General features: G+C 39.6%; 53 protein-coding genes, 1 tRNA gene and 2 pseudogenes (2 of these 56 cut by a window edge). 23 read left to right on the top strand and 33 right to left on the bottom strand.

Annotated features, from left to right (window positions below; all coding sequences use genetic code 11):
- Window positions 1-666, bottom strand: partial view of a hypothetical protein gene (locus IPM65_07215; protein QQS43893.1) — the 5' portion only. 120 nt of this gene lie to the left of the window's left edge; only the first 666 of its 786 coding nucleotides appear in the window; it begins with the start codon at window positions 664-666; the stop codon falls past the left edge of the window.
- Window positions 667-675: 9 nt separating this feature from the next.
- Window positions 676-1,293 carry a non-canonical purine NTP pyrophosphatase gene (locus IPM65_07210; GenBank protein ID QQS43892.1) on the bottom strand — a complete coding sequence of 206 codons (618 nt, stop codon included), beginning with the start codon at window positions 1,291-1,293 and terminating at the stop codon, window positions 676-678.
- A gap of 20 nt (window positions 1,294-1,313) precedes the next feature.
- Here IPM65_07210 and IPM65_07205 point away from each other — a divergent pair, with 20 nt between their 5' ends.
- Window positions 1,314-1,508, top strand: a complete 195-nt coding sequence (locus IPM65_07205; protein ID QQS43891.1) for a hypothetical protein — start codon at window positions 1,314-1,316, stop codon at window positions 1,506-1,508.
- On the opposite strand, the gene IPM65_07200 is transcribed toward IPM65_07205, so the two are convergent.
- Window positions 1,498-2,055, bottom strand: a complete 558-nt coding sequence (locus tag IPM65_07200; protein QQS43890.1) for a hypothetical protein — start codon at window positions 2,053-2,055, stop codon at window positions 1,498-1,500. The two genes, IPM65_07205 and IPM65_07200, sit on opposite strands and share 11 nt — an antisense overlap.
- A 58-nt stretch (window positions 2,056-2,113) precedes the next feature.
- Here IPM65_07200 and IPM65_07195 point away from each other — a divergent pair, with 58 nt between their 5' ends.
- From IPM65_07195 to IPM65_07185, 3 genes are read left to right on the top strand one after another with little or no spacing between them, the layout of a single operon-like run.
- The gene (locus IPM65_07195) at window positions 2,114-3,223 is read left to right on the top strand and encodes a hypothetical protein (GenBank protein QQS43889.1); all 1,110 of its coding nucleotides are present in this window, start codon (window positions 2,114-2,116) and stop codon (window positions 3,221-3,223) included.
- Complete coding sequence (locus tag IPM65_07190; protein QQS43888.1) at window positions 3,210-3,677, top strand: hypothetical protein; 468 nt, start codon at window positions 3,210-3,212, stop codon at window positions 3,675-3,677. The genes IPM65_07195 and IPM65_07190 overlap by 14 nt, the downstream gene beginning before the upstream one ends.
- Before the next feature lie 12 nt (window positions 3,678-3,689).
- The gene (locus IPM65_07185; GenBank protein ID QQS43887.1) at window positions 3,690-4,346 is read left to right on the top strand and encodes a hypothetical protein; all 657 of its coding nucleotides are present in this window, start codon (window positions 3,690-3,692) and stop codon (window positions 4,344-4,346) included.
- Between the two features lie 19 nt (window positions 4,347-4,365).
- Here IPM65_07185 and IPM65_07180 read toward each other — a convergent pair whose 3' ends face one another.
- The 7 genes from IPM65_07180 to IPM65_07150 form a co-directional block, all read right to left on the bottom strand.
- Window positions 4,366-6,741 carry a non-canonical purine NTP pyrophosphatase gene (locus IPM65_07180; protein QQS43886.1) on the bottom strand — a complete coding sequence of 792 codons (2,376 nt, stop codon included), beginning with the start codon at window positions 6,739-6,741 and terminating at the stop codon, window positions 4,366-4,368.
- A 16-nt stretch (window positions 6,742-6,757) separates the two neighbouring features.
- A complete protein-coding gene (gene guaA, locus IPM65_07175; protein ID QQS43885.1) occupies window positions 6,758-8,347 on the bottom strand; it encodes a glutamine-hydrolyzing GMP synthase in 1,590 nt (529 codons plus the stop codon).
- Between the two features lie 16 nt (window positions 8,348-8,363).
- Window positions 8,364-9,785, bottom strand: a complete 1,422-nt coding sequence (locus IPM65_07170) for a coproporphyrinogen III oxidase family protein (protein QQS43884.1) — start codon at window positions 9,783-9,785, stop codon at window positions 8,364-8,366.
- Window positions 9,786-9,799: 14 nt separating this feature from the next.
- Window positions 9,800-10,957 carry an IMP dehydrogenase gene (locus IPM65_07165; protein QQS43883.1) on the bottom strand — a complete coding sequence of 386 codons (1,158 nt, stop codon included), beginning with the start codon at window positions 10,955-10,957 and terminating at the stop codon, window positions 9,800-9,802.
- Window positions 10,958-10,973: 16 nt separating this feature from the next.
- Window positions 10,974-12,002 (bottom strand): adenosine deaminase, encoded by a 1,029-nt coding sequence (locus IPM65_07160; protein ID QQS43882.1) that lies wholly within the window; start codon window positions 12,000-12,002, stop codon window positions 10,974-10,976.
- A gap of 18 nt (window positions 12,003-12,020) precedes the next feature.
- Window positions 12,021-13,115, bottom strand: a complete 1,095-nt coding sequence (locus IPM65_07155) for a transposase (protein QQS43881.1) — start codon at window positions 13,113-13,115, stop codon at window positions 12,021-12,023.
- A gap of 210 nt (window positions 13,116-13,325) precedes the next feature.
- Window positions 13,326-14,120 (bottom strand): hypothetical protein, encoded by a 795-nt coding sequence (locus tag IPM65_07150; GenBank protein QQS43880.1) that lies wholly within the window; start codon window positions 14,118-14,120, stop codon window positions 13,326-13,328.
- 142 nt (window positions 14,121-14,262) lie between these two features.
- On the opposite strand from IPM65_07150, the gene IPM65_07145 reads away from it, so the two are divergent.
- Window positions 14,263-14,859: a GNAT family N-acetyltransferase gene (locus tag IPM65_07145; GenBank protein ID QQS43879.1), complete on the top strand. Its 597-nt coding sequence runs from the start codon at window positions 14,263-14,265 to the stop codon at window positions 14,857-14,859.
- Here IPM65_07145 and lysS read toward each other — a convergent pair.
- Together lysS and greA are read right to left on the bottom strand one after the other, a co-directional pair.
- Entirely contained in the window at window positions 14,831-16,942 is a 2,112-nt protein-coding gene (gene lysS, locus IPM65_07140) for a lysine--tRNA ligase (protein ID QQS43878.1), read from the bottom strand. The genes IPM65_07145 and lysS overlap by 29 nt on opposite strands.
- A gap of 111 nt (window positions 16,943-17,053) precedes the next feature.
- The gene (gene greA / locus IPM65_07135; protein ID QQS43877.1) at window positions 17,054-17,518 is read right to left on the bottom strand and encodes a transcription elongation factor GreA; all 465 of its coding nucleotides are present in this window, start codon (window positions 17,516-17,518) and stop codon (window positions 17,054-17,056) included.
- A gap of 193 nt (window positions 17,519-17,711) precedes the next feature.
- Between greA and IPM65_07130 the strand changes: the two genes are divergently transcribed.
- Window positions 17,712-17,787, top strand: a tRNA-Glu gene (locus tag IPM65_07130).
- Between the two features lie 692 nt (window positions 17,788-18,479).
- Here IPM65_07130 and IPM65_07125 read toward each other — a convergent pair.
- From IPM65_07125 to IPM65_07115, 3 genes and pseudogenes are all read right to left on the bottom strand, one after another.
- Window positions 18,480-18,842, bottom strand: a pseudogene (locus IPM65_07125) (recombinase family protein).
- Window positions 18,831-19,292 (bottom strand): annotated as a pseudogene (locus tag IPM65_07120) (recombinase family protein). The pseudogenes IPM65_07125 and IPM65_07120 overlap by 12 nt, the downstream one beginning before the upstream one ends.
- A 2-nt stretch (window positions 19,293-19,294) precedes the next feature.
- Entirely contained in the window at window positions 19,295-19,627 is a 333-nt protein-coding gene (locus IPM65_07115; GenBank protein QQS43876.1) for a hypothetical protein, read from the bottom strand.
- Window positions 19,628-19,743: 116 nt separating this feature from the next.
- Here IPM65_07115 and IPM65_07110 point away from each other — a divergent pair, with 116 nt between their 5' ends.
- The 3 genes from IPM65_07110 (at window position 19,744) to IPM65_07100 (ending at window position 24,197) form a co-directional block, all read left to right on the top strand.
- Complete coding sequence (locus IPM65_07110) at window positions 19,744-20,673, top strand: hypothetical protein (GenBank protein ID QQS43875.1); 930 nt, start codon at window positions 19,744-19,746, stop codon at window positions 20,671-20,673.
- 67 nt (window positions 20,674-20,740) lie between these two features.
- Window positions 20,741-23,362, top strand: coding sequence for a type IV secretion system DNA-binding domain-containing protein (locus IPM65_07105; GenBank protein QQS43874.1), 2,622 nt, complete (start codon window positions 20,741-20,743; stop codon window positions 23,360-23,362).
- A gap of 151 nt (window positions 23,363-23,513) precedes the next feature.
- Window positions 23,514-24,197 carry a replication-relaxation family protein gene (locus IPM65_07100; GenBank protein ID QQS43873.1) on the top strand — a complete coding sequence of 228 codons (684 nt, stop codon included), beginning with the start codon at window positions 23,514-23,516 and terminating at the stop codon, window positions 24,195-24,197.
- Here IPM65_07100 and IPM65_07095 read toward each other — a convergent pair.
- Both IPM65_07095 and IPM65_07090 read right to left on the bottom strand, forming a co-directional pair.
- Window positions 24,183-24,347 carry a hypothetical protein gene (locus IPM65_07095; protein QQS43872.1) on the bottom strand — a complete coding sequence of 55 codons (165 nt, stop codon included), beginning with the start codon at window positions 24,345-24,347 and terminating at the stop codon, window positions 24,183-24,185. The genes IPM65_07100 and IPM65_07095 overlap by 15 nt on opposite strands.
- A gap of 17 nt (window positions 24,348-24,364) precedes the next feature.
- A complete protein-coding gene (locus IPM65_07090; protein ID QQS43871.1) occupies window positions 24,365-25,141 on the bottom strand; it encodes a M48 family peptidase in 777 nt (258 codons plus the stop codon).
- Between the two features lie 220 nt (window positions 25,142-25,361).
- Between IPM65_07090 and IPM65_07085 the strand changes: the two genes are divergently transcribed.
- Both IPM65_07085 and IPM65_07080 read left to right on the top strand, forming a co-directional pair.
- A complete protein-coding gene (locus IPM65_07085; protein ID QQS43870.1) occupies window positions 25,362-25,616 on the top strand; it encodes a helix-turn-helix domain-containing protein in 255 nt (84 codons plus the stop codon).
- A 10-nt stretch (window positions 25,617-25,626) separates the two neighbouring features.
- Window positions 25,627-26,328: an amino acid racemase gene (locus IPM65_07080; GenBank protein QQS43869.1), complete on the top strand. Its 702-nt coding sequence runs from the start codon at window positions 25,627-25,629 to the stop codon at window positions 26,326-26,328.
- On the opposite strand, the gene IPM65_07075 is transcribed toward IPM65_07080, so the two are convergent.
- From IPM65_07075 to IPM65_07055, 5 genes are all read right to left on the bottom strand, one after another.
- The gene (locus IPM65_07075; GenBank protein ID QQS43868.1) at window positions 26,319-27,410 is read right to left on the bottom strand and encodes a hypothetical protein; all 1,092 of its coding nucleotides are present in this window, start codon (window positions 27,408-27,410) and stop codon (window positions 26,319-26,321) included. The two genes, IPM65_07080 and IPM65_07075, sit on opposite strands and share 10 nt — an antisense overlap.
- A 19-nt stretch (window positions 27,411-27,429) precedes the next feature.
- Window positions 27,430-29,235 carry an AAA family ATPase gene (locus IPM65_07070; protein QQS43867.1) on the bottom strand — a complete coding sequence of 602 codons (1,806 nt, stop codon included), beginning with the start codon at window positions 29,233-29,235 and terminating at the stop codon, window positions 27,430-27,432.
- A gap of 25 nt (window positions 29,236-29,260) precedes the next feature.
- On the bottom strand, window positions 29,261-32,374 hold the full coding sequence (locus IPM65_07065; protein ID QQS43866.1) for a DEAD/DEAH box helicase family protein: 3,114 nt from the start codon (window positions 32,372-32,374) through the stop codon (window positions 29,261-29,263).
- Window positions 32,375-32,376: 2 nt separating this feature from the next.
- The gene (locus IPM65_07060) at window positions 32,377-35,304 is read right to left on the bottom strand and encodes a site-specific DNA-methyltransferase (protein QQS43865.1); all 2,928 of its coding nucleotides are present in this window, start codon (window positions 35,302-35,304) and stop codon (window positions 32,377-32,379) included.
- 177 nt (window positions 35,305-35,481) lie between these two features.
- Window positions 35,482-37,581: a hypothetical protein gene (locus IPM65_07055; protein ID QQS43864.1), complete on the bottom strand. Its 2,100-nt coding sequence runs from the start codon at window positions 37,579-37,581 to the stop codon at window positions 35,482-35,484.
- A 118-nt stretch (window positions 37,582-37,699) separates the two neighbouring features.
- On the opposite strand from IPM65_07055, the gene IPM65_07050 reads away from it, so the two are divergent.
- From IPM65_07050 to IPM65_07015, 8 genes are all read left to right on the top strand, one after another.
- Window positions 37,700-38,776, top strand: a complete 1,077-nt coding sequence (locus IPM65_07050; GenBank protein ID QQS43863.1) for a transposase — start codon at window positions 37,700-37,702, stop codon at window positions 38,774-38,776.
- 88 nt (window positions 38,777-38,864) lie between these two features.
- A complete protein-coding gene (locus IPM65_07045) occupies window positions 38,865-39,149 on the top strand; it encodes a TrbC/VirB2 family protein (protein QQS43862.1) in 285 nt (94 codons plus the stop codon).
- A gap of 28 nt (window positions 39,150-39,177) precedes the next feature.
- The gene (locus tag IPM65_07040; protein ID QQS43861.1) at window positions 39,178-40,926 is read left to right on the top strand and encodes a type IV secretion system protein; all 1,749 of its coding nucleotides are present in this window, start codon (window positions 39,178-39,180) and stop codon (window positions 40,924-40,926) included.
- Window positions 40,927-41,098: 172 nt separating this feature from the next.
- Window positions 41,099-41,713 (top strand): hypothetical protein, encoded by a 615-nt coding sequence (locus IPM65_07035; GenBank protein QQS43860.1) that lies wholly within the window; start codon window positions 41,099-41,101, stop codon window positions 41,711-41,713.
- Window positions 41,710-43,818 carry an ATP-binding protein gene (locus IPM65_07030; protein ID QQS43859.1) on the top strand — a complete coding sequence of 703 codons (2,109 nt, stop codon included), beginning with the start codon at window positions 41,710-41,712 and terminating at the stop codon, window positions 43,816-43,818. The genes IPM65_07035 and IPM65_07030 overlap by 4 nt, the downstream gene beginning before the upstream one ends.
- A gap of 3 nt (window positions 43,819-43,821) precedes the next feature.
- Window positions 43,822-44,589 carry a M23 family metallopeptidase gene (locus tag IPM65_07025; GenBank protein ID QQS43858.1) on the top strand — a complete coding sequence of 256 codons (768 nt, stop codon included), beginning with the start codon at window positions 43,822-43,824 and terminating at the stop codon, window positions 44,587-44,589.
- 2 nt (window positions 44,590-44,591) lie between these two features.
- On the top strand, window positions 44,592-45,386 hold the full coding sequence (locus tag IPM65_07020) for a hypothetical protein (GenBank protein QQS43857.1): 795 nt from the start codon (window positions 44,592-44,594) through the stop codon (window positions 45,384-45,386).
- Between the two features lie 11 nt (window positions 45,387-45,397).
- On the top strand, window positions 45,398-45,841 hold the full coding sequence (locus IPM65_07015) for a hypothetical protein (protein ID QQS43856.1): 444 nt from the start codon (window positions 45,398-45,400) through the stop codon (window positions 45,839-45,841).
- Here IPM65_07015 and IPM65_07010 read toward each other — a convergent pair.
- A complete protein-coding gene (locus tag IPM65_07010; protein QQS43855.1) occupies window positions 45,838-46,563 on the bottom strand; it encodes a nucleoside deaminase in 726 nt (241 codons plus the stop codon). The genes IPM65_07015 and IPM65_07010 overlap by 4 nt on opposite strands.
- Before the next feature lie 81 nt (window positions 46,564-46,644).
- On the opposite strand from IPM65_07010, the gene IPM65_07005 reads away from it, so the two are divergent.
- Complete coding sequence (locus IPM65_07005; protein ID QQS43854.1) at window positions 46,645-46,854, top strand: helix-turn-helix transcriptional regulator; 210 nt, start codon at window positions 46,645-46,647, stop codon at window positions 46,852-46,854.
- Between the two features lie 2 nt (window positions 46,855-46,856).
- On the opposite strand, the gene IPM65_07000 is transcribed toward IPM65_07005, so the two are convergent.
- From IPM65_07000 to IPM65_06985, 4 genes are all read right to left on the bottom strand, one after another.
- Entirely contained in the window at window positions 46,857-47,309 is a 453-nt protein-coding gene (locus IPM65_07000; protein ID QQS43853.1) for a hypothetical protein, read from the bottom strand.
- Window positions 47,310-47,584: 275 nt separating this feature from the next.
- Entirely contained in the window at window positions 47,585-47,806 is a 222-nt protein-coding gene (locus tag IPM65_06995) for a hypothetical protein (protein QQS43852.1), read from the bottom strand.
- 163 nt (window positions 47,807-47,969) lie between these two features.
- Window positions 47,970-49,250 (bottom strand): carboxypeptidase regulatory-like domain-containing protein, encoded by a 1,281-nt coding sequence (locus tag IPM65_06990; protein ID QQS43851.1) that lies wholly within the window; start codon window positions 49,248-49,250, stop codon window positions 47,970-47,972.
- Between the two features lie 438 nt (window positions 49,251-49,688).
- Entirely contained in the window at window positions 49,689-50,771 is a 1,083-nt protein-coding gene (locus tag IPM65_06985) for a transposase (GenBank protein ID QQS43850.1), read from the bottom strand.
- Between the two features lie 178 nt (window positions 50,772-50,949).
- Here IPM65_06985 and IPM65_06980 point away from each other — a divergent pair, with 178 nt between their 5' ends.
- On the top strand, window positions 50,950-51,768 hold the full coding sequence (locus IPM65_06980; GenBank protein QQS43849.1) for an aminotransferase class IV family protein: 819 nt from the start codon (window positions 50,950-50,952) through the stop codon (window positions 51,766-51,768).
- 36 nt (window positions 51,769-51,804) lie between these two features.
- On the opposite strand, the gene IPM65_06975 is transcribed toward IPM65_06980, so the two are convergent.
- Window positions 51,805-52,251, bottom strand: a complete 447-nt coding sequence (locus tag IPM65_06975; GenBank protein QQS43848.1) for a right-handed parallel beta-helix repeat-containing protein — start codon at window positions 52,249-52,251, stop codon at window positions 51,805-51,807.
- A gap of 637 nt (window positions 52,252-52,888) precedes the next feature.
- Here IPM65_06975 and IPM65_06970 point away from each other — a divergent pair.
- A complete protein-coding gene (locus IPM65_06970) occupies window positions 52,889-53,539 on the top strand; it encodes a hypothetical protein (GenBank protein ID QQS43847.1) in 651 nt (216 codons plus the stop codon).
- Between the two features lie 57 nt (window positions 53,540-53,596).
- Here IPM65_06970 and IPM65_06965 read toward each other — a convergent pair whose 3' ends face one another.
- From IPM65_06965 to IPM65_06945, 5 genes are all read right to left on the bottom strand, one after another.
- Window positions 53,597-54,469, bottom strand: a complete 873-nt coding sequence (locus tag IPM65_06965; protein QQS43846.1) for a thioredoxin domain-containing protein — start codon at window positions 54,467-54,469, stop codon at window positions 53,597-53,599.
- Between the two features lie 77 nt (window positions 54,470-54,546).
- On the bottom strand, window positions 54,547-54,885 hold the full coding sequence (locus tag IPM65_06960) for a methionine--tRNA ligase (GenBank protein ID QQS43845.1): 339 nt from the start codon (window positions 54,883-54,885) through the stop codon (window positions 54,547-54,549).
- Between the two features lie 30 nt (window positions 54,886-54,915).
- Window positions 54,916-55,266 carry a four helix bundle protein gene (locus tag IPM65_06955; GenBank protein ID QQS43844.1) on the bottom strand — a complete coding sequence of 117 codons (351 nt, stop codon included), beginning with the start codon at window positions 55,264-55,266 and terminating at the stop codon, window positions 54,916-54,918.
- Between the two features lie 56 nt (window positions 55,267-55,322).
- On the bottom strand, window positions 55,323-56,894 hold the full coding sequence (locus IPM65_06950) for an alanine--tRNA ligase (protein QQS43843.1): 1,572 nt from the start codon (window positions 56,892-56,894) through the stop codon (window positions 55,323-55,325).
- On the bottom strand, window positions 56,891-57,154 hold the full coding sequence (locus tag IPM65_06945; protein QQS43842.1) for a hypothetical protein: 264 nt from the start codon (window positions 57,152-57,154) through the stop codon (window positions 56,891-56,893). Before IPM65_06945 ends, IPM65_06950 begins: the two co-directional genes overlap by 4 nt.
- Window positions 57,155-57,290: 136 nt before the next feature.
- On the opposite strand from IPM65_06945, the gene IPM65_06940 reads away from it, so the two are divergent.
- Window positions 57,291-57,671, top strand: the beginning of a protein-coding gene (locus IPM65_06940) for an NAD(P)H-hydrate dehydratase (protein ID QQS43841.1). The gene runs 621 nt beyond the window's last position; the window shows 381 of its 1,002 coding nt (coding positions 1-381); it begins with the start codon at window positions 57,291-57,293; its stop codon lies off the right edge, out of view.

Below are 57,671 nucleotides of genomic sequence, written 5' to 3'. Positions count from 1 at the left end.
GATGACGAAAAAGAACGACGTGGGATGTTCGTTCAAAGTGACCGTTTCGTAGCGCAGCACGAAAAACAGTCCCGAGACGAGAACGAGCAGAGTATAAAACATGATACGGGTCACATGAGTTATGACAAATGAAATTGATGTCGCAATCGCAAGACCCGTCGCAAAGATACCCAATATTATTTCCTGATGAGGTCTAAGTATCTCAGGACTTCCCTTAAACAAATCAAGAAGAACGATGACGTAAATTACAAGTGCAGCAGGGATATACGTAAGCTTATGCCCGAACGGCCAGTGAAAGAAAAACAAAATATGATCGGTTTCCTCCGTAAACTTATTATTTTTCAGACTTTTTTCGATGCTGACTGCCGCAATATGACCTCCCAATCCGATTCCGAGAAGGAGGGACATGAGCGTGATTGTAAAAATCGCAAGAATTTCCCAGCGGAGCTGCGAAAGATACTGAATATTTAGGATTTTCGCATAAAGAGCCAATATCCCGATAAGTCCGACTATCGGGCCGACAATATTTCCGAAAAACAAATCCTCCCGCATATTAAAGCGCATACGCCGGGAATCTTTTTTTGAGTAATAATACCGGTTAGTAAAAATGAGAAAGATCGTAAATGCAGGCAAAACGAAATACAGAAAGAAGGAATTTGCGTTCATAACACTATTTTACACCATAACTTTCTCTTTTATATGCTTTTTGAGCCGTCTTAAGGCTTTCAGACGATGATTTATCTGATGATGTTCCTCTTCGGTAAGTTCGTCATAAAACTTGTTGTATTCTTTCACAACAAAAAGAGCCCGATAGGGATACCCGTTGGTATCCCAGGTAAGGGCCTCCTTTGTGATTCTGCCGTCTATCCCTTCCTGTTCACAGAAGTATTCATCGCTCTGAGGAAAATGCAGACAGATGCATGTCACCAGTTGGGCAGTGCGGTTTTCTTCGGGGATATGCTTCATTTTATCGAGGGCATACTGAATGAGTTCTTTATCAGTCGCTTCGTATCCCGGCCAGCGGCGGGACTTAACTCCCGGTTGTCCTTCCAGGGCGTCGATCATCAGACCTCCGTCATCTGAGATGACCGGCATATTGACCTGTTTGCCATAGAAGGCTGCTTTTATTTTTGCGTTTTCTTCAAACGTTTCACCATCTTCAACAGGTTCACCTGTTACGTTGACATCTTTGAGTGTTAAGATCTGCAATCCTTGTGCGACAAGATCCCTGAGTCCGTAGGTAATCTCTTCACGCTTTGCATTATTGGATGTCGCGATTAGAATTTTATTCATATTGGCATTATACTAAAAGGATGAAACGCTTTGTTTTAATTGCCGTAATCGTTATGGCATTGGTTGTTGATATCTCGGGAATACTTGATCTTGCAAACGGCCGGAGTGTTGATTATTTTAATACGGTATTTACCCTGGTACTCAGTCTTTTTGTGATAGGTTTTGCTGTCTATCTCCTACGTAAAAAGGATTCAACGAAAAAGATTATTCGATAATCCGTTCGATCTCCCACTCCTCAAAACCGATTTCAAGCATTTTTTCTTTTGCATGTTTGACGGATCCGAGCATCTTTGTAAATCCTTCCGCGGTCTCCCGGACATCATATGGGAAGACTATCCAGGCATCCAGGCTTTTTTGATGAAAATCCGGAATAAAAGTGGTATGCGGTTTGATATACGGAGACAATGTATAGACCTTTTTCACGCCGCGTTTTTTAAAATAATCAGTGACGATTTCAAAAGTCGCTCCGGTATCGGAAACTTCATCGATGACAAGAATAGATTTCTCGGATAAATCCTTCTGCGGTTCTTCAGTGATAACCGGTACTTTTTGCTTTTTCATATCTTTATATGAAGTAAGCGTAATATGTGATATCGGCAGACAGCCCAACAGATCTGAGAAGATACGGGAAACAATATCGCCGCCCCGGCAAATTGAGACGATCTGATCAACCTTAATATCTTTTAACTGAGTATGGTAAAGATCCAGGCAGTCTTTTTCGAGATCTGACCAGGACAGTTTGTGGAATGAAATTTCGTTCATAAAATGTAATAAATGGTTCACAATCGGACAATACCATTCTATAATTAACCTATAAAATATGCCAGCAGAAATTCTTCATAAGCATGAAGACGACAGACCCCAGCATGAATGTGGACTAGGACTTATTTATACCTATGATCCTCAATACATTCAGGAAGACTTACTGAAAATAGGCTATGCTTTGCAGCACAGAGGACAGAACGGTGCAGGTGTCGCGACAGATACCGGTTTTCGGGTCACCGGTGCAGGATTACTTCGTGATGCGATTTCTCCGCATGATCTGGAAAGCGAACGGAAGAATCAATGGGGTATGGTTCACCTGCGTTACGGAACAAGCGGCGGGTACGGATCAGAAAATATGCAGCCTGTGGAAATCGTAATAAACGGCCAAAAAGTTCATGTCGCAGTCAACGGAAATATCCCAAACCCCGATAGGCTGAAAAAGTACTGTCCGGCAGTTACGGATGCAAATGTAAGTGATACTGTTCTTGCCGCACATACCTTAGCCTCTATCCAGGGAGAAAGCATGGACGAAAGGATCAGAAGGTTTGCAGAGCTTCCGGAAATTGCAGTATCTGCCAACAATATGATCATCGGATCGGGGAAGGATGCATATATCATTCGGGATCAGTTCGGACTGCATCCGCTCGTTGTCGGTTCGTACCGAAACGGCGAAGGCGTCATTGTCGCTTCGGAAACTGTGGCACTTCAAAAAATCGGATCGACAGTCCTCGGTGAATTTGCACCAGGATCCGTACTGAAAATCAGTCCTGACGGGACGTCGATACTCCGGGACGGAAGTGATCCGTCACTTCGACAAAGCTGTATGTTCGAACCGGCATATTTTTCGAGTCCGAACAGCCGTTTCCCGACCTATGAAGGACAGCCTCCTGACCAATGGCTTTCTGTCGGACAATTCAGGATGAGGACCGGAGAAATTGCGGCTCAGGAAGCTCCTGTCCCATACGCGGATTTTGTGGTCGGCATGCCGGACTCCGGGGTTCCGTTTGCAGCGGGTTTGGCAAACGGGATGAAGAAACCGTACTATCCCTCAGTCATCCGAAGTCATTATGACGGAGACGAGGAAATCACCAGGACTTTTATGCAGGATGTACGGATGTCAGGAATTGCTGCCTTGGTGAGGGGGGGAGCTGATGCCGGTAGATGACTATAGAATCTGGGAAGACAAGGTTGTGGTGATAGGCGATGACAGTCTTGTAAGGGGAAATACCGCCCGTGAAGTGACGCGAATGCTTCGTGAACTGGGTGCAAGCGAAATACACTGGAGATACGGTTTTCCGCCCGTGCAGTATCCCTGTCATCTGGGAGTCAGTTTCCGTTCCCGCAATGAACTTCTTGCTGCTATGTTTGACAATGACTGGCAGAAAATGGCTGAGTACCTGGGAGCAGACAGTGTAGCATTTGTCAGTAATGAAGGTATGCTCATGGCAGCAAAAGAATGCTCAGCTAAAGACCTCGTAATACCCGAACAAAGCAGGGAGATATATGCTGCAAACGGATACTGCGGCGGATGTACGACCGGAGTGTATCCGGTCATGCCTGAAGGGACAATTTACAGATCCTCGAAAAAAACTATTGCAATGAACGGAATTTTTCGTTAATATTCTTCATTAATGGAAACCCTAAAACCTCAAGTAGAATACGAACCTGCCTCACGTGGAATGCTTCTCGTTATGACGGGTCCGTCTGGTGCGGGAAAAGATACAATAAGCAATGAAGTCATGAGAATCCCGGGGTTTGATGCCGAACGGATTGTGACATATGCATCCCGTGATCCTCGACCGGGAGAGGTCGACGGAATAGACTACAATTTCGTGTCTTTAACCCAATTTGAGGAAATGATTGCGGCGGGTCAGTTTGCAGAGTATTTTAATTATGCGGAAGAAGGACAGCCTCCTGATTATAAAGGGACAACGAGAGAGCCTTTTGAAAGAGTACTTGCGGGTGAAAATACCATTTGGCGTATTGACCCCAGTCGTGCAGCACAAACCGATACATTCTTTGAAGATAATTTCTCTGCCGAAGAAGCTGCACTTCTTAAAGAGAGAACGCTCGTGGTTTATGTCGGAGTTCCGGCACTTACTACCTTGTATCATCGGGTGAGAGGCCGAAATCCTGAAGAATTTGCGGCAAAAAAAGAGAAATTCCTCCAGAGACTTGAAAGAGATTGGTCAGACTGGGAAAAATTCGGGCATTTATTTGAGCATGTCGTGATGAATGACGGAACGGTAGAAGATGCGGTGCAAAAGGTGCAGGAACTCAGCAGGTAAAGCTGTCCCAATAACTGTATCACATCTGAGGGCGATGTGGTTTTGCCGTTGCTACTGATCCGGGGCTTGCGGCACGATGATTATCTCCGTCATCCTTGATATTTGCGATTATTTCATCAATCGAACTTGCACGCTGATCCGCAAGGGTACGCCCAAGCATACTTCGCATCGCATAGAAATAATGGGTAATACTTACTGCCCAGTGAGGAGTTTTCATATATCCGGGTTTTCCTTCATCATTTTTGAGTTGTCCTGCAGGATTGGTGCGATCAGCAAGGCCGAGTGCTTCTTCGACCATTTGTGTCCACGGACTGGCAGTCCCGGAGTACGGCTGGACCGGTGCACCGGATTTATGCAGTATGCTGAGTCCTCCTTGAGTCTCGACGCAACCGCGTACCATGCTTCCGTCTTTTGATATCTGTTCTATTCTCCCCATCCAAGGACCGAACCATGTTCCCAATCCGCCTTCAAATCCGAGTGATACATCGTTAAATTCTTCTCGTTTTGAGAGTCCGTAGATGATCTCAATAGCATTTGCAGCCGCTCCTCCTTCGAGTGAAGTACAGTTTTCCCCTCCACCGTGTCCTCCAAGCAACGTCAGGGCAATGCCGTATTCCTGGGATACTTTCAGGAGCTCTTCTGCCTGTTTGATATCAACGATAGGTCCGACACACAGATGAAACGGCAGTGTTTCATTCGGATCGCGTTTTTCTTTTACCGTTTTTCCGATTGCGCGGGCGGCATCAACAACTTCAGGTCCGGGGTTTGTTGTATAAATTCGCAAACTTCCGCATCCTGACTGAATAAGTTCATCCGTCTGATTTGCAATTGCTTCAATATCTTTACCGCTGACACAGACACCGATCTGTGCGACTGCGAGCTTTCTGATGTCATCATTTTCTTCGCCAGGGATCATGTCCTCAACATAGGTTTTACATTCATCAAACATCTTTTTCCGTCTGTCAAAATCAACAAACAGACTGTTGTGCGGGATATATGACCTCATGAATGATAGTGCTGCGGTCGTCACGACATCCCGTGATCCTGTCACCGGCGGCATCCCGCCGAGAGCAAATACCGATGTCGGAACGCCGTTTCTGTTTAGAATATGATTCATTGCAGCGGCTGTGCGGCTTTGACTTTCTTCGGAGTACTGTCTTGCATAAGCAAGATCTGTAAATCCGGGGACTGAAAATGTTTCGACTTCCTGAGGTGTAATTTCATGTCCGTTTTGGCCGTTTTGACCCAGAAGCGCTTCGAGGATAGGAGACTTCTGATTTGGTCTTGTCGGAGTTTTTTCCTTCATCAGCTGTCTCAGTTTTGCATACATTTCGGGATTATGATGAATCGAGTATTCATATGCCCGCTCGGCAAGAGCGCGTCTGTATGAATCGGCCTCATGCTGCATGAAGCTCGGTCTTCCGTCGGGATTGATGACAAGCCGGGTAGGCTGACCGTTGGGCAGCTTTCGGAGATCGTATCCGTTTACGATAAGTCCGAGGTCAGGTGAACTGGGATCATGGGTATATTGCCAGATGTCTTCATGAAGACGTACTTCATAAAACGGAGGCAGATCTTCTTCTTCAATTGTCAGACTTTCATTTTCCTGCATCCCGCCGAGTGACCTCAGACCGAATGCATGTTTCCTGGCCTGTGCCATTGCTTCACCTTTAAAGTATTCCTCATCAATTGAGTCAAGTTCCATATCTAGGCTTTTTGCCAGTGCGTGTACCCAGATTCCAACTGAAAAGGGATCCTCAAGGATTTTCCTGATGGCTTCCTGTCTCATTGAAAGCTCCATTTTTTCGTCCAGTGACATCTGAGCAAATGTTCGGGGTTCCGATCCCTCTTCCCATCCTTCAAGTGCTTCCTGTCCGTCCGGAATAAAAATATCATCCCAGCCGAAGTCCGGATTGCCAACGGGTTTTTCCGCTATACGGCCGGTTACTCTTCCTTTTCTTGACTGGACTTCCTGTCCGTCATAAACGGCATAAATTGTTTCGGCTTGTGCGCTGCGGTCTTCTCCGTCAAGTATTTTGCATAATTTTTTTCGTTTATTGCGGTCACCTGCCCAGAATTTGACAAAAGGAGGCTGACAGATATCAGACATTTCATAAATCGTTAGTCCGGTGTCTTCAACAATTACAGGAATTCCGCCTGCTGCTTCATATGCCGCTTTTGCTTTTTTCTCAACTACTTTTTCCAAAGATTCATCCTGGATTTCATCAACGTCGACTTCTACTGTTTGAAGGAGTTTGATAGGCATACCCATGCCGGCAGCAAACTCTTTGACTTTATGAGGATTGGTTGTTCCCAAGGGAGGGAGAGAAGATGTGATTTGATCAGGGATGACCTGATTGATGATCGGCGTTCCTTTTTCAACTCCTACTGCCATAATCTTATTGAGAGGATCATTCCCATTCTATTGTTCCGGGCGGTTTGTTGGTGATGTCGTAGACAACCCGATTGACTTCGGTAACTTCTGTAACAATCCGTACACTGATTGCTTCTAAAAGCTCCCACGGCAGTTTTGCAAAACCTGCTGACATGACATCCTTTGACTCAACTGCTCTGATAGCAATCGTTTCGCCGTATGCACGGTCGTCTCCGCGTACGCCGGTAGTTTTAACTCCGGTAAAAATTGCAAAAACCTGCCAGAAATCATCAACCGTTCCGGATTTTTTGATTTCCTCTTGCACAATTCTATCAGCTCTCCTCAAAATTTCAAGTTTTTGTTTAGAAACCTCTCCAATAGTCCGTATGGCAAGACCCGGACCGGGAAACGGATGTCTATGGGTTATTTCCTTCGGAAGACCTAAAATCTTTCCTATTGCACGAACCTCATCCTTATAAAAATTACGAATAGGCTCAAGAAGCATGATGTTCATATGTTCCGGCAATCCGCCGACATTATGATGACTTTTTATATTCTTGGCATGCTTTGTACCTGCACTTTCGATGACGTCAGGATAAATGGTTCCCTGTACCAAAAACGTTGCATCAAGCTTTTTTGCTTCTCTTTCAAGAACATCAATGAATGTCTTTCCGATAATTTTTCGTTTCTTCTCCGGATCAGTGACACCTTCGAGGTTGTTCAAAAACTCTTCTTCAGCCGACACGATTTTGACATTCATCTGATAGTTTTCTTTAAAGACCTTTTCAAGTTCTTCCGTCTCACCTGCACGCATCAGTCCGGAATCGATATAGATTGCCGTAAACTGATCTCCGATGGCTTTATGTACCATAAGACAGGCGATAGAGGAGTCAACTCCGCCTGAAAGTGCTCCGATGACCTGTGCCTCTCCGACAGAATCTTTGATATCCTGAATTTGTTTGTTCACAAACTCTTCAGTGATGGGCTGGTCTTTCGGTGACAGGCCGCAGATACCGGCAAAGTTTTTTAGTATTTGCAGTCCGAATTGAGTATGGACTACCTCGGGATGAAACTGAACTCCGTAGATTTTTCTTTCTTCATCTGCAATTGCTGCGTACGGAATAGTTTCCGTGACGGCGATTTTCTCAAATCCGCTTGGAATCTGCGCAAGCTCATCTCCGTGGTTCATCCAGACGGAAAATGATTGTATGTCATTCAGATGCGAAGAATCTCGTTTTTGTTGACTGGATCCTTCGGTCATTCCTCCCTCAGGATGACTGAAGTCAAAGAGGGGAGATTCCTTCAGAATAGTCAAGGTCGCCGGCCCGTATTCTTTTTTCTTTCCTGGTTTGACTTCTCCGTCGAGGACATGAGCAATAATCTGCTCTCCGTAACAGATACCGAGAATCGGCTTGCCTGTTTCAAAAACTTTTTTATCGATTGTCGGGGCGCCTTCTTCATAGACGCTGGTAGGACCGCCCGAAAAAATGATCCCGTCATACGAAAGATCCTTTGTTTCAGCAAAAAAGTCTTCCGGCTCTACAATTTTTGTTTCAACTGAAATCTCTCTCAGTCTTCTGGAAATAAGGTGGGTTGTTTGGGATCCGAAATCGATAATGATAATCATAAAAAATATGAATACGTTAATGTTGTCTGACTGAGTCCTTCATTGCTAGTATTTGTTTATCTTCCTCAGAGAAAAATATCTCGGAAAGAGCTCCGCTGTGAGCCTTTCCTTTGTCCGTATAATGCACAGCTTCATCTTCGACTGTTACAAGTCCGGCTTTCATGAGTGCCTGAAGCTGTCCGGAAAAGTGATTTTGTAAAAACTCTGTCTTCACACCTTCCTGTGACATGAGTCCTAGGATGGCATGTGACCGCTGTTTCATGTCGTCAGTCATGACAATACCGTGCATATCCGGAAAATGACCGGCTTCAATGCCCTGTTTCCAACGTGCGATACTGTTGTTGATAAACCGTACATCTTCAGAGTAGGGAAGTGCATAATGAGCATTCGGTCCGTAGCTTCTTGCCCCCGCCCCGAATCCGATGATCGGAATACCTGAGTAAATTTGTTCACCCTGCTGATATCCTTTTGTTTTTGACCAGCAAGTCAGTGACAATCTTCGATATCCTTCCTGTTGCAACCGTTCGGCTGCTCTGTCAGTTATCTCCGTGACTTCCTGTCTTGTAGGGTATGATATGAGACCATGCTGTGCCATTTTCCCGGCACGTGTTCCGGGACGAATCATATTAGGATACAGTGTTATTGTCGTAACTCCACTGCCGATCATCGTTTCGAGATCTTGTTGAAATGTCTCAGCTGATGAGCCCTGAAGTCCGATGATCAGATCTCCGTTTATATCCTCAAAGCCGGCTGAGAATGCATTTCGTATTACTTCCTGAGCAAGGCCGGGATCATATGCCCGACCGGTATTTCTCAGTACTTGCGGATCAAATGACTGAACTCCGACGCTGATTCGATTGAACAGCTTTCTCATTTCCTGCAGTTTTGCCAAATCAACGGAATCAGGAATTACCTCAATTGCCCGTTCGTGGGCAAAGTCTACAGGTCCGACCGTTTGCTCAATTGCCCGAATCATCTCACTCATATCTTCAACGGAGAGAATACTTGGAGATCCGCCGCCGAAGTAGAGGGACTGTGCTTCAACATTTCCGCCCAGTAAAGGTTTATACATCGCAGCCTCCTGTTGTACGGATGCAGCATACCAATTCGGAACATCTCTTCCGACCGCCGTGTACAGATTGCAATATGAGCATAAATGATCACGTCCTGAAGAAATGACGCCGTGTTCGGCCATACGTCGGGCATCTGTTGCAGGGGCAGGCTTGTCCGTACACCACGGAACATGGACATATACGCCGACAGGCCCCTGGTATCCGTTCCATGCTTCTGCCACGAACTGATCGGGATTCGGAATTGGTTCATACAGTCTCTTGTCAGGGTGATTGTAAATATATCCGAGTTCGCTTCCTTCTATAATATCTGCTATACGGCTATCATATTCAGATATAGAAGGAACTTCAGCTAGTGCAATTGACATATTTCAATAAGTAATTAGTAGTTTTCACCCGGATTGGTCACCAAAATATCGTGCGGATGACTTTCAGTGAGTGATGCCTGAGTGATCTGGATGAACTTCCCTTTTTCCCGTACTTCCTTGATTGTTTTTGCTCCGATGTAGTAAAGACCTGACCGGATTCCTCCGACTGCCTGATCAACTACTGATTGTACAGGTCCGTTTACCGGTACCAGGCCTTCGACGCCTTCAGCTACCAGAACCCGATCTTTATAACTTTTTCCGTGAAATTCATCTTCTGACTTGATTTCGGTTCCTTTTTGCATGGCAGCAATCGAACCCATTCCGCGATATGATTTGAATGTATATGAAGATTTTTTCTGTTTGAGAATGCTTTTAAAGCGTGACGGCACCTGATCAGGAGGAAGTTCGATGTGTTCGCCCGGTGCTTCCTGACATGAAGCAAAAAAGCTTCCCATCATCACGGTTTCGGCACCTGCCGCGAATGCTTTGACCATATCTCCCGAGTATTTGATGCCTCCGTCTGCTATGACAGGTACGCCGGCATCATGTGCCGCACGATGCGTTTCAAGAATGGCAGTGATTTGCGGGACACCCATCCCGGAAATGATACGGGTGGTACAGATTGCCCCAGGTCCCATTCCGACGCGAAGACCGTCAGCTCCTGCTTCGATGAGAGCTTTTGCTCCGTCATATGTTGCGATGCTTCCTGCAATAATATCTGTTTTCGGGTATGTTTTTTTCAGGTATTTAATTGTCTCAATGATGTAATCAGCATAACCGTGTGCAGTGTCAATTACGATAACATCGACCTCTTGTCCGACGAGAGCTTCGGCCCGTGCTTCAAAACCGGGACTTGCCCCGATTGCGGCCCCGACCTTCACACCTGCTTCTTTTGTTTTTTTTACTTCTTCTGCCTGCTCTTCAAGGGTGAGATTTCGGTGGATGATCCCGATCCCGCCCGCTTTTCCGAGAGCGATAGCAAGAGCTGATTCAGTGACTGTATCCATGGGGGAGGACACGAGAGGTACATCTATGCTGATATTTTTTGTAAGTCGTGTCGTAAGGGTGATATCCTGCCGTCTGAAATCACTGTAACCGGGGAGAAGGAGAACGTCATCAAAGGTTATTCCGTCTGAAATTATTTTTTCAGGGTAGTTATTGGTGAATTGCATCGGCAAAAGAAATGACTTATAAATAGAGATTGCTCTCTTTTTCCTTCATCGGTATGAAGGAAGCTTCAAATCCCCACTCGATTGTCTGTTTGGCCTGTTCCTGTGTCAGCATTTTTTTCTCAAGAACGTATTCATATTGTTTTCTCAAGTGTCCGTTTTCAAGAGTTTCGGGCCAGTCGGTGTTTATTGAGAATTTGACACCGCTTTCGTATAGCGTATTGAGAATAAAATGCATCTCTTTATCATCTTTGACTGCTTTAGTTAATAAGTTGCTCATAGGACAGACTTCAAGGAAAGTTCCCCGTTTTGCAAGTTCCGCCATAAGTTTCTTATCATATGCTGCTTTTATGCCGTGGCCGATACGGTCAGGGTTGATATACTCGATGAGTTCCCACATGTCATTTGTATCGTCTGTTTCTCCTGAATGGGCCGTGATGTTCAGACCGTTTTCCCGTGCGTGCTCGACGAGAGAGACATAATCTTTGAAGTGAAAACCTTTTTTGTTGTAGTTTGAAAAATCGATAGCGATTACCCCGCGGTGCCGGTATTTGATTGCTTTTTCGACAATGATTTTGTTCTGTTCATACGAAAACTGTCTGTCAAGACAGAAAATGAGTCCGGCTCGGAGCTTTGGGTACTCAAGAAGTGCCCGTTCCATTCCGCGAAGCATGGCCATAATCGCATGGTCCAGATCGACTTCGCCTTCTTTATTGTGCTTCATCGGATTTCCTCGAAGCTCATAGAGCTTAATACTGTTTGAACGGTATGCTCCACCGAGACTTTCATATACTGCCTTTTCAAGAGCGAGGGTACCGGATGAGAGCTTATCGAGAATCGGATGATAGATATCATCAAGGTACTCTTTCAATGTCATCTTGCGGTCTTTTGAGAGTACGATATGATTTACGAATTCGTGATAATCGCGCTTGGGAAGTTTGTAACCTTCACTATTGGCTATATGCCAGTATACATGCGGTGCGATTGATGACCCGATGTGGGCGTGGAGTTCTGCGAGGTTGTTAAGTAGATTTTGATGTTCCTCCATAAACTATTATAAATGATACTACAAAATTTGTAAATACGTTGTATGAGTTCCATACATATGGCACTCTTTAGGTAAAATAGATAATAGGTAATCCATAGGTGAAATATTGTTCAGGCTTTTGTGAACTCGCTTTGTATTGTACCAGACGAGGTATTCAATAAGGTGACGATTGAATGATCCGATACCGGTCCACTTGGTATAGATGTAGGGGTTCATAAATTCTTCCTGGAGTGTTCTGTTTGCTCGCTCAATAAAGGCATTGATCTTGGGACATCTGGGGTAGATAAAGAGGTGTGGGATATTGTTTTCTTCCAGATAGTCATGGAAGTTTCCCAGATACTCGAGGCCGTTATCTGTTTGTATGGTTTTTATACCATCTTGTATTGGGTATACTAGTTCCAGTCTTCTCATAAAATCAGCACCGTTTCGGCTGTTGAGTTTTGAGTATCCGTAGGAGAACTGGAATTTGAGTTTGATGTCCACTGCATTGAAGACATACAGCTTGATTCCGTGTACAAACTTCGTGATGGTATCAATCTCAATGTATCCGGTATCTTCCACCTTGGGAGACCGCTTGACCTTCTGTCGGTACTTTACTTTCCGTTTTGCAAAGCCACTTGCTGGATTGTGATAGATCCGGTAGGTCTTGCGCTGCAGGTTGTGTCTTTTGATCACTTTTCCAATGGTTGACTCAGATATAGTTGAAATTCCTTCCTGTAGGCAATACTCATCAAGTAAGGGCTTGATCTTCTCCTTTCCCAAACAAAAGTATTGTTCTCGAATCTCTTTGATAAAGGATATGACCTTCGGGTGAGTCTCCATACGTCGGGGTGTCTTTGGCTTGGTTGTCTCTGGTATCAGGCTATCCAACTGCCCTTCTGAATCTCGCCGTCTCTTCCTCCATCGAAACAATGTCCTTCGTGATATCCCATATGCATCAACTGCAGCTTGTATCCCGTACTTCTCTGCAAATGTCAGAACATCGTTTCTGATTTGTGCTACATCTGACTGATTGTAGTCTGATAGAGATCGTATCTTTTTCATAAGATCTCTATTGTACTGCCAGTCATAACTCCTAATTACTCGAAGCTGATCTCCTCCCCATTTACTCATAGATGTTAGTTCCCTATGAGTGCCATATCTTTCGTAACTTATTCATACGTTTCGTGTTGTATGAATTCGCTTGTAACACAAAATATACTTTTTATAAAGCCAGTACGTAATGGATGGCAGTTATAAAAAGATATATTTTGATTACTGCGCTCATATTATTATATCTTTATGAATCTTCAAAATGCGTATACTTCATTTTGACTTCCTATTTTACTCAAAAATCTCCATGCTTACGCAATGGACACTGCCGCCGCCTTTGAGGTATTGGGACATGGGAATTGTGATGATACGGAAGCCCATGTGGGTGAGTATATCTTTCAGTTCATTGGAGATTCCTTGAGTCATGATGAGGTCGTTTTCGAATGTGACCAGATTGCAGGCAAAATTGTTGTTGTCGGTTTCGGATGTCGGAATGACAGTTTTAAATTGCTTTTTAATGAGTGCAAGCCCTTCGTCTGTTAGCGCTTTTTCATGTACGAGCACGGTATCTTCGTTTAGTGGTGCGACACAGGTGTCGAGATGATAAAAATATTCATCAGGCAGTTCCAGTGAGAGTATTTCTTTTCCTAATATGTCCGAAAGATGAGCAGTCGCATCTTTTGAGGATCTTTTTCCGTAACCGAACAGGTAGATCTCTCCCATTTTCAGAAAGTCTCCTCCTTCGAAGTAGACATCATCAGGTAAGGTTTTTATTTCAAATCCCCTTTGTTTGAAATATTCTTCGGCTATGTCGGCTTCTTTTTGCCGTTCAGAATACTTGAAGTTTGCTTTGATAAAAATATTGTTTTCGGCATGACCGAGATCCGTGGTAAATACCTGATCCGGAAGTTCTTCGACACATCCGAGCTCTTCATACTGAATCCCCAGCTGGTCATATGCGTATGTAAGTGTATTGTATTCTTCCTGTGCTTTCGTCTTATCGATTGCGTTGTTGCGATCCATCCACGGGTTTATCTCATACCTGATATCATAGAAGGTAGGAGGACAAAGCAATAGTTTTTTCATAGAGTACAGGATAAGTTTATATCAGAACATTTATTCAGATTATAATAAGTTTCATTAAAGTATAATAGAAAATATGAATAAATTTGCAAGAATTTTAAAAAAATAAGCAATTTTTTATATTTTATAACCATTATTGATAAATATGTCAGATATCCATCTCGGTGAGGAAATAAAACGAATAGTTACAAAAGACGGCCGGGAAGTGATTTTGAGATATCCCTCCTGGGGAGACGAGGAAGGGATGAGAGAGTTTATCAATACCATGTCTTCTGAAGATACATTTATTACATTTTCTGGTGAGGTCGTCACAGAGGAAGATGAAAAACTGTATCTTACCCGGATGTTTGAAGGGATGGAAGAGGAAGACTGCATCTTAATTATTGCCGTGGCAGAAGATAAAGTTATCGGTTCAGTGTCTCTAGAAAGGAAGACTGACAGCCGACGTCGTGCCAGACATATTGCAACATTCGGAATTTCCGTCCTTCCTGAATATCGCGGCGTCGGTCTCGGTGAGGAAATGGCAAAAACAGTTTTCGAAGAAGGTGCAAAATACCTCTCGGAGATCAGGCTTATCATTCTTTACGTATATTCTCTCAATGACAGAGCGCATAACCTATACCAAAAGCTCGGTTTCAAGGATTACGGAAAACTTCCCGGCGGTGTCTGGTATCGGGATGAATATATTGATGAGATCCTGATGTATCGTGAGTTTACTTCTTCAACTCCGGCATCTGACTGAAGACATCAATGAGCTTTTGCATGTGTTCCTTAAGATCTACACCCAGCCCTTCGACACCGAGTTTTATTTCTTCACGATCGATTTTTGCTGCGAATGCCTTGTCTTTGAATTTTTTCATCACGGACTTTGCTTCCATTCCGTCAAAGCCTGTCGGTCTCATCAGACTGTAGGCATAGAGAAGCCCGGACAGTTCATCACAAGCTATAAGGGCAAAATCAAGCTGTGTCTGCGGTGCAACATCAGTCCTTCCGGATGAATGAGCATGTGCCGCCACAGCATGAATCATGCTGTTCGGATACTTCCAGTCAGCAAACCATTTCAGTGATTCATTGGGATGTTCGTCAGGATGTTCAAAATAATCAAGGTCATGAAGCAGTCCGGTGATATACCACAAGTCTTCATTCTGACCGTATTCTTTTGCATAGAGTTCCATAGCACGTGCGGTCATGTTGGCATGAAGCTTTTGATAATCTTCTTTTACATGTTCTTCAAGCAGCTTATGAGCTTCCTCACGTGTCGGCAATCCTGAAAGATCGTCAGAATCGGTTGATCTTGCTGTTTGTTTTGCAGCCTGAACGAATTTCACCTCAGGATATATTTCCTTCGTGATCTTATCTACTTCATTGCGGAGTTGAGGAAAGAGGGTGCCTTCCCGACCGGTAATATCTTCAAAAAACCAGAAAATCCGTTCGCTTTGTCCGTAACCGCTTGTAGGCGGCATGCCGTATTCAAGCATCTCAACAAAATCAATGTCAAGCATCTGTGCTTCTTCATCACCCGTTTCCCGAAGAGCCTGCTGTCCAAGAAACTGCTGCAACTGATATTGCGGATCGTTGATCTCCGTGTATCCGTTGCCGAGCTCAGATCCTGCAATGATGACATGGAATCTTTCAGTCAGACGCGGATCATCGGATTTGGCTTTTGCAAGAGGAGACATAAAAGCCGGTTCATTCACGAGAAATGCCGGACCGGCGATGTCCTTGCGGATGACTTTCCAGAGGTTGTCAATTAGTCTGTTTCTGTTCACAACTCCTGACAATTCAACTCCTGCTTCTTTTAGTTTTTGGAGCATTTTTTCCTCGGTATCTTCAAAAATATCGACATCAAATCTTTCTTTGATAGCCCGGACATAGTCAACTTCCTTCCATTCGTCAGAGAGGTCAAACTCATGTCCGCGGGAGGAAAATTTCGTCTTGCCGTACATCTTCTGTGCAAGATATCTGAAAAGATCGGTTACCAGTTTCATATTGTCACGGTAATCTGCATATGCCCAATACCATTCGAGCTGATAATATTCCTGTAAGTGTTCATCTGACAGCCCCTCATTCCGGAAATTCGGTCCGATCGTATATATTTTTTCAAATCCTCCTCCGATCAATCTTTTCTGATAAAGTTCGGTTGAGATACGAAGGTAAAAGTCCTGATCAAGCATGTTGTGGTGGGTGACAAACGGCTGAGCATCTGCGCCTCCCGTGACATGCTCCAGCACCGGAGTCTCAACTTCCATGAATCCATGATCGTTCATAAAGTCACGGCTTGCTTTCCAGAAAATGGCTTTTCGTTCAAACAATCGCTTGCGGTCGGGATTGACCACGAGATCGACATATCGTCTTCTGAATTGCTGCTCTTTATCATCAAATGTCTGCGGAAAGGGTCTGAGACACTTGGAAAGAAGTTTGAATTCTTTTACAAACAACGTGATTTCCCCCTGTTGAGTTTTATCAATTATTCCCGCAACCTGTACAAAATCACCGATATCAATCAGTTTCAGCTCTTTCCAACCCAGAAGAGATTTGGAAATATCCTCAGTAAGTTCATCTTTCTTAACGGCAATTTGGATTGAGCCGCTCTGATCCTGTATATCACCAAAAATCAGTTTCCCGTGTTCCCGTTTGCCGGTAAGCCGTCCTGCAAGAGTGACAGTTTTCCCCTGATATTCATCATAACTGTCCTTTACAGTCTGATGAAATACATCTTTTTGAGATGTGGCAGGGTAGGGATTGATACCCAGTTCCTGAAGCTTCTTCATGTTTTGTATCCGTTGGGTGCGTTGACCCAGGAGGTCACTTGATTGTTGGTTCATAGGTATAAAGCTATTATAACAGCGTACTACAATATTTCCTCTATTATAATTCAAGAATGGATCCCCGAGCGGGGTCGGGGATAACGACGCAAAGTATGATTGTGTCCGTCGTTACTTTTTGATTTTGAGGATTTTGTAGTGAATGGTACCTGCCGGAACCTCTACATCCACCATGTCTCCTTCTTTTTTTCCGATAAGTGCCTGACCGATAGGGGAGGTAGCAGAAAGTTTTTTCTGCATGAGGTCAGCTTCGAACTCACCGACAATACTGTAGGTCTCTTCACGTCCTTCGCGCTCGACCGTGACTTCGGCACCGATAGAGATACCGTGTGACGGTTGGGATTCGACAACTTCAGCGCGTTTCATCAGTTCTTCAATTTCCTTAATTCTGCCCTCTACAAATGCCAGTTCTTCTTTTGCTGCAGTATATTCACTGTTTTCGGAAAGATCTCCCATCGCACGGGCTCTCCCCAAACGATCGACTGCAGCAGGCCTCTGAGTGGTCTGCAATTCCTGCAATTCGCTCTCTAATTTCTTATATCCGTCTTTGGTAAATTGAATTTTTGTGCTTGTCATAAAAAAAGCATCCCCGTTAACTTACAGTTGCTGTCTCTGGGGATGAATGTTAGAATAATACCTTAGAAATAAGTAGTTGTCAAATGTGATAAGTGGTTATCTGAGGCTCTGTTTGAGTGTGACGTATGTATATAATGTGTATATATATTCACCAACTTATTATAAGATGTCGCATAACTACTGAAGCAATTTTGGCCCCATAGTCTAGAGGCCTAGGACACCAGGTTCTCATCCTGGCGACACGGGTTCGAATCCCGTTGGGGTCACCAAACGCGACTTGATCATTCTGAAAGTGCAGAATGTATTGATATAAAGGGCTTATTTCGTGGTTCGAATAGCCTGGATAGCTCCACACTATTCCAGAAGGAAATATCGAACCCAAAAGTACTCTAATCTGGCTGTTGTCAGATTCCTGATAGGTTTTACCAAGATCTGCAAACTTCTGCTTCATAAATTCGATAATTGATTCTAGATTATATTTTTCTAATAGCGCATCATCCTTTGTCATTTGAATAGAAGTCATTTGGTCTTCGATAATTTTGTTCTGCTCTTTAAATATTTCATCACTGTAGATCCCCGATAGGTTTTTTTGAATGAGCGCTTGTCTTAGTTCCGTCAGTCTTTTTAGCTCTGCATCTGCTTGGGTTTTCCTCTTTTGCAGTGCGGCTACTCTTTTATAATAGGTGTTTCTTAATAGTGCTATAAAAGCTTCTAAACACTCGTTAGTTGGAGTAATAGAGCGTAGATACTCAACAGTAGTGAAATCAACTTCATAAGCTTTTACAGAAGGTGTTCCACATCTATTCCTGCAAAAATAATAAGCATGCCTAGAACATTTGCCAGTGCTCCATCCGCCGGTAAATGGCGTACCGCACTTTCCGCACTTAACAATCCTTCTTAAGGGAAAATCTGGATTGTCTCTGTTTTTTTTGACAATGGGAAGCTTGATGCTGTTATTTCTCCCTGCAATTACTGCTTGAACTTTGTAGTAATGCGATTCTGTAATCATTGGTACATGCTGACCTTTAACTTCCTCAGGATATCTGGATGAGGTTAAAATACCGGCATAGAATTTATTCTTAAACATTCTGCTTATCGTTTGACGGCGCAAAGGTTTCTCTTGTCCTTTTACTTTTTGTCGAACTCCCCATTCGTTTAGAATATCCGCGATATCTTGTAATGTCTTTTTTCCAGTTGCCATCAGATCCCACGCTTTTTTAATACTGTCCCAGGTCTCTGGATCCTTGACTACATAGCCCTCAACACTTTTGTATCCGAGTGGTGCAGTTCCGTTTGTCAATCCTGCCAAAAAACGTGCTCGCATACCGTTTTTAGTTCTTTCACTTCTTACGTCGTTATCTAGCTGAGCAAAACCAGCCAAAATTGTTTCAACCAGCTTTTCAGTAGGACTATTTCCAGTTGGCTCGGTTGCAGATAATAGTGTGATTCCGCACTCAGCTAGTTTCTTTCTTATTGCCAAATAGTCTGCGGTTTGTCTGGAAATACGATCAAGTCTATAGACAATGACAGCGTCAATCTTTTTTTTGTTCTTTCTGCAATACTCAAGCATTTCTATGAGGATTGGTCTTCCGGTGATGGTTTTTGCAGATCGCCCTTCTTCTCGAAATATTTTTATAACTTCGATGCCTTTGCGAAATGCGTCCTTTGTACAGATATCTTCTTGGGTATCTAATGAAAAGTTATCTACTTGTTCCTCCGTTGAAACACGAAGATATACAACTGCGTTTTTTATTTCCTCACTTGCCTCCTTCATAGTTATGTGCCTTTCAATAAATTTTGTAATGTAACACCATCAAAAAGTTCTTTCTCGTATGCATCAAGCCAAGTATCGATAAGAAATTGAAAATCGGTAACTATTGTCTTGAGCTGCTCTTCTGTGAGATGGTCAGCAGTTTCGCCAAGCAGTCTTCTTGTCCTAGCAATTTTGTTTACTTCGTCTGATTGAGAAAATATGTTATTTAGTGCATTATCAAAAGCTTTAAAGGGAGTGGTATGAACAGAACCAATGGCAGAAGAATTTAATGTTTTCTTAGTCTTGTTTTCTGATATAGTTTCTGTTGTTTGTATAAGTAATTCTTGTTCTAGCATGGCATAGTTTAACTATATCTATAGAGATAGTATATATCCAGATAGAGATAGTTGTCAAGTGTATTTATGTTCTTTTATTAACTATTTAATAGAATTATCCGTTGTAAAATATATCCATGACCCATCACAAAATTAATCTTGAAGACAAAGTATCTATGAAAGGCGAAATATCAGGAACATACAGAAAAGTAATTGATGTTGGAACGGAAGATATTGTGATTGCACGCTTCTGGGTGCAACCTTTTAGAATCCTAGAAAGAACTACCTTTTCTGATGAGCAAAAGGGTAAAATTCAAAAGGTTTTAAATCAGCTTGCTGAAGATATGCTTTCCTTAAGAGATGACATCATGTCTTACAGTAAAGAAGTCAAAAGATACTTTGAGGGGGTGAAGTCAGGCGACTTTTATGAAAGAAAAGGTAACATTGAATATTTTAAAGAAGTATTTCATGGAAAAAAATTGGTTGAAAATTTTTATTTCCACGCAGAACTTTGTAAAAGAGATGTTTATAGACTACTCAAACTAATTGAGCCCGACTGTCCTAACTGGCCGAATATGAAGAAATTTTTTAGTAAAGATCCAATTAACTACCGCAGGCTCGAAGGAGTTTTTATTACACAATACGAAGATCTCGGAGTAATTAGAGAGATCAGAGGTTATATTGAGCACGGAGATCCTGATAAAAAGAACAAAATTGAAGAGGATTTTGATATCACAGACATTTATCTAGAAGAGACTGAAAAAGGCACTGCCTTTCATCAGCCTTATTTTAATTATCCTAATGAAGTAACAATTACTGATCTAAATGGATCAAAAAAGAATATTTCATTAGAAAAAATTACAGTAATTGACCTACTAGATAAACATTTCTGGGCAATTTTTAATGTTTGTGAAAATCTAAGTACATTTCCTCTAATAAAACACTTATCATCAGACTGGCAACCGAGATGTATAGCAATGTCCAACTACGATCCAAAGTGTCCTGTTCAGTGGATAGTAGAGCCGTCACAAACTCCACGAAGAACTGTAAATCATCCCCCTACTTAAAGATATTTTCTCTTTCCTTTTCCTATAGGCTTTGCTATACTCCAAGCATTAATTTTTCTTGGTATATATGGGATTTTCTAATTCAAGTTTTGATATTCCTTCATATCTTCAGCCATTCATTACAGAGGGTTCATTACTGAACTTATTTTCTTTCATTTTCATATCACTATCGCTTCTTCTGCTTGCCTACATCATTTTAACGATCATTCGTATTCGTAAGACAGTAATTACTTCTTATGGATTTCTCGAAGTAATTCCAACAGATAGAGCTGAAAAGACATCACTTTCAAATACCAAGCTCTTTGAGATTTTGCACTCTCTGGAAAAACCCTACTCATGGTGGGAAAAGTTCCTTGGGATTAAAAAAACTATAAGCTATGAGATAGTTTCTAGCAAACTTGAAGGTATCAGGTTTGTTCTCAGAATTCCAAATGATGAAATAGGAAACGTACGAAAGACGCTATTGTCATTTTTACCAGGTATGGAGATCAAAGAGATTCCGGACTACTTGAGTAAACAACCTCAAAATAATTTCAAAATTGAAGAGTTTGCTTTAGCAAATACTTTTATCTATCCATTAGCAGACCAATTTCAAATACATCATCATGATCCGCTTTCATATCTTACTGGATATCTAACAAAGCTAGAAGAGAACGAAGTGATTGCTCTTCATTTTATCTGCACTCCTATCGACAACTTAACTCATTTTGCAAAGTCTCGTCATGTCCAGAATGTTAGAAAGAAAATTCTTAGTAACGAGTCGTACGAATCCATAACTTCGAGTAGTTCTTCTTCCCATTTACTAAACGTACTCGGCAGCACGCTTGCCTTTATCGTGCTTAGTCCTATCACTTTAATCTCTTGGTTCATAAATGATACAAAGAATCCTTTTCCAACTTGGCTTTTTGACTCCGTAGGTAAAGATTCCAATAAAAACCAAGGATTAGCAAAGAATGAATTAATCAAGAGTATTTCAAATAAAGTCAGCCAACCACTCTTTGAAGTGCAGATTAGAGCATATGTACAAACCGCAAATAACACAGAAAGATCAAAAGGACTTTTAGCATCCTTTGATTCATTTTCTACTGCTTATCAATCGATAGTACGAACAAAAAATATTTTTCGATTCATTAATACTTCTTTTTTCAAATCAGTTCACTACTTTTTGTTAAGAAATAGGCTGATCTTTTATTCCCAAACTTCCATTTTATCTATATCAGAGCTTTCAAGCCTATACCATTTACCACATGTCCAGAGTACGAAAACGGAAGACTTACTCAAAGTAAAAAGTCCTAAACTCCATGCACCGCTTTCACTGAAGCAGCATAGTAATGATTTCGATATTACTTTTGCTGCAAATAGCTATGGTGAAACCATAACGCCTATTGGCGTGACACTAGAGGAGCGTAGACGTCATACCTACATCATCGGGGCTACTGGTACTGGGAAGACTACTCTTTTATTACAGATGATCTATCAAGATATGCAAAAAGGAAATGGTCTTGCGATTATCGATCCTCATGGAGACCTAGCAGAGCGAATACTAGGAGTTATTCCAAAAGAACGGCTTGATGATGTCGTGTACTTCAACCCTTATGACATTGAGTTTCCGATCGGTTTAAACGTTTTAGAGATTCCAGATGGGTTTTCAGAAGTCGAACTCCAGCGAGAGAAGGACTTTATTACGTCAACTCTTATCTCAATATTCCATAAACTATACGATGCTCGATATTCTGGCCCAAGAATGGAACATATCTTGAGAAATGTGATTTTAACAGCACTTGAACAAGACAAACCTACTCTTTTTACAATCTATGATCTTTTAACAAATGCCAAATACAGGAAGAAAGTAACAGGTTTATTAAAAGATGATGTGCTTAAATCCTTTTGGAAGAATGAGTTTGAGAAACTAGGATCATTTCAAAAAGCAGAACAGATTTCTCCAATCACAAATAAACTAGGTCGATTCCTTACCACGAGTATGACGCGAAATATTCTCAATCAAAAAGAAAGCAAGCTTAATTTTGAGGATATTATGAACAATAAAAAAATCCTTATTTGTAACCTTTCAAAGGGAAAGATAGGCGAAGATACTGCTTACTTCTTGGGAGGCCTGTTTACTGCCAAAATACAGCTTACAGCATTAAGAAGAGTGCATATTGCAGAGCAACAACGTCCAGATTTCTTTTTGTATATTGATGAGTTTCAAAACTTTGCCACAATGTCTTTTGCTCAAATCCTTTCCGAGGCGCGAAAATATCGTTTAAGCGTGATTCTCGCTCATCAAAACACCGTCCAGATTGAAAATGACCTTCTAGAAACAATCATAGGCAACACTGGCACATTGATCTGTTTTAGAACTACTAGTCCAAAAGATGAAGTAAAACTGTTACCTGTTTTTGCTCCTGAGGTGGAGAAGGGACAGATCCCGAATTTACCCTCATACAATTTCTATATGAAGATCAATGCTCTACATCCTCAGTCAACATTTAGCGGGGAAATTGAGAACTTTTTAGTTACCGATGAAGAGACTATCCGGAATGTAGTGATTTCAAATTCTCAAAAAAAGTTTGGCATGCCAAGACCACAGGTAACTGTTCAAGATACAAAACCTACTATCCAGAAACTACCTAAAAAGAAAAATAATGTACCAAAAAGTAATAATTTTTTTGAGCAGATAAAGCCCTAGCCGACTAGGGTATTCATTTATTTATTTTCGCCTTGACTACGCTATAATTAGCACAGTTTTGTAGTCTCTTTATTCTTATAAATAAGAAAAGAAACTTATTTCCTCCACGCATACTGCATAGGGAGGAATACATAGGTGGGTTATATATACTATGCAACTACCAACTATTACTAATAAACAAAAAGAAATACTTCTCCTACTCCATAGATTCAGATTCCTCAATCGTATTCAAATTCAAACAATGCTTAGACACAAGGATCCTAAAAATACAAATGTCTGGCTCAAGGATCTCACTGATAAAAATTACACAAGCAGAATATTTGAAAGAAAGGCGGGAATAAATGAACCTGCAATCTATTTTATCGACAAAAACGGAATCAAGTTTTTTAGCTCTGCCGAGGGAGCAGATAAGAAGAGTTTAAGAAAACTGTATCAAGAGAAAAGAAGATCTCAAGCATTTATTGATCAGTGCATACTCATTGCTCAAGTCTACATCAAGCTTCAAGATCAAAATCTACCAGGCTTTAAATTTTACACACAGTCAGACTTTCCCAGCAATGGTCTAATACGCGACTTACTCCCAAGTTTTGCTTACGTGGTTAACGATAATGAAAACATCAAGCATTACACCTGTGAAATCATCAAAGAAAATACTCCGCGCTTTGCCATCAGATCACGTATAGAACAATTCATCGAATTTTTCAAAGATCAACCAGATATGACTATTGTTTTTATCAGTCAATCTGAAAAACTCCGTCAATACATCGAAAAGCATTCAGCAAAAGTACAAGCTTCAGAAGAAACAGAGCTGCACATCATCTCAAGCTTGATCTGATTCCTTTAAAATCTCGTGTCCTTTTTCCATGATCTTATTTACAAGTACTGTAACAATGCCTTGTAAATCGCTTCTGGTGTACTCGTCTTGATTGTCGATCAAGTCCAAAATTTCACTTTCAAATGGTTCTGTAAGTAGTGGATTTATCATATTTCCTCCTTTCTTTATTATACTTGTTCAGTTTCAAGTAAAACTTGTAATACCTTTTCAACTGTTCCCATTGCTTTGGTAATGGCTACAATCGGATCTTTGGCATAATGAGAAATGTAATTCCAAGCATTGCCAGAATAATCCGGGTAGCCATACACGTCCATTAATACAGCTGCTGTAAATTCTGCTATTGTTTCCTGGTTGGCAGTCTGTCCTCCTTTTAGCTCTCCTTCAATTCGGGCATGAATGGCATGTGCTAGCTCATGAAAGAATACTGAGGGGCTATGTGTCCCTAATCTGATTTGATTCCCGTCTTTACTGCAATCTCCTAGCCTGTCGGGTAAAGTGGGTAAGTATTGAACAGAAATATTAAATTTCTCGGCGACTTTGACCAATTCTGGCAGTTCTTTTGGCTGATATCCTAATAAGTCTTTTTCTCCTTCTGTGCACGAAGCAGGGAATACAGGAACAGCAGCAAACCCAATACACTGCATTTCTTCTTTCTCATTTTCGTCTTCAACTGTATTTTTGACTATGACAGGCCTTAGTATATATATGGCAGAGCTGCCTTTTTTTATTCTTCTTCCGACATTTTCCCATTGTCTAAACCCTCTACAGTCAAGCTCTCCAGCTTGCATGATACTTAGTACTTTATTTGATAGGCTCCATTTTATAGCTGGAGCATTGGGATCAAGTTGAATTCTTGCAATTTTTGAGATAGCAGATATATCTCCTGTTTTAAACTTTTCTACTACTCGATCAAGACTTTGTTGTGCTTTCGCTGAAAGTTTCATAATTTCTCGGCGACTGCTTGTAATTTTATAATTTTTGGTTGGGAAGCAGCCCGCCTGCTTCCCATACCTGGATCTCAAAAAGCGGGGTGAAATTTTGCAAGGGTCACGACGTAGGAGTGACTTGCGCAGCCCTTGCAAAATGAGGGGCAAGGCCCCTTGTATTGCAAAGGTGGAAACGTATGGTATACTACGTACTATTATACTAGTACGTGAATACACTATGAATAAAATACTTACTACTAACTTAATTAAGGTTATTAAATCTTGTAATACAGAAGAGGAGCTAAAAGAACTTTTAATTGGTTTATTTACTCCTCAAGAGCTTGAAGTTGTGGATACTCGTCTAGAAATCGTTAAACAGCTAAAAAGGGGTAAATCTCAGCGAGCAATAGCTGAAGAACTTGGAGTGGGTATTGCTACAGTCACGAGAGGAGCTAGAGAAGTAAAGCAAGGACGCTTTGAAGTTATTAAATAATAAAAGGAGTATGAGAAGTACTAACAAAAAAATTGGCATAATTGGAGGAGTTGGACCTCAAGCAACTTCATTCATATACAACAAGATAATAGATTTATCTCAAACTAAGTATGGAGCAAAGAATAATAATGACTTTCCTCAAGTTATTATTGAATCTGTGCCAATCCCAGATTTTATATCAAATAAAAAGCAAATGAACATAGCTAAAGAAATGCTTATTGACACTACTAAATCTTTGACGAATGCAGGTGCTACCGTCCTTTGCATAGGTAGCAACACTGTGCATCTTCTTTTGGAAGATCTAAAAAAAGAAACAACCGTTAAATTTGTTTCAATGTTAAACCTGGTAGCTCAGGAATGCAGTAGTAGAAAATTGAAAGCAGTAGGATTACTAGGAACCTCTGTATTACTTAAATCTGAAATGTACCAAAGGGAACTCACGGATAAAGGTATAGCGACTATATTACCTACACAAGAACAATTTAGCTCAATTGATCAGCTAATACGTGATGTAATAGCAGGTAAACAAAATGGTGAAAATAAACAGAAATACATTGCCATATTAAATGAGTTGTATGAAAAAGGAGCGGAATCAATAATTTTAGGCTGTACTGAATTACCTCTTGCTCTAAACTATGAAGCTTTAGGAGATAGAACAATAAATTCTGATGAAATACTGGCTAAAGGACTAGTTGATTACTATTACTCCTGATGAAAAAGTTTCATTAGGTCGTCTTCACTTTCATCGGCTTTAAATGTGCCGGAAACAATGCCAATTCTATAGCTTATGCCTTCACTCATCAGTCTCCAATTTGTTTCTTTTAATGCAGATACAAGAGATTTCTTCAAAGTATTAGCACTGTCATACTCTGATCTGTCATCTTTAGTATCACTTGCTGAAAAAGCGACTATTACAAACCTGTCCATTTCTGGTTTATCAAACTGCAAGTCTGCATACCCTTCTTTTTGAATAGTTTTAGATACTAATTCTTTTAGCTGATTTAGCTTAAGTTTTTTCAGCTTTTTTGCTTTTTTATAAGCAGGATCGTTCTCTTTCTTCTCCTGCTCTTTCAATTCTTTAGCTAACGCTATTAGTCCATCAAAGCTGGCAACTGCCCTTGCTCCTTCCTCTTCTGTATAACAAAACTCTGTGCGATATTCTTCAAGAAGTTTCTTATCTTTTTCCTCTTCTTTGTGTCTTTTAATTCGATCCTTTTTAAAATCAGTAACATCTACTTCTTTATATGAACATTTAGAGCAGAAGGTAGTGACAGTTAAGATTTCATCTTTGTCTTCATAATTATTTTCTAATACTGCTTTGCACTCGGGACATTTTGGTTTTTCATAATCCCAAAGTGAGCCATCTTCATAAAATGCCTGACGTTTATTGCACTTAATACATTCAAACAGAAACAATACTTTTGGTTCTTCCTCATATGCATTGTGAAGAGTTTTATGAATAACTTTTGTAGGAGAATTACACTTATCGCAGAATATACTTTCAGGCGGAGGTGTGTTTTCAATTTTATCTTGTCTTCTTGTGTCTGCTTCTATCCATTCATCAATTGTTACTTTTTTTCTTCGAAAACGTTCAATCTTAATGGCATTTACTGTATAACTACATATCTTGTGTACTTCTTTATCAAAGTCAACCTTAGGCTCTTTAGCCAGTAACTCATCTCTATGTTTTTCCATCCCATCACGAATATCCAAATACCGGTTTAAGCATTCCTTTATTGTTTGAAGGTCATAGCGGTTTATATATGATTGTTTTTCCTCTAAATATTGAAACATTTGAACATATGTGTGGTTTTTAAATTCTACTGTAAATACCTTCGATAAAGTTTTTCACCTCATTGTTATTATCACACTCTTCCCATTCTTCTTTTGTCATTTCCTTAAAAACACTAATATTTACACCAGATTTAAATTCATTACATAGCTTTTTCTCTTTGAGATATTTTTCTACATCAGTGTCATCTTTTATGTTTAAATTGCAAGTTTCAATCGCGGAAATATGCGGATTCTGTGTGTTTTCACCTTCACGTTTCTTGATAATTGAAATTAAGCATTTCTTTATTCTGCTTGGATGACAATAATTCTCTATTTCGCGCTTTGAAAGTTTTACGAATTCTGCGCCATCACATTCACACTTTGATTTGATGCTTTCTGCCCATTTTTCCTTACCATTTTTTTTATCATCCCCGTCTACTAATACTGAGTATAGGTTGTTACCTTTCAGTTTTCTAAATAGATCCAGATCAGCATAGTTTTTAAGAGAACCTCCACCTCCAATAACACATAGAATTCTATCTTCTTCAAGACTTTTACCTAAAACTGTATTAGCATATGAGCTTAGGAAATGTATATCGTCTTTCCCCTCCACAAAAATAAGATACTTTGTTCCCTTTAGCAGGTTAAAATCGGGTCTTATCCCAAGTTCATGAATTATTTGCTCAATAATATCCTCACCACCTTTAGAATAGTGTGAAAGACCTTTATTATCTTTGGTGACTAATATAGAATTCTCTCCATCAGTAGCACCTGCGAACACTGGCGAATGTGTTGTTATAAAAAATTGGGTTTTTTCTGAAATCTTAATGATAGAACTTAAAAGATCTTCTTGAGCAGATGGATGTAGGTAGGTCTCGGGTTCTTCGATCGCGAATAACTGATTTGCTATGCTTTGTTTATTAGCCAAATACTCAAAGTAGGCAACCATTAATAAACGCTTAAAGCCTGTCCCTTTATGCGATATTGATACTTGAAATTCTTGGTCTTCAAATTCCAAATCGAGGTCAAATTTTTTAACAGATTTCACCCAGTCGAACTCTGTAGAAGGTGTTAAACCTTTTAATCCTGAAACATTTTTTGACATGTATTTTCTAATTTCCTCAAACTCTGTTGCAAGATCTTTTTCCAGTCCCAATTCTATTTCAGAAGTTTTTTCTTGAACTGAATCGAAAAATGAGGCTATTATGGGTCGAAATTGAGACTGAAAGTTTGTAGCTTCAATGCTTAAATCCTGCTCAGCATCAAAGATAGAAAATCTTGGTAGAGATAAGTCATATGTCTTTTCAATATTCTTGAGAAAATCGCCAAGCTCATGCTTGGTATCAGTCCTAGATTTATCAGAAAGAACAGATTTTATTTGCTCTATTCTTAGAATATTCTTTTTACCCCTGCCTGAACGGTTTGGAGTTTCTCCTAGATCTGAGACTATTGTATTTAATTCACTTTCCTTCTTATTCCACAAATTTTGATATGCTGCATCCGTAAAGTCATTACAACTATAGTATTCGGTGCATTTTATTTTGTTATTTACAAGTTCAAACTCTTTTCTAATTGTAAGTAAAGAATTACTATCTAAAGCCAAATCATCAATTTCTATAGAAGGCAAGAAAGATATTTCAATGCTACTTAATTCATTTCCTGGTTTTCCCTTAAATACATCTTTTGTATTAAATTTTTTTATATCAAAGAAACAATTTAGTGCGTGTAATATTGTAGACTTCCCGGAATCGTTTTTCCCAACAAAGGTATTTAAGTTTGAAATCTCTAAGTTCGTGAGACTATCAATGCCTCTAAAATTTTTTATAGAGATTCTTTTTAAGTACATAAGCTTTATATTAAATCTTTGGCATCTATAGTTTAGAAAATAACCTTTGGAAATACTCACCTTTCATAAAGATGACATTGTTTTCTAAAAATTGATCTTCAGTATAATCGTTTCCCCACCAAGTATTATCGTGATAAGTAGGAGTGAGGATGAAAGAATTAAGTGCAATTTTTTCGTTAGCAAGTTCCTTTTCAATACCTTTTATTGAATTAGAAAATTGAATCTTTGGATCTGACATACCTCCAACTTCTCTTATTCCTTTAGGATCTATAAATACAATTTTTTGCTTTTCACCGTTAACTAGCCACATAATAAAGTCTGGATAAAAGTTGTTAGCTTCAAAAAAGCTAATTCCAGTACCTTTAGACTGATTTCGTAACAGGTAAACATCTGTGGAATCAAATAGCTCTTTGTTATCTCTATAAAAGTCTCTAAACTCTTCAACAAACTGTAGTTCACTAGGATTCAGTGATACAGGTGTAACTTTAATAAGCCTGGATTTATGATCAGAAAAAACCAGTGGTTGATATAAGTGACGGCTAAAAGTAAGAAGCTTTAATTTATCTTCATATTTATCATAGTCATCCGAAAGTTTTTTGATTTCTTTTGCATATACCTGTAAATCTTTTATTAGAGCTTCTTCAGATTTATCAATCTCAATCAAGTACTCTTCAATTATATTTGGATCAGCATCAGACAAGCTAGAGTATTCTCTGTACTTAGTTTCGTATTTCGATTCATAATAGTTGTATACGGACTTAATGTACTTTTTAAGTAAGGGAATAATAATCTCATCCTGAATTGTTTCAATCTCATTGAACATCGATAAATTAAATAAATTTTGTGGGGCATAAATTTCGTACCAGTCACTATTCTTGAGAAATTCTTTTAATAGTTCTTTGGAAAAAACAAGATTTTTCCAACCTTGTTGATTTTTATAGCCCGTAACTTCAAAAAATATTTGATCAAAATCAAAAAAGTCCAGTAGGCGCTCATCTAGAGATATTTCATTTTTCTGTACTGAAGCAGAGGTGGAATCTAGACTAGATATTGAAGTAAGCTTTGCATAAAGATTAAGTTCAATTTTCCGACTAGGCTTAGTAGGTTCACTTAGAATCACGGGATCATTAAAAGGTGGAGCAGTAGAAGTAATCATCTTTAAATGCTTAAGCGACCCAAAGTTTTTTATAGTTGGCATTCTAATTTCAACAATCTGATCTTTAGTTGGAATACCCTCTTGCTCTAAATATTCTTTAAATTCATACATGTAATCAGCACGAACACCAAATATATTGAGCGTCTCAAGAACACTTAGATAATCGGGTTTTTCAACATCTAGTTCTGACTTTTTTAAACTTGCTGATCGCTTCAATGACCAATCATACCCTTTTAGCCTTACACCTCTACCAAACAGTTGAATAATCTCTGACCCTTCAGTTCTTCCTAAATTCATCAGCCCTATGCAGCTTACTCTCCAACTATTCCATCCTTCTGTAAATTTCTTTGATCCTACAAGAAGATTAATTGTTGAATTATTTGTATTTATAGTATTAAAAAGAGAATCCGCAAATTCTTGTTCCTCTGTTTGTAATCCATTTTCTTCACAAAGTTTAAGCAGTTTTCTATCATCTCCCACATTGATAACGGCAAAGTAAGGAGAATTTGATCCTAGTCTTACACCAATTTCTCCCTCCACTGATTTCAAGTTAACTAGTTGAAATTGTGCAGAAGGGTTATTATTGTGAAGTATCTTTTTAAGTAAGTCTCTATATATCTCTTCTGCACTTAGATTCGATTTTTGCAGGTATTTAAATTGACCTGTAAAAACATCTTTACCAGAATCATCGACTAAACCTGTCTGTTCTTTAAGTATTGATTCTATTGCTTTAATACTGGCAGACTTTTCTTGGAGGACATTTTTAAGATAAAGCAGTATGTCTATTACATCAGAAACATTTTCCTTATTCTCCTGCCGAACAGCATTGACGCTCCCTCCAACAAAGATCATTAAAGGTTTTTCTATATTAAATGGCTTTAGCTGTTCCTTGTTAGACTCGTAAATTTTTAGTTGCTGGTAGTATGAGAGTAGGCTAGCAAAAAGGTACCTAAATCTACTTTCACTCCAGTTGTTATTACTAATATTCAATATTCGATATTCTTTACCATATCCGTCTAAATAAAAGTGCTTATAGGAATAATCTAATAGAATAGTTTGACTATATAGATTGAAAAGCCTTTTATCCTTTGGGCTTATCGCTTGTTCAAATGTCGCAGAGTATTCGAAAGAAAACCCTTCCACTGTTAGTTTATCTCTCATTTTGAGCCACTCTTCACCAGAAGAACCTCTATGTCCTTCGTCGACAAATACTATATTGTTTTGTCCAAAAGAATCGACTGCAACAGTTTTATCTCCACTCTTGTTTTTAAGTTTGTGAATATCAATTATTTCAACTTTATCTTTAGAAGTTGAGAACAAACCTCCTTGAGAATCTTTATTAAAAATCTCAGCAGGAATATTAGATTCCTGCAACTCTCTTAAGTGCTGTAAAGATAGTCCCTCGTTAGGAGTGAGAAGAATAAATTTATTATATTCTTTGTCTTTTTTATACTGTTCTAAATAATGCCTGAATTGTAAATAATTAACATGAAGTATTAATGTTTTTCCCGATCCAGTTGCTTGCCAGAAAACCAATTTATTAAAATCAGATTCTATAAAAGGCGATGTTTCATATTTAGTCTCATCTTGTCGATAGAGCTTTTGACTAAATTCGTTTAATTCAGCTATTAGTTGCTTTTTATTTGAGAAGTATTTATCTAAAATAATTTCTGTAAAAAGTAGCCCTAGGTACTGAAAATACTTCCAACTAATATCTTTGGTTCTCTTTCCATTTATCTTTTTCGTGTGCAGATAGATATTGTGGTCGTACTTCCTTAAGTCTCTAACAAAGTTTTCTGTTAAGTCGTTATATCTTTGAAGGATTTCGTTTAAGAAACGAGATTGGTTATTCTCATCATAAGTCTCTAGTCTCGAGTCTTTTAAGTACTGTGCTAGATCTTCAATCTTTTCTTCATTAAAAAGTGATAAGACATAGCGATTGAGAATAAGGTTTTCTGAGAGCTTAATATCTTTTATTGCCATAACTAATTGAACATTCTTTTCTTAAATTCAGGTTCTAGAGTAAGAACTTCACAGTCTTTTGAACTAACAGCTGTTTGACCATTTACATATATTATGTCGCATTCTTTACTGAAAGATTCAACAAGCTTCTGGATCTCTTCATCCCCAACTTCGTTAGTATTTCGCCAGATAATAGCTATTTTTTTATTTGACTGGTGCTGTTTGCCTTCATAGATTAAACAATTTTCTTTTTTATACCTTTTACCTACATGCAAACCAATAAGATAATTAAATGTTTCTGCCACATCAACCGATTGTCTCCTTTGTTCATTCTCAGTTGTTAAAAGTAGAGAATAATTAAATGGATCTGAAAGTTCATCTATATTAAGCAAAGATTGGCTATCTCTTGTTTCTACATCAAGCATGTAGTGTAAAAAGTAATCTTCTTTTAGCTCACTATTACTATCAAGCAAGCTTTGTTGTTTTTTACTTCTATTTACAACTACATTGTTTAGGGTATCTTCATAAGATTCTAACTTCATGTATTTAACAATTTGAGAAACTCCGTCTGTGTCTTGTGGTTTTCCATTTTTCCAATTGTCTGAGTAGATTACTTTTTGCACCCTTGGCTTAGTGACAGTATCAAAATACTTACCCATTTCAACTAAGATATACTTCCTGTTTCCCTGATCTTCTCTATTAAGTTTTATGACAGCATGTGCTGTTGTAGCAGAACCGGAAAAGTAATCTAGTATTAAGGCCTCCTTGCTATCAGTAGCCGCTTCGATGCTCTGTTTTACAGCATATATACTTTTAGGGAAGTCAAAAACTCGATTAGTAAAAAAATCATTTATTAACTCAGATCCAAAAGTACTAGCGTCAAGATGTTTCCCAGTCCAAACAGACTTACGGCTCTTTGGCTTTGGTTGCTGTTTATAGTGAATTTGAATAGAGCCATTTATTTCTTTAGCCCATACAGTCCCTTCTTTTGCTTCGTTTCTTACACGCTCACTACCGTAGTACCAACGCCTTTCCTGTCCACTATCATCAATAGGCCATACCATTACTGTTTCTTCATTAATATGAGCGGGAACTTCTTCGTCCAAAGGTAGTGGATCAGTTACATTAACTATTTCTAAAGTTGCTTTGTTAACTTCTATACCGTAAAACATACTCCAGGAATCTCTTCTTCTTGAATCAGTTCCTGTTCTTCTTAGATTTCTTTGTACTCCAGAAGAAAGTTCTTTTTGTTTTGTAATAGTGGCTCTACCTTCAGGTAAAACCCATAAGCCGTACTCGTGAGTAATAGCAAAGTTATTTTTAGATCTTCCTCTATGGTTGTACTCTATAACAACTGGGGACACTTCGGATTCACCAAAGGTTTGTTCTAATAACTGAAATAGCCGAGGGTATTCTTTATCATCGATAGTGACACACATAGCAGTATTAGAGCCTAGTAGAGGTTTTGAAAGATAAACTCTATCTCTCATTAAGCTCAGCCAACTGCTATGCCTATAGTTGTTTTTATAGATGATGGGCGTAGAATCTGTGTTATACGGTGGGTCAATATAAATGAAACTTACTTCAGCTTCGTAAACTTGCTTAATTAGATTTAGAGCCTGCCAGTTTTCACTATTGATTAATAGACCATTAGTTTTTTCATCTAAGTTTTCAATATTTGCCAGCAACTCGTCTTTAAGTTCTGGGAAAAACTGAGTATCTAGAGTTAGGAAAGGGTGATCTTTCAAGTAGTTTCTAGTGATAGAATCTTTATCAGAAATAAATCCTAAATCTTTCCATTGCTCGATTTGTTCCTTATTCTTTGATATCTCTTCATAATGTTTTTCATCTATATTGTCTAGAGTTATCAAATAATCTGACTGTGTAACAAACTTTTTCTTTTCCCATAGTTTTTTTTGAAAGTTTTCGATTTGTGCAAGAAAATCAATCACTTTAGAGGAAATAGACTTAAAAACTTTTATTTTTGCATAAATATCTTTGTTATGCTCAACTACTGTGTCTAGATCATCAATGTTCAGCAGTTCGTTCTTAATATAGAAATCTAACTCTCTTTGTAAAAACCCTTTTAAATCTTTATGTATAAAGTAGTCAAACGTATTTTTTGATGTATATTCCTTCAACTTTTTCTTTAACACAGTCCGGTCTGGATTCTTTTTTGTTGGTACTGTCTTTGTTAGTTCTCTAAAATCTTCTGGTACTTTATCAAGCAACTTTCCAACAGCTTCATCAATTAACTGATCTTGAGAAGGTTTTTTACCTACTGGAAGATACTCAAAATATATAACGAGCTCATCTTCAATTTCTTTAATAAAGTTTTCTTCAGCAAGTTTAAATTTTCGTTCCTCATTGGAAGAAGCCTTATTGTTATTCTGTTCAGTAGAGGCCTCAACTAGTCTAAAAGTTACTGTATTGCCATTTTCAAGCTTAAAAGAGTAGTTCGAGAAGTTTTCAGTAGTCTTAATATAGTATTGGTCGTGATTGGCCCAATAAAGTTTTACTTCTTCCCCTTGGTAAGGGATAGCATAAACATCATCTTTATATCTTCGCTGTGATATAAAATCACCTTCTTGATAGTATCTGCTAAAGAAGTCTACTAAGTGAGAATATATTTCGTTTTCTGCATCTACTGTTGTATTTGAAGCGTTAATCTGTTTTTTAAGCTCTATTACCTTTGGAGCCGTATCTGGATCTACACCTGCTTCTTTTAAGCTATGGACAGTTTTTTCCAATTCTTGAGCAAGCGCTTCTGTATCGGTTTCCTCAAGTTGAGAAAGGCCTTCTGTAACAGTTTTCTTTAAGTCACTCTCGAGAAAAGAGTTTATTTCATCTCTTTTCTGATTCATTATGCGATAAATACCAAAATCCAAGTCTTCCTGATCTGTTTGAAATAATCGATTTAGCGTTGTAATTAATTGTTGGTATTTATTCATGCTTTTATTCTATATGTATTTTGATAATTGATCACGGCAAAGAGACATATGAATATTATAGTAAATATTTGACACATGCACAGCAAGAGAGCAAAAAATGAAAGAATAGTAGTAATAAATATGTTTGAAATGATCAGAAGTCACGATATGTAATGGAATATATAATAATTCAACAGCTTAAAAGTCATCTACTTTTCCTTGAAGAGCATCATCGACACCATTCATGTACCTATTCACATACTCAAGCTCTGCCTCAGCAAGTGATTTTTTCTCTTCTTCATTCAGATTATTAATTGAATCCTTGAGAACAGACAAATCAATAAAATCTGATATTTCCTTAAATCCGATTCGAAATTTTTTATCCCTAGTTCCAATAATATGAGACGAGAAAGCTTTGATAAAAGATGCTATACCTTTGGGCGTTTCTATTAGCTTGTTAGTATATGTCTTCACTTCTGCTTCATCTCCCCAACGTTTCCACCGGTAGAGGATATATGCAATACCAGGAGATGTATCGAGCTTTCTGTTTTTAGCAAATTCTTTGATTTTTGCTACAGATGAGGTAATAAGTTTTTGTAACTCCTCAGGTGTATGGAGTTTATCTTCTTTTTCCTTTTTATGTTCATCTTCTTCTATTGATAGGAAGTGGACAGGAGCTTCAATACTCTCAGACTGTTTGATAATTCTTTCTGTGGCCTGATAACGCTCATTCGCTGGAAGTTTTTTAAGGAGGTGATATCCAAGTCGTACTAATTCTATCTCAACACCAAAATCTAAGTCTCCTTTCCGTTCTCTGGGAATTCTATCTGAGACATTGTAAAAAGCTAAAATAAAATTTTCCACATATTCGTTGGGAATAACATCTATGAATTCTGGCAAGCGTTCCAAACATCTACGAATTCTCCCATCCTTTAGTAAACCCTCCAAAATCCTAGAAAGCTCTTTAGGACTAGATGCTGCCTCTGTGATAACATTCATTTCCTGTTGTGAAATTTCACCTTCTGCCAGCGTGAGATAGAAGTAGTTGCCAAATCTTTTCTCAGAGCAAATCCTTTTCTCCTTGAACCAGTTGTCCTGCTCTCTTTCTGTTTGATTTCTGTATACTGCTTCAACTTGTGGGAAGAGTTCAAAAATAAGGTCCTTGACAATCCGTCTGTCTTTTTCCTTCACGAGTTCAAACATTTTTTCAAACTGCTTTTTCCGTCCTTCTCGGTCTCGTTCGTTATCCATGAAGAAGAGACCAACAAACAGCTCCTTATTTCTGGCAATTTCTTCGTAGAATGTTGGAAAAAAAACTCGTATAGCTTCAATTACAAAGAAATCCAATGGATTTATTTCATCTGCATTGATGCTAATATTGAACTGCAAACTATTGATGTATCGTTTCACATTGCGAACGGAGTCAAAGAGGTCCTTATAGCCGTTGCGATAAACTGTACCCCATCGTTCGACATCCCAGAATTCCTCAGGAAATGGCTTCAAGATTGCATCCAGCTCCTCAAATAGAATTTTACGGAGACGTAAATCTTCTACCGCCGGAATATGAAAATTCACCTGTATGATTTTCTCTAAGAACTCATTTTTTTCTCCTATCTGTTCCAACGCCTTATCCTGGTCAAGCGACAGAAGATATATAGTATTAGGGAAGTTGGCGTTCTGCTTTACCAGTTGAAAAATCTGCTTTATTTCCTTCTCATTAAGACGATCAATATCGTCAATAATAATGATTATTTTTCTGCCGAGCTTTTTAATTACTTTGTCGAGCTCCACCTTGTACTGCTCCAGATTTTTAGTCTGTAATTCGCCCCAGTCTTTCGTAGTTTTTCCTACTTGCTTGAAGACCTTTTCTACTATTTTGCTGTATGGGTCAAGTCCCGGAACTAGGGAAAGGGCAGTAAAAAATTTGCTGTAAGTTATAAGCTTTTGACCTACTTTCTTGGCGTCAGCGCCTTTATCATAGTAATTTATGGCTTTTGCCAATTCAGAGAAGAAGATAGTAATGAGCTGGTTTTGCTCAGTAAAGTTCCAAGGGTTGAAGCGAATGATAATTGGCTTGTCTTTTTTCCTGTACTTTTTCTTTTTAGTCTCAGTTTCAATGTATTCAGTGGCAAGATTTATAGCTGAACTTTTCCCCGAACCCCATTTCCCATATAGACCAATAACTATACCCTCTTCATTGTTCCATTGTAGAAGTGCTTTCCCTAGTGACTCGGAAAATTTAGTTCTACCGAGTAAATCATCATTTTTTGTTTTAATTGGAGCATCTGACTTTATCACAGCTGTATTATATTAAAAATCTTCCTAATAAACAGCCCTTTATATCCAAAAATCCCTCTCCTATGCAATAATGTGAATAAGTTACGAAAGATATGGCACTCATAGGGAACTAACATCTATGAGTAAATGGGGAGGAGATCAGCTTCGAGTAATTAGGAGTTATGACTGGCAGTACAATAGAGATCTTATGAAAAAGATACGATCTCTATCAGACTACAATCAGTCAGATGTAGCACAAATCAGAAACGATGTTCTGACATTTGCAGAGAAGTACGGGATACAAGCTGCAGTTGATGCATATGGGATATCACGAAGGACATTGTTTCGATGGAGGAAGAGACGGCGAGATTCAGAAGGGCAGTTGGATAGCCTGATACCAGAGACAACCAAGCCAAAGACACCCCGACGTATGGAGACTCACCCGAAGGTCATATCCTTTATCAAAGAGATTCGAGAACAATACTTTTGTTTGGGAAAGGAGAAGATCAAGCCCTTACTTGATGAGTATTGCCTACAGGAAGGAATTTCAACTATATCTGAGTCAACCATTGGAAAAGTGATCAAAAGACACAACCTGCAGCGCAAGACCTACCGGATCTATCACAATCCAGCAAGTGGCTTTGCAAAACGGAAAGTAAAGTACCGACAGAAGGTCAAGCGGTCTCCCAAGGTGGAAGATACCGGATACATTGAGATTGATACCATCACGAAGTTTGTACACGGAATCAAGCTGTATGTCTTCAATGCAGTGGACATCAAACTCAAATTCCAGTTCTCCTACGGATACTCAAAACTCAACAGCCGAAACGGTGCTGATTTTATGAGAAGACTGGAACTAGTATACCCAATACAAGATGGTATAAAAACCATACAAACAGATAACGGCCTCGAGTATCTGGGAAACTTCCATGACTATCTGGAAGAAAACAATATCCCACACCTCTTTATCTACCCCAGATGTCCCAAGATCAATGCCTTTATTGAGCGAGCAAACAGAACACTCCAGGAAGAATTTATGAACCCCTACATCTATACCAAGTGGACCGGTATCGGATCATTCAATCGTCACCTTATTGAATACCTCGTCTGGTACAATACAAAGCGAGTTCACAAAAGCCTGAACAATATTTCACCTATGGATTACCTATTATCTATTTTACCTAAAGAGTGCCATATGTATGGAACTCATACATAATGTTGACTTTGCCTCTGTTGCTGTTTATAATTCGCTCAGTTTATAGTTTAAAATTATAAGTTCTGCCCCTTGAGAAATATAACAAATTATGGGCAACGAAATACCTGGTTATGATACGGCCTCGCCGATCCAGTTTGCTAACCTTGATGCACTTCTATGGGGTGTAGTTAAAACTCTCCAATACTTCTCACTTCCAGTAATGGCTCTTTCTATCGCAGCGTTAGGAATTGCACTTATCGCAAGCGGAGACGATACCGAAAGAAAATCCCGACTAAAGGGATGGATATTTAATATTTTGATAGGGGGACTTTTGGTTTTCGGTTCGGCAAGTATTGCGAGCATATTGAAGCAGTTCGTAGGCGGTGCTAGCTAAAACCAGTCTCCCATATACAAACAGCGATATGAAAAGATTGGTGCTGGTATGCGCAGTCATACTGGGATGCTTTTTTACTACATCATTAGTTCATGCCCAAGAAGAAACGCCTGAACCGGCTACTCAGCCGCAAGTGCAATGGACAAATGAATTCACTGTTCAAGATGAACCTTCTACAATCATCACCCTTCTTAAAAATTTCATTGACGGCTTTGACTCCTTTTTAGGAGGATTTATTTTTTATACTCCCGATCCTCTCGCAGAACAAATAACTCTTAAAGATGAATCGACTATTCCAGGGGTCACCAAGTACAGAAATATTTTTTACCAAATAGCCATACCTGTACTGGCAATCATTATTTCAGCTATCGCAATTGCAAAACTGGGGTCTGATAACGCACACGAACTAAAATCTTTTGCTGTACGCTTTGTAATTGTTATCGCTCTTTTTCTCACTGTTCCGACAGTACTTTCTTATAGCGTGCAGTTTAACAATCTGCTTGTAGAGAAAATTTCTGAAACTCAAGAGTTCACAGGATTTTTAAATGATTACTTCGACAAGTCGAGAGAGCAGATTGAGCAAAATCAAAGCTCAGAAAAGTTTGGCATACCTTCTTTTGATATTTCTCTGCAAAGCGGCATCTTCCGTTCACTTGGCAAGTTTATTGTTCAGATATTCTTATTTGCTCTCACCTTTTTATTTTTACTCTGCGGATTTCTATATATTGGCTTTCAGTTTGTGATTCGCTTTGCTACCTTGCTGTTTCTGGGAGTAATTTATCCAATCGTTATTCCTTTTGCATTAGCAGAGAGAACTCAAAGTATTTTGCATACCTTCTTTAAAACCTGGTTTACCTTTCTGATCCAGCAGCCAGCATTTGTACTTGGATTTTCTATAGCCACAGATATCTTTCAAAGTATTTTAGAAGCTCAAGGACCTAGTGTAGGGATGCTGTTTTTCTATACCGGCTTTTTATTCTTCCTAGGAGGAGTAAACATGCTGGTGGCTCGTATCTTTGGAGATGTATGGACAGCAATGTCTGGAAACATGCTAGCCGCTGTTTCTACAAGAACAATTGCCGCTCCAATAGGTGTTAGTGCGGGTAGTTTCAGAAAAGGACTAGTAGGTGGAAGCTTGAGTAATGCTTTAGGAAGAAATATTCGCCAAGCTTTGCCTATGAGACAGAAATTATCAAACGGTTCCACGGGTAATGATTTTTCAGCCAAAGGAACTGATACATATATCCCTCAAAAGAGTTCTAAGACTAAAGGAGTAATTACTGCCGTACCAGCGGCTCCTTTTTCAGAAAGGCTATCACAAAAGGGCTTTGCAGTTGAGCAGGAAAATCAGAAGCAGGGTATTGTTTCTATTTCCGGTTCCGCTTACAAACACGAAAATAAGCGGTCAGGTTTAATTACCTATTATCCAACCGCAACAGAAGCAGTACAGGACGGTGTTCCCCAAGAGAAACTTCAGCATGTAGAACTAAAAAATGAACAGTTTATAGATCTATCAAGTTTTCATAAACATAATCCTAATCCGCACAACTTTAACGCAATGCAGGAAGCCAAGAAAAAAGGCAAGGAAATTGATTTTGCCTATATCAATAAAGCCAGCGCTCCGCACAAGATAAAACATTTTTTGGATTTATCTGAAAAACGAAATCAGGCTTTGAATGTTCAAGGGGTGATAGTTGAGCGGCAGGCTAAATTAGGAAGCGATTCAGTAATACGTTTATATTCAAAAAAATCTTATGAGAAGCGTAAGGATATATAAAGACGATATCAGAACTCACATTTTAAGAAGTCTGTTTTTTACAGATACTGCTCTTGTGGTTTCCGGCAGCTTGATAATTGCCGGACTGCTGTATGTAGTGTTTTTCTACCTGCTGCATTTTTTCAGCTGGTCGTACTACTTATCATCACTGTTTGTTTCAATAATATTTTTTGTGGCCTTTATTACACAGAAAGTAGATAATCAGCCTATTTATAAAGTAGTTCCTCGAGCTATCTCTTTTAAAACAAAGAAAAAAGAACTGCGAACGCATAATCTTGAACCTTACTTTGTAGATTTTGATATTCAGGATAATTTTATAATCCGAAAGAACAGCCTAGTGCAGGTGTTTGAAGTTGAGCCATTTGATATCGCACTGTTAAATGATCAGGACAGAGAACACTTTTTTGTAAAACTTAAACAAGCTATTCATACACTGCCGAATCAGATTCAATTTATTGTTAAAAAAGAACAGGCTTCGAGTAAAGACTACTCAAGGCATTTCTTTTCGCTTTTCGATAACGCCTCACAAGAAAGAGAACCATTGATTAAAGAATATATCGATAACCTTACTGAACTGGTAGAAACCAATAACTTTCTTATCACTAAGCACTATGCGGTTATAGCTGTTCCATGTAACCCTAAGAGTGTTGACTCAAAGAAAAATGCAGTTAAGAAGCTGTTTGATATAAGCAGTGCTTTTGCCGCTAACCTATCTCTTTGTCAAATTTCTATAAGACCGCTCGAAAATAATGAATTAGCAAGTTTTGTGAAAAATATACTGCGATGAAACAAAAAATACAAAACGCCATACAAGAAACGATAGAAAGCATTCAAAACTTTAATCTCACTTTTCAGTTGAGAGACCAAGTATCTGATTTGCGCTACAGCAGCGAAAAACAGGAAGATGAACTGCGCAAGCTAAAACGAGAATACAAGCACCTTAAAACACGCCTTGAGGGTATAAAGAAAATCGAAAAGCAGTTTTTCAATGGCGAATCAAAACTCCCCAAAGATGCGGCAACTCAAGCACTCAAAGAGGAAGTTAAGCGCTTAATGAAAATAATCGATAAGCAGGCTGAGGTAATTAGGAAAACGCCATTCATATCAAACGAAATTACATCAGTAAAAAAGCCTCGAAGAGTAGAAAGCAGTAATTATATTCGATTCGCCAGAAACCTATTCCAGTACAAAAAAGAATCGGATGATTATAGAGAAAAAGTATTAAATAACAATAGAGCAAGGTTTCATTTTAATGTAGAAAAGGATGGCAACGGCATTACAGTTGATAGCACAAACAGCAGTTTTTACAAAAGCGAATATATAAAAGAGCATGGTTCTCATATTGAAGTTGGTGAAAAACTGCGAAGATATTATTATCTTGCTGATATTCCTGCTTACTTAAGCCCCTACATATTCTTTAGACTTTTGACTTCTCCACTGCCATTTACCCTCAGCGTATTTATTGAGCCTGCTTCCAGCGCTGAACTCTTAAAGAAAGCAAGACAAAGATTATCAGTGCTGGAAATGCAGCAGAATGAAAGAGTTAAAGGCGGTAAAGTCCGAGATCAGCAGCTGGACAAAAACATAAGTGAAGTTATGAGCTTTATTGATGAACTTGTACATGAGGAAGAAAAAGGAGTTGTGTATGCTTTATATTTGCAGTTGGAAGCAGAAGATGAAAACGAGCTAAAAGCATACCATAAAGAACTTCAGACTATTGCTGGCTCAATGGATTTAACCTTTAATCAATATACTTTTGGTCACAAACAAGCCTTTAAAAACTTTCTTCCTTTTACCCAAGACCACTTGCAGGAAAATAGAATTTTACAGTCTACCGCTGTTTCGTATTTGATGCCGTTTGTTTCCAAACAGCTAAATGATCCTGATGGGATTTTTATGGGAGTAAATGCTTACAACGAATCCCTTGTATTTATTGATCCATTTACCTCACGAAACAATAACGTCAATATTTTTGGAGTTTCCGGTTCTGGAAAAAGCGTGACTTCGAAAGTACTTATGAACAGGCTCTATATGAGGGGAGTTCAAATACTGGCTATAGATCCCGAAGGCGAGTATGTAGGTTTAGCGAAAAAACTTGGAGGTGAGGTAATTCAGTTTTCAAGAGACAACGGCATTAATCCGTTTTACATAAATAGCTCTAGAGAGAATGATATTTTAGACCATATCTCAACACTTAAAACCTTCTTTAGATTTTTCATTCCTGCAGATCATTATGACGGCGCTTTACTCGATGAGACACTTATCAAGCTTTATGATTCCGGCACTCCTAACTTTGAAAACATGCTTGAGTTGTTGGGAGATCACCCAATGAAAAAAGATTTAAGCGTTCTATCTACAGGAAGTCTGCGAGGAATTTTTAACTCTGACAGAAAACTTGAACTCGATAACGACATTATTGTTCTTGATCTGCATAATTTGCGAAAAGACGAAAAGAGAGAACCAGCAATGTATCTTTTAACTTCTCTTATCTGGAATTTACTGAATAAAAATAACGATAAAAAGCGCATGCTTTTTATAGATGAAGCACACAAGCTGTTAGTTGATCCGGAAGTGGCTGTGTTTTACCGAGAGCTGGTAAAACAGGCAAGAAAAAGAAATGTAGGTGTGGTTTCTATCACTCAGGATGTAGAAGACTTTTTGCATAACGACTACGGCAAAGCCATTATTACCAACTCAGAAACAAAGATTCTGCTAAAGCAGTCATACGCCGCTTTATCAGAGATAGGAACTATTTACCCAATGACAGATGAAGAGAAGAAACAAATGGGACATTTGAGTATTGGAGAAGTAATTCTGTTTAGGGAAGGTGAGCACGTACGGCTGAATATTACTGTATTGCCCTTTGAAAAACCGCTTGTATTCACCGATTAAGTTATGAAGGCTCTAAATTATGCGCAAAAACTCAATCAGTTAAAGAACGATCCCATTGGATTTGTAATTGATTTGCTAATTACAGTTGTTGTAAATATCTTTGCGCCGTTTCCCTTACCTAGCGTTGTAGTTTCGCAAATTAAAGTACCTATCCTCGGATTCTTAGCTTCACTCATTATATTAGCCTTCTTTTTTATTATGCTTGTCGGCACCGTTTTAATGTCTCCAATGCTTCTTAGTAATGGATTCATGGAAAGCATAAAATCACTTTTTGTTGAAAATACGCTTAATATACCTCCAGACACTAGCTTTATCTCAACTGCTGTACCAAAACAAAATCCACTAGGCGGAGGAGATATCGGTTACTCAGAAGTAACAGCTTATTTTTTAGATCCCAATTATTACCTGCAGTTTGGTAAGAACCATATTGGGATTGATTTGATTCCTTCAGAAAAATACTTCAAAAACAGTCAAACGTTTAAAGAAACAGGCAAAGTAGCAGTGTTTGCTACTATCAATGGCACGGTTAATTATTATGTAGATCAGTACGGCGGTGAAACAGTAGAAATTACAAATGACGATCAATCTATAAAAGTAGTCTTTATTCACTTTAGTACTGTGCTGGTTGAATCAGGAAAAGTAACAGCAGGCACACCAATCGGGATTATGGGAGGAACCGGCTTTGCAACAGGCGATCATGTGCATTATGAAGTCCATACAAAAGATAGTGATACCTGGAAAGCAGTAAATCCATTAAACTATATACAGTAATTATGAAAGATATACAGCTAAATCCGTTAAATTCAAATCAAAGAAGGCTTCTGCAGTTTGGAGTAGTAATTGCTCTGGGAATATTTCTGGCAGGCTGGTATTACTTTATGAAACAACCCTCACTAGAAACAGAAATACAAAATAATTCAATTTATATTCAGAATTCCACACTCTATGCATTTGATGATACATATAACATTGCCCAGTATCCGAATCGGGTGTCAGTGCATTATCCGTATTTGTTTGTTATTAAGCCAACAGAGCAAATAACCCATGTTTATAACCTGACGGATAAAACAAAGGAGGACATTCAAGAAGTACTGTTAGATTATGCTGATGGTTTTAAACTACGAAATGACGGCAAATCTACTTTTTTAAATGACAAAGACCTAGGGGTACTTTGCGAGAAAGGATTTATTAAAAATGAACTGGAAGTTTTGTGTCTGACAAAAGTTAATCCTAATACTGTAGAAAATAAGCTGGTTAGCATAGATACAGCTACAAATAAACAAACAGAGATTTACGTTTCTCAGAATCTTGTTACAGACTTTTCGGTCATTAAGGACCGTGTTTATATGGGAGAAATTGATCTTTATAACAAGAAAAACTATTTGATTATAGGAGAAGAGAAGATGGAAGTGCCAAGTGTTGTGAGTTTGATTTATGAAATGAAGGGAAATCCTTACTTTGCTACTTTTAAAGGTGAGTTGAGCGAGGAAGCGGTTTATTATGAGATTATGGGTGATAAAATTAAACAAGTAGAAAAAAAGAAAATCTATCTATATATTGTTCAATAGTTCTTATTTTTATGGTAAACAAAGCTACTGCAATCGGCACAGTACCTCTTAATTTCATTAATGATACCTCAAGTGATTGGGACAAGTTTTTGACTGAAGATATCATTGAAAAAGGTTACATAACCACTCCACCCGACTATATATGTACTTTAGGTTCAGGGATATGTACTGCTATGACTTCACTTGCAACAACTCCAGCATATCCTCTCCCAACCACTACACAAAGTTATTATGCTGGAAGAGATGTTTTACGTTGGGGAGGTTTTAAAGATCCGCATGAAGTTGATTTTGATCGCTATGGATTCACACCAGATTTTAACAAGGGAGTTGCAATACTTTGGAAAGCTCCCAAATCAGAACCACATCACTTGTCCAAAGTTCCGGATATCTTAGATTACTTATCAGATTCAGATAGAGATTTTTGTAAGGCAATTTTGGAAAAGAAACTACCTTAGGTTAAAAATTTATCTTCCCAAACTTTAATTAAATCAAGCATTTCTAGTTCATAGTCTGGAATACAAACTATTTCAATTTTTCTGGTATTTTCTTCATTAACCTTGCTTACATCTGTAACCCCTTCATAGTATCGCTTCTGTACCATATCTTCTGTTTTACGACATCCATATACAATCCTAGAAATACCCGACCAGTTAGCTACTGAAAAACACATAAGACAAGGATGCAGAGATGCATATAAAGTGGATCCAGTTAGATCAGAGGTTTCTAGTTTCTGGCAAGCCTCCCTCATTGATGCAGTCTCAGCATGACTCGTAGGATCATTTATAAGGTATCCAATACTAATACCTTCAGAGATAATTTTGCCATCTTTTACAACAATAGCACCGGCAGGAAAGCCGCCCTTATCAACAGATTTTCTTGCTTGCTCTACTGCCAATTTTAAATACTGCTTGTCTTTTTCTTCTAAAAAATTTAGGGCTGTTTTCTTCATAAGTTCTGCAAGTTCTTCTGCATATTCTTGAGTAGCATTTTCGGGCTCTCTTTTTTTAAGCATCTTCAAAACAGACTCTACTACATGAGATTTACTATTCTCATCTAATATTAATTGAAGTGTCTTAGAATCAATATTCTCAAGAAAATCTTTGTTTTTCTCAATATCGAGAAATGGTTTAATTTCTTCCCAAGAAATGAAGCTAGTAGGAGACGTTTTTGTGCTCATTTTCTCTATTTTATCAGAAAATAAGTTTCTTTATACAACTATCCAGAAAGGTTGTATAATTACCAGGAGAGGTAATAAAATATGGGTTCACAAGAACAACTAGCAAAAATACTAAAAAATGCTCGAATAAAGGCCAATATGACTCAGGCGCAAGTAGCTGAGAAGGCGGATATTCATGTAAATTACTATGCTCGTATTGAGCGTGGAGAAGTTAATCCTACTGTAGATGTTGTAGATTCAATTGCTAAAGCGTTAAAAATTAAATTGAAGTTTCCACTAGAGAATCGCTAAGATTAAAGTTTGATAAACCTGAGCATTTGTCTTACTGAAGATTCATCTTCTATCCTTCTCATAATTTCTAAACTCTTATTGTAGGAGAGGATATTTAGACTTCCTTCCCAAAGAATTTTTCTATCTATAAATGCTAACTTGCGGTGATGGTAGCCATTAAGAAGTGTAAGTTGCATACCAAGCTCTTTACATCTGAGTATCTCGTTTACTGCCTGATGTTTTAAGTACTCATCATCATGTTCAACAGGATCTCGGGTTATTAGATGTATCTTAATTTTTTTATTTAAAATACGTTGAAAGACGTGGTTGAAAGTTTCCATTCTGTTAGCAGTAATATAAGGGCTTTCAATTACCACTTCCTTCTTAGCTAACTCCAAGTCTTTCAAAAATTTCTCATAAAATGTCTTTTCGTTAAATAACTCAGATTTATATGATTTAGACCTGTTAAAAAACATAGGGGTTAATTAATCTTTTTAATATAATAAGTGGGTAAAGACCTTGGAGGTAAACTTTGAGGTTTCTCTTTTTTCTCTTCTTGCTGAGGATATGCAAGCATTAATTTATGAATCCAAGGGAGAAAGAGTTCGAAACAAAGTGCATCGGGGTCACAGGCAAAAGGCTCGGTTTATCCGGGTCTTTTTTATGGGAAATTTGGAAAAAGTTATTGAAGGGATAGTGGTCTTGGGCCGCTCTTTCGAGTAGCCCAAGACCGATGTGAAGGTTCGATCTATCAGTCCGGATCATTGGCCGTTCCTACGATCTCTTCCTTCCAATTATCTGTGTGGCCGTCCGGACAGATAAAATACAGAGTGTACACCTTGTTATTGGTCCAAGCTTTTCTGCCTTCATATTCTCTGTAGTCTTCTACCATCCATTTTTTACAGCCTTGATGGGTACACTGTACACGCTTTGCCACGATTACCTCCTTTGTTGAGGGGTGAGTACTTCCCATGCTTTAGGGACGATTGGTGATACTATACACAATAATGATACGCACGTCAATGCTATAGGGTATAAAATGTAAGGGCTTTATAAAGAAAGTCAGTGGAGGCGGGCGTACACGCCCGCCTCCACCTCTAGATCAACTTAACCATGAACCGATGATACGGAGCAACTTACCGCATCATTGCGGGAAGGAACACGTACTCCAACCGTTGTGAAGGAGTCACGTTCACAACACCCCATTCAGTATACGCTGACTCGTTGGTGCGTCCGCGCAAACTGAGGACGACGGGTTGTTGATTAGAGGACATGACTTTCACTTCCACGATGAAGCCTGCTTCGGCAGCGGCGACAACGACAATATTGCCGCGTGTAGCGGCCATTGCGTTTACTTCAGCTGAGCGGGCCAGATCGTAGATCGCGACCTCGAGCTTGGAATCCTCAGGCAAACCATCCAGATAGAACTTCGTGGACTCAGCGTCGGGAAAGTTCAGAGTGATGGTATCGCCCTCAACAGTGGCGGTCGGAGCAGCGATGCTCATGACCATACCGCCGGTGACGCCCGAAAGCCACGAGTAATTCCCAGAACAGTCCCCGAGGATGTACGAAGTGCTGTCCTGTACCCTATCAGTCCTAAAGTTCGGTAAAGAGACGTCATTGGGTACGAAGGTCACCTGTGGTGTGTAGCTTGCGGGATCAAGAGCAATCTGCAGGAAATTAGCTGCATCCTGCTCTGTGACTTCACCGTTCCCGGTGATGTCGCCGGCCTGCGTGGGGCAACTTGACGTTCCGACTGCAGTTTTCAAAGCTTCTGAAGCATCCTGCTCGCTGATGTACGTATCGGTTTCGATAGGTTCACCCCAGACAAAACTTTCCGTCTGGTTTTCTACCTTACCGACACGTAGTGCATAGGTACCGGAAGCATCCGTGGTTGTGTCCAAAGAGGTCGTTGCACCGGTGAGAGTAACATGTGCTCCTGCGACATCTTTGCCGTCCCAACTGGTAAGAGTACCGGTCAGATCGACCATTTCGATCCTGGCGATACCTGAGGTGACTGCGCCGGGCAGCAGATCCACTTCGTTCACACGACCCACACCGCTGATTGTGTATTCGATATCATCGGTGATCTGCAGGATTTCAAGCTGCAGTTTGACGATGACAGCGTTCGCAGTGTTGATCGGTGTGGCGATTGCGCCGGCCACGGTGAGTTGGTTGCCACTCACGGAGTGCTGTATGAGCCCTCCATCCATGGCTGTTCCGGTTTTGGTGACACCGACGATCGTCAGGTCGGCCGGGATATCCAGCACGAGCCTAAACGATTCGAGTCCACCAGCCGGAGGCGTGGTCAGCTGGACATCCATGGTAAAAGCTTCCGGAGCAGTTGTGACGGGCATGACGGTGATCGCAACAGCGTTCGGCGCTGCGTTTACGACACCCATCGGGACGAGGTTCATTAGGATCACTGTCACGAGGGACAGAATCCAGAACCTACTTGTAGTTCGAACGTGCATTGGAGTAATCCTCTCTTGCTAAAGTTGGATACAGGAAAAGCGGACATACTTACGGTATTCAGTTGTAAAGAAATCTCCTTTCATTTGATCATCTACCCTTTGTCCGCCGGTCTGTTTGAGACCATGGGATATGATGATTGCGGAATAGAGAAGTACTGATTATTCGTTACTCCTATACACCGCAATCATCCCCGAGCGAAACAAAGGAATATTTGGTTCATGAAAGTTGTTAATGTACTTTTTCCCACAACACACCTCTCACATGCTTACAGTGATATTCGTCTTAAGCTAGAAAAATAATTATTTTCGTGTACTTTTTAAAGACATGCAGAAGTCCCTAAAATACACATGTTATATGTATACTACAGAGTATCACCTATGTCAATTGGTTGTATGAGTTCCATACATATGGCACTCTTTAGGTAAAATAGATAATAGGTAATCCATAGGTGAAATATTGTTCAGGCTTTTGTGAACTCGCTTTGTATTGTACCAGACGAGGTATTCAATAAGGTGACGATTGAATGATCCGATACCGGTCCACTTGGTATAGATGTAGGGGTTCATAAATTCTTCCTGGAGTGTTCTGTTTGCTCGCTCAATAAAGGCATTGATCTTGGGACATCTGGGGTAGATAAAGAGGTGTGGGATATTGTTTTCTTCCAGATAGTCATGGAAGTTTCCCAGATACTCGAGGCCGTTATCTGTTTGTATGGTTTTTATACCATCTTGTATTGGGTATACTAGTTCCAGTCTTCTCATAAAATCAGCACCGTTTCGGCTGTTGAGTTTTGAGTATCCGTAGGAGAACTGGAATTTGAGTTTGATGTCCACTGCATTGAAGACATACAGCTTGATTCCGTGTACAAACTTCGTGATGGTATCAATCTCAATGTATCCGGTATCTTCCACCTTGGGAGACCGCTTGACCTTCTGTCGGTACTTTACTTTCCGTTTTGCAAAGCCACTTGCTGGATTGTGATAGATCCGGTAGGTCTTGCGCTGCAGGTTGTGTCTTTTGATCACTTTTCCAATGGTTGACTCAGATATAGTTGAAATTCCTTCCTGTAGGCAATACTCATCAAGTAAGGGCTTGATCTTCTCCTTTCCCAAACAAAAGTATTGTTCTCGAATCTCTTTGATAAAGGATATGACCTTCGGGTGAGTCTCCATACGTCGGGGTGTCTTTGGCTTGGTTGTCTCTGGTATCAGGCTATCCAACTGCCCTTCTGAATCTCGCCGTCTCTTCCTCCATCGAAACAATGTCCTTCGTGATATCCCATATGCATCAACTGCAGCTTGTATCCCGTACTTCTCTGCAAATGTCAGAACATCGTTTCTGATTTGTGCTACATCTGACTGATTGTAGTCTGATAGAGATCGTATCTTTTTCATAAGATCTCTATTGTACTGCCAGTCATAACTCCTAATTACTCGAAGCTGATCTCCTCCCCATTTACTCATAGATGTTAGTTCCCTATGAGTGCCATATCTTTCGTAACTTATTCATTGGTTCATTTTATTCACGATTATCGAAGTAACACAAACTGGATCATCGAGAATTTACTTAGTGTTAATCACGAAATTGAGCATGATATATCTGGAAATCACGACTACATCATTGTTATAACTTTTTTTCCATATGAAACTTTTTATTGACGATACATGGGTTGAAGATACACAAGCTAGTATTTCCATTAAGGATATTGCGGTTCTGCGCGGTTTTGCAATATTTGATTTTCTTCGTACGTATGAAGGGGTACCCTTTCGCCTGGAGGATCATATTGATCGTTTTTATAACTCTGCACGCCTGATGGGGATGACACCGAAGTACTCAAAAGAAGATATGACGCGAATTATTCTCGAAGGGATTAAAATGAATGGTTTTGCCAATACATATATTAAATTTATTCAAACAGGAGGACTAAGTCCTGACGGATTTATGCCTGCCCGGGATCAGACATTTTTTGTCTATTTTGCAAAAGGTGAAGAGATGCCGCAATCTTTATATGAAACGGGGATTAAGGTATGCACCTCATCTCTTATGAGGCAACTTCCGGATATTAAATCGACAAATTATGCGGCAAGCATTGTCGAAATACAGAAAGTTCAGCAAACCGGAGCTGTAGATATCCTTCACACCGATTCTGAAGGGAATATCTATGAGGCAACCAGAAGTAACTTCTTCGGTGTCAAAAACGGCAAACTTGTCACGGCAGAAACAGGGATTTTGAAAGGAATAACCAGAAAAGTGATTTTAGAGATCGCGGAAAACGAAAACATTCCCGTTGAACTTCGTTTTATCAACAAGTCAGAATTAGCTGATTTAGATGAAGCGTTTATCACAAACTCCAGTCACGAAATCACTCCGGTTGTCATGATTGATGAAACCCGTATCGGTGACGGCAAGCCGGGGGAGATGGTTGTCAATCTTCTTTACTTATTCAAACAAATAGTCTAAACAAGTGCCGGCTCAAAGAGCCGGCACAATTCTTATTTACTGTTCATACACATCTGTCCCGTTTCCTGAGAATGTATTCCCGGAAAGGGTATTGTTCGGGGAAGTTACCAGATGAATACCGTAGTTCTGATTATTGTTAAATGAGTTATTCGTGATCGCATTACCGGTTGATGTCAGTAAGGCAAGTCCAGTCGGATTTCCCTCAACAGTGTTTCCGTCAAAGGCATTGCCCGTTGTATTCTCGAACCGAACACCCTGATAGGTGCTGTCTGAAATCAGATTTTTGCTGATGGTATGATTTGATCCGCCAAAAACCTGAAGCGCATACTTGTTTGCTGTGAATGTGTTTCCGGTGACCTCGGTATTTGTCGCGTTATCAAGTTTCATGGCATACCCTCCGCTTCCTGAGAACGTGTTGTTTACAAAGCTGTTTCCCGTCGGATTGTTGGAATATACGGTCAGGGATTTATAGTTGTCAATCAATTGGTTCCCGTCAAATGTATTGTTATCCGCTTCTTTTAGCTTTATTCCGAACTGCCAGTTCCTGTTGATTTCGTTCGTACTAAACGTATTATTCTTCGGTCTGCCGTTACCTAATGTCGGAGCACCTTGCCAATTCCGTGGAATAGTTCATTTAATTGCGTAACTAAGTGAACCATTTCTACAGGGCAATAATAAGTGAATAAAAGTAAGCAATATGTAAGAAATAGGTAAGAAATAAGTAGCAATTACTGTATCTACTTTGATCTTGTTGCGGTAGAGCATACAATATACAGGTTATTTATCTGCCATGAGCGAACTAATAAAAAATACCGAAAAAAACGAACGTATACAAGAAGGCAGCTATTACTATGGGCAGCGGGTACACTTGTATTGGCATCATGTGGTAGAGATGAATTGCCCGCCACACCAACTGGTATCCCATCTCCAAAGCAGGTTTCCACTGAAACTATGGTGCCTACAACTCCTGAGGTTTCTGACCTGGAGCTCCTTTATGACTTTGGATAAATCAATAAACAGTTACTTCAGAATGAAGTCCTGCCTGCAATCGGGTTAGACGGAGAGCTTGTTGATGAAGAGAAGTGGTTTGGCCTGGAGAATCTTCAGCTGTTTAAATGGCATGAAAATGGTTCACCATATGTGCTTCGTGTGCGGTACCCTGCCGGTTCTTCAGCCAGCCAGACAGTTACAAAAAACGAAAGAGCACCTGTTGGTGGCGGTCAATTTAATGTCGCTCTTCCTTCACAATGGAAAAAATAAAGAGAGGCTTAATTTAACCTATTCTGTCAGGTTTCCGCAGAGTTTTTCATTTGTAAAAGGAGGAAAACTTCCGGGATTTTATGGTGGTGAAGTATATAGTGGTCAACGCCCTCCAGATGGTACTAATGGGTTTTCAACAAGATATATGTGGAATAGGGACGGGCGTGGGTCAGCATATGTATATTCGCCGGAAATTGGAGGACATTCGTTTGATCACGGAATCCACTATGGTTTGGGTAACTGGAGCTTCGTCAAAGGAGAATGGTTGGATATGCGTCAACAGGTACGCTTAAATGAACCGGGCCAGGACGACGGGCGAATTCAGGTTTGGATGAATGATCAAGAGGTTTTACATCAGCGTGGAATGAGGTATAGAGGAGTAGAAAACCTCGAGTTTGGTGGAGTATTTTTCTCTACATTCTTCGGAGGAAGTGACAGTACATGGGCAACACCGGTTAATATGCATTTAGATTTTGCAAACTTCCAAGTAAATGACAGCTTCCGGGAATAGTGACCTACAAAAAAAGGACGGGGTTTCCCGTCCTTTTCTATCAAATTGCGTTAAGTATTATTGCGCTCCCTGAGACTCAAACAGTTTGTCATGATACTCCCAGAACTTTCCTTGTTCCTGAGCACAAACGGATGCCTGTGCTGCACGTTCTGCATTCGGATGCAGTTGTGTCAAAGGTAAGTGTTTGTAAGCGATAGCGACATCATTCGGATAATCTGCCTGAATCTGTTTGACCGTAGAGTATGCTCGCGCACAGAACGGACACTCAAAGTCAGAGAATTCGACGATTATTACTTTCGAATTTCTTGAACCGATGATTGGTGAATTATTGACCGCAACTTCGACAGGTTCCGGCTTAAAAGCTGCTGTTTCAGGATCACTACAGAACTGCTGCAGATCTTCCGAGTAATCGGTACAGGCATTTGACGGTTCACCGGCGATTTCCTTGTCGATGATTTCTTTGAAAGTCTCATAGGGGAATGCACCGCCCAAGAATTTTCCGTTGATGAAAAAGCCCGGTGTACCCTGGACTGAGAGACTTGCAGCCTGATCCATATCAGCGCGTACGGTTGATGCTGTTTGCTCGGCATCAAGACACTGAATAAATTTATTTTTATCAAGATCAAGTTCTTCAGCGTATGAGATCAGTTTTTCCTCTGAAAGAGGGGATTCCTGAGCAGCGCCGGTTCCGGCAACTGTTCCGTTTTTCTGAATATCCTTTACCTGATAAAAGGTATATGCCTGGAAAAGGAAGAGAGCAACAATCAAAATAGTCAAAAGATTGAATTGCTGACTGAGGCGGTTCATAACTGAGTCGATTGCGCGATCCTGCGCGGGGGTAGTATCTGAATGATTTTGGTCATTCTTATGTTCCATCGGATGTTTCGCAGCGGTGGACTTTGTTGACTTTTCGTCTTTTTTACTTGCCATTGTTGGTAAAAAAATAATAATAGATAGTTAACGAATGAAAACATCATACAAGACTTTCTTTAAAAAAGAAAGTATGATTACAGGATTTCGGTTCCGTTTTCCAGATCCTGGCTGACGGGAATAATGACGGGTTCGTTGTCTTTGACAGCCGAAAGAATCATACCTTGTGACTCACGATCCATCATTTTTTTCGGTTCAAGATTGGCTACAAATAAGAATTTTTTTCCTTGAAAATCCTCCGGCGTATACCATTTCTGCATTCCTGTAAAAATGGTTGCGATTCCGTAATCTTCCCCAAAGTTGACGGTAAGTTCAATAAGCTTATTCGATTCCTCAACCTTCTTTGCTTCCGTAACCTCACCGACTCTGATATCAACTTTCATCAGGTCAACGAAAGATATGAGATTTTTTTTCATAGGCAATAGGTGGTAGGTTGTAGGCTGTAGTTAGTCGAGCCTACTGACCATAACATTTAACATTTTCATAACTTCTAATAACAAAAAATCTGTATTACGAAACTCAATTGTTGAACCAAATGGTAAGCGCTTAACAATTTCTATTTGGGTTTCAAGTTCGGCGCCAGAACCATAAGCAATTGCTAAAAATTGTTTATACTCTTTTTGCGAATTTCTGCGCCGACCTTCAGCAATGTTTGAAGGTATGGAAACTGCACTTCTTCTCATCTGTGATACAAGGCCAAATTTTTCTTCAGTAGGCAATGCAGCTGTTACAGTGTATATTTCTGTAACAAGATTGATCGACTTTTTCCATACAATAAGATCCTTATATGATGACATAACATAATATTACATCATTCATTATTTTCTACAACCTACCATCTACAGTCTATAAGCTACTTTGCATACACACGATACATATTACTTCCGATTTTTTTGAGTTTTTCTATGGTGATGTGACCGATCTCACTTGTATTTGTCACATGAGGACCGCCGCAGAACTCTTTGGAATAAGCATCTTTGATATGATCTGCGTCACCACCGATAAAATATACATTCACCTGATCGGGATATTTTTCTTTAAAAAATGATCGAGCTCCGACTTTTTCCGCTTCAGTCTTCGGCAATACGACTTTCTGAACAGTAAGAGCTTCTTTGATTTTTCCGTTTACAATCTCTTCGATTTGCTGTTTTGCATCTTCAGCCGGTGCATTCACACTGTAAAAATCAAATCTCAGACGTTCTGCGGTGATATTTGAGCCTTCCTGTCGGACAGAATCTCCTAAAATATCAAAAAGGGCCTGGTGAATCAAATGTGTGGCCGTATGATATCTGACTGTCTGTTCCGAATGATCAGCGAGTCCGCCTTTGAACCGATCCAGAGCTGAAGACCGTGACTTTTCCCGATGTTTTTGGACTTCTTCCTTCCATGCTTTGCGGTCAATCTTTTGTCCGCGTTCTTCCAGAATTTCCTGCGTGATTTCCAGCGGAAATCCATAGGACTGATAAAGATCAAACGCCTGTTTAGCATTTACCTCTTTCAGTTTTTCGATTTCACGCAATCCCTTCTCAAGCGTTTTCTGAAACTTCACTATCTCTTGTGTGATGACGGGAATAATAGTTTCTTTATCTTTACTGATATCAAAATAAATTCCATCATAGGTCTCAAGTACTTTTTCGATAATTGGGGATATGGAATCGATCGAAAATCCGTTATTCAAGGCTCTCACTTTCACAAGTGCCCGACGAAGAAGTCTACGAAGGATATAACCCTGTTCTTTGTTGGATGGTGTAATGCCGTCTTTGATGATAAATGTAGCTGTTTTCAGATGATCGGCGATAATTCTCATTGCAGGCTTAAATTCTTCCTGTCCGTATGAAATTCCCGTGGCTTTTTCGACTCCTTTGACTATCGATGAAAAAACATCAGTCTTGAAAATGTCGGGGTCATCATTTGCCGCGGCAAGTAGCCGTTCCAGACCTCCGCCGAAATCGACATTCATTTTCGGAAGTTCTGCAAATGTCCCGTTGTCCATCTTTTTATACTGCATGAAAACAGAATTTCCGATCTCCATAAACCTGCCGCAGTCACAGTTCGGGTGACATTTCTCTCCGAATGAAGGATCATGTTCGACATCAAATTGGTAGAAGACTTCACTGTCCGGACCTCCCGGTTCACCTGCCGGCATATTTTCAGGTACTCCCGCCCGTGACCACCAGTTTTTCTCAGCACCATAAAGGAAAATCCGTTCACCGATTTTAGCTTCCATTCCTGCTTTATGAAATATATCTTTCCAGATTTCAATGCTTTCTTTATCCTGAGGAGCCGAATCATTTCCTTCAAAAGCCGTTACATATAGTCTTTTCGGGTCAAGACCGAGCCCGATCTCGGGATCAGTGAGGAACGTAAATAGATTGTTCAACTGTTCATTTTTGAAGTAATCTCCCAAAGACCAGTTTCCCATCATCTCAAAAATGTATCATGACGGTTATCACCGACTTCTTCGATATCCTGAGCCCTGATACAAGGCTGGACATTAAAAAGTCTGTTTCCCAGAGGATGTTCTTCTCCCAAAAGATAGGGGACAAGTTGCTGCATTCCCGATCCGGTAAACAGTGTAGTCGGGTCATTTTGCGGCACAAGCGAGATTGCCGGAACTTCGACATGCTTATTTTTTTCAAAAAATGCAGAATATTTATTGCGGAGGTCGCGATGTGAAATCTTCATAAGGTATAATTATAGCAAATAAGGCAGTAGGTGGTAGAGCGTAGTTAATGCACGAAAATATCAGAGCTCACTGCTGTCATCCCGAATTTATTTCGGGATCTTTGTTTCCGTTAGATGCTGAAACATCGTGCCCGCAATGCTTTGCCTAGCGATGCCCGTCAGCAGCGATATTCCCAGCTTTTCGGGCTGGCAGGCGGGAGTTCAGCATGACAAAGAACATCATATGAAAATACGAACTGAAGAAGCAGAATCTGTAAAAACGTTTCTCGACAAACTCTATATCCCGTCCGAAGATTCCCACAAAGGAAAAAACGGCAAAGTCATGATTATCGGTGGGTCGGCTCTCTTTCATGCCGCATCTTTGTGGGCGGCAGAAATTGCGTCGCATTTCGCTGACATGGTACATTACTCCTCAACGACTGAGAATAATGAGATATTGCTGTCACTTAAAAAAACATTCAGAAACGGAATTGTCGTACACCAAAAGGACATTCCGTCATATATTGAGGAGGACGAT

Source organism: Candidatus Roizmanbacteria bacterium (genome assembly GCA_016700135.1).
Classification (GTDB): domain Bacteria; phylum Patescibacteriota; class Microgenomatia; order UBA1406; family GWC2-37-13; genus UBA1450.
This window is presented reverse-complemented; position numbering and strand designations above follow the sequence as displayed.

Excerpts from the sequence above, each read along its gene's own strand:
- IPM65_07210 (QQS43892.1), bottom strand. The coding sequence starts at position 1,293 with ATGAATAAAATTCTAATCGCGACATCCAATAATGCAAAGCGTGAAGAG.
- IPM65_07205 (QQS43891.1), top strand. The coding sequence starts at position 1,314 with ATGAAACGCTTTGTTTTAATTGCCGTAATCGTTATGGCATTGGTTGTT.
- IPM65_07200 (QQS43890.1), bottom strand. The coding sequence starts at position 2,055 with ATGAACGAAATTTCATTCCACAAACTGTCCTGGTCAGATCTCGAAAAA.
- IPM65_07195 (QQS43889.1), top strand. The coding sequence starts at position 2,114 with ATGCCAGCAGAAATTCTTCATAAGCATGAAGACGACAGACCCCAGCAT.
- IPM65_07190 (QQS43888.1), top strand. The coding sequence starts at position 3,210 with ATGCCGGTAGATGACTATAGAATCTGGGAAGACAAGGTTGTGGTGATA.
- IPM65_07185 (QQS43887.1), top strand. The coding sequence starts at position 3,690 with ATGGAAACCCTAAAACCTCAAGTAGAATACGAACCTGCCTCACGTGGA.
- IPM65_07180 (QQS43886.1), bottom strand. The coding sequence starts at position 6,741 with ATGGCAGTAGGAGTTGAAAAAGGAACGCCGATCATCAATCAGGTCATC.
- guaA (QQS43885.1), bottom strand. The coding sequence starts at position 8,347 with ATGATTATCATTATCGATTTCGGATCCCAAACAACCCACCTTATTTCC.
- IPM65_07170 (QQS43884.1), bottom strand. The coding sequence starts at position 9,785 with ATGTCAATTGCACTAGCTGAAGTTCCTTCTATATCTGAATATGATAGC.
- IPM65_07165 (QQS43883.1), bottom strand. The coding sequence starts at position 10,957 with ATGCAATTCACCAATAACTACCCTGAAAAAATAATTTCAGACGGAATA.
- IPM65_07160 (QQS43882.1), bottom strand. The coding sequence starts at position 12,002 with ATGGAGGAACATCAAAATCTACTTAACAACCTCGCAGAACTCCACGCC.
- IPM65_07155 (QQS43881.1), bottom strand. The coding sequence starts at position 13,115 with ATGAGTAAATGGGGAGGAGATCAGCTTCGAGTAATTAGGAGTTATGAC.
- IPM65_07150 (QQS43880.1), bottom strand. The coding sequence starts at position 14,120 with ATGAAAAAACTATTGCTTTGTCCTCCTACCTTCTATGATATCAGGTAT.
- IPM65_07145 (QQS43879.1), top strand. The coding sequence starts at position 14,263 with ATGTCAGATATCCATCTCGGTGAGGAAATAAAACGAATAGTTACAAAA.
- lysS (QQS43878.1), bottom strand. The coding sequence starts at position 16,942 with ATGAACCAACAATCAAGTGACCTCCTGGGTCAACGCACCCAACGGATA.
- greA (QQS43877.1), bottom strand. The coding sequence starts at position 17,518 with ATGACAAGCACAAAAATTCAATTTACCAAAGACGGATATAAGAAATTA.
- IPM65_07115 (QQS43876.1), bottom strand. The coding sequence starts at position 19,627 with ATGCTAGAACAAGAATTACTTATACAAACAACAGAAACTATATCAGAA.
- IPM65_07110 (QQS43875.1), top strand. The coding sequence starts at position 19,744 with ATGACCCATCACAAAATTAATCTTGAAGACAAAGTATCTATGAAAGGC.
- IPM65_07105 (QQS43874.1), top strand. The coding sequence starts at position 20,741 with ATGGGATTTTCTAATTCAAGTTTTGATATTCCTTCATATCTTCAGCCA.
- IPM65_07100 (QQS43873.1), top strand. The coding sequence starts at position 23,514 with ATGCAACTACCAACTATTACTAATAAACAAAAAGAAATACTTCTCCTA.
- IPM65_07095 (QQS43872.1), bottom strand. The coding sequence starts at position 24,347 with ATGATAAATCCACTACTTACAGAACCATTTGAAAGTGAAATTTTGGAC.
- IPM65_07090 (QQS43871.1), bottom strand. The coding sequence starts at position 25,141 with ATGAAACTTTCAGCGAAAGCACAACAAAGTCTTGATCGAGTAGTAGAA.
- IPM65_07085 (QQS43870.1), top strand. The coding sequence starts at position 25,362 with ATGAATAAAATACTTACTACTAACTTAATTAAGGTTATTAAATCTTGT.
- IPM65_07080 (QQS43869.1), top strand. The coding sequence starts at position 25,627 with ATGAGAAGTACTAACAAAAAAATTGGCATAATTGGAGGAGTTGGACCT.
- IPM65_07075 (QQS43868.1), bottom strand. The coding sequence starts at position 27,410 with ATGTTTCAATATTTAGAGGAAAAACAATCATATATAAACCGCTATGAC.
- IPM65_07070 (QQS43867.1), bottom strand. The coding sequence starts at position 29,235 with ATGTACTTAAAAAGAATCTCTATAAAAAATTTTAGAGGCATTGATAGT.
- IPM65_07065 (QQS43866.1), bottom strand. The coding sequence starts at position 32,374 with ATGGCAATAAAAGATATTAAGCTCTCAGAAAACCTTATTCTCAATCGC.
- IPM65_07060 (QQS43865.1), bottom strand. The coding sequence starts at position 35,304 with ATGAATAAATACCAACAATTAATTACAACGCTAAATCGATTATTTCAA.
- IPM65_07050 (QQS43863.1), top strand. The coding sequence starts at position 37,700 with ATGAGTAAATGGGGAGGAGATCAGCTTCGAGTAATTAGGAGTTATGAC.
- IPM65_07045 (QQS43862.1), top strand. The coding sequence starts at position 38,865 with ATGGGCAACGAAATACCTGGTTATGATACGGCCTCGCCGATCCAGTTT.
- IPM65_07040 (QQS43861.1), top strand. The coding sequence starts at position 39,178 with ATGAAAAGATTGGTGCTGGTATGCGCAGTCATACTGGGATGCTTTTTT.
- IPM65_07030 (QQS43859.1), top strand. The coding sequence starts at position 41,710 with ATGAAACAAAAAATACAAAACGCCATACAAGAAACGATAGAAAGCATT.
- IPM65_07025 (QQS43858.1), top strand. The coding sequence starts at position 43,822 with ATGAAGGCTCTAAATTATGCGCAAAAACTCAATCAGTTAAAGAACGAT.
- IPM65_07020 (QQS43857.1), top strand. The coding sequence starts at position 44,592 with ATGAAAGATATACAGCTAAATCCGTTAAATTCAAATCAAAGAAGGCTT.
- IPM65_07015 (QQS43856.1), top strand. The coding sequence starts at position 45,398 with ATGGTAAACAAAGCTACTGCAATCGGCACAGTACCTCTTAATTTCATT.
- IPM65_07010 (QQS43855.1), bottom strand. The coding sequence starts at position 46,563 with ATGAGCACAAAAACGTCTCCTACTAGCTTCATTTCTTGGGAAGAAATT.
- IPM65_07005 (QQS43854.1), top strand. The coding sequence starts at position 46,645 with ATGGGTTCACAAGAACAACTAGCAAAAATACTAAAAAATGCTCGAATA.
- IPM65_07000 (QQS43853.1), bottom strand. The coding sequence starts at position 47,309 with ATGTTTTTTAACAGGTCTAAATCATATAAATCTGAGTTATTTAACGAA.
- IPM65_06995 (QQS43852.1), bottom strand. The coding sequence starts at position 47,806 with ATGGGAAGTACTCACCCCTCAACAAAGGAGGTAATCGTGGCAAAGCGT.
- IPM65_06990 (QQS43851.1), bottom strand. The coding sequence starts at position 49,250 with ATGAACCTCGTCCCGATGGGTGTCGTAAACGCAGCGCCGAACGCTGTT.
- IPM65_06985 (QQS43850.1), bottom strand. The coding sequence starts at position 50,771 with ATGAGTAAATGGGGAGGAGATCAGCTTCGAGTAATTAGGAGTTATGAC.
- IPM65_06980 (QQS43849.1), top strand. The coding sequence starts at position 50,950 with ATGAAACTTTTTATTGACGATACATGGGTTGAAGATACACAAGCTAGT.
- IPM65_06970 (QQS43847.1), top strand. The coding sequence starts at position 52,889 with ATGAAAATGGTTCACCATATGTGCTTCGTGTGCGGTACCCTGCCGGTT.
- IPM65_06965 (QQS43846.1), bottom strand. The coding sequence starts at position 54,469 with ATGGCAAGTAAAAAAGACGAAAAGTCAACAAAGTCCACCGCTGCGAAA.
- IPM65_06960 (QQS43845.1), bottom strand. The coding sequence starts at position 54,885 with ATGAAAAAAAATCTCATATCTTTCGTTGACCTGATGAAAGTTGATATC.
- IPM65_06955 (QQS43844.1), bottom strand. The coding sequence starts at position 55,266 with ATGTCATCATATAAGGATCTTATTGTATGGAAAAAGTCGATCAATCTT.
- IPM65_06950 (QQS43843.1), bottom strand. The coding sequence starts at position 56,894 with ATGATGGGAAACTGGTCTTTGGGAGATTACTTCAAAAATGAACAGTTG.
- IPM65_06945 (QQS43842.1), bottom strand. The coding sequence starts at position 57,154 with ATGAAGATTTCACATCGCGACCTCCGCAATAAATATTCTGCATTTTTT.